Raw genomic sequence first — 57,671 nt, 5'->3', positions numbered from 1 at the left:
AGGCAACAACCGCGCCACCCGCCAATAGGAAATGCACCAGAACCGTCAACCCCATCTGAACAGCCACGTACCCGCTGAGCGCGCCAAGACCGGCCCCAAGGCTCCACATGGCGTGGAATGACGACATTACAGGTTTGTCATATGCCTGCTCGACCTCGGCGGCCCAGGCATTCATCGCCACATCCATCGATCCGTGAAAGGCGCCAAAAACAAACAAACATAACGCCAGCGCCCAAAACCCGCCAGCAACAGCAAGCAGGACCAGCGACAGCGTGTACAGAACGGCCACAATCCGGGTTATCGCAACTGCGCCATACCGATCCGTCAACCGCCCTGTGACCGGAAACGAACAGACGGCCCCGGCCGCCATGAACAACAACCCGTACCCCAACGCGTCATGGGACAGCTCTAACCGGTCGCGCACGGCTGGTATGCGCGAGGCCCAGATTCCGAACAAAGCCCCGTTTAGGATGAACATGGCCGCAACTGCCCGCCATGCCGAGAAAACACCAATCAACAGAGAACCTCGTGCTATCTGCCCGCCTCACCCGTTCTACAGGTTGGGCGCAAATTGGCAATTGCAGCTTAACCCAGGCGTTTGCGGATGCGCCGAACGGCGAACCATACGCCCGCTACAACCGGGATCGTCGCCGCCGCCGTCAGCATTCCCTTGCTTATGCCGGCGGCAGTCAACGGATACAGAAGGTAGCCGACAAGTGAGACCGCGTAATAACTGATGGCCACCACAGAAAGGCCCTCAACCGTGTGCTGCAAGCGCAAGGCAAGATCGGCCCGACGATCCATGCTTTCCAACAGGGCCTGATTTTGTGCACTCCGCTCGACGTCCACCCTTGTGCGCAACAACTCACCCGCACGTATGGCCCGGTCAGACAGCGCCTGCAGGCGGCGTTCTGTTGATTTCACGGTACGGATCGCAGGGTCATAACGGCGCATCATGAAATCGGCAAAGCTTTGGCCGCCTTCGAACCTTTCCTCGCGCAGGACATCGATCCGCTGATTGACCAGCGCCTCGTAAGCGCCGGTCGCACCGAATCGGAACGAACTGCGGGCCGATATGGTCTCGAGCTCGGTCGATATGGCCAGCAATTGAGGCAACAGCGCATCTGGTGGGGTGGTGTCATCCGTCATTTCAACCATCAGCTTCGCCAGCTGGGCATCCAGTTCCTCGATCCGGGGGGCCAATTGTTTGACGCGGGCAAAGCCAAGCATCGACATCGCCTTGTATGTCTCGATCTCGCACAGCCGCTGGATGATACGCCCTGTGCGGCGCGTGCCCGTGCCTTCGGTCACGAACAGGGCAAAACGCATGTGACCAGCCGGGTCGATACGGAAATCGCTGGCGCAAATTGCAGAAGCATCCAACACCCGCGACACCGCCAGACTTTCAGGTTCGAACCAATCAGCCAGAGCGACCTTTACAGCCGCATCTTCCGGGCGCGGCACCACCCGCATCAGCAGCGAGGTGATCCTCTGGCCCGGGCTGGCCATCAGCCAATCCGGGGGAAAAACCTCGAAATCAGCCGGGTTGAAGGGGCGGCCGCTGACATTCGGCACAATCGCCGTATACGTGACAAACTCAGTGTGCTGCTCCCATTTCAGCCAATGGCGTCCGATCTGCCCGGCGTAATGCGTGGCCCCCGGCTGCGGATGTTGCGCCCCATGTCGGTCAAGCAGATCGATCAGATGGGCAATATCCTGACTGCGGTCCCGAGCGACGGCTGCTTCAGGCTTCTTGATCGCAAGAAAGGCGACCGTGCACGGCGTATCGGCGGCCGGAAACGGGCGGGCATGAAGTTCATTGGCCAGCGCATAGCGCAGCGGGTGATCATCGATTGGCGTCATTCCGAGGCTCCGATAACAGTGTCCGCACTATACGTCACAACTCGGAGACATCAATTCTTATTTTATTTCATATACTTACACGAATACAAAGGTATACAAACAGACTATCTCATTGATTTGGCTGCCACAGCTCGATCGGATTACCTTCCGGATCGTGAAGCCGCGCGAACTTTCCGATCTCACTGTCCCAGTCGGGGCGGGTCTCAACAGCGATTCCGGCAGCTTCGAGCTGCTGTATCATCGCGCCCAGATCATCAACCCGAAAATTGATCATCCATTGCTGATCCGGGTTTCCGAAATACTCGGTGTCTTTAGCGAACGGCGCAAACACCGTATACCCTTCGCGCTGCTTCCAGGGCACCGGATCATAGTGGTTTACGCCCAGATGTTCTTCGTACCAACGGCTCAATGCCTCGGGATCACTGGCCCGAAAGAATACGCCCCCTATACCGTTCACTTTCTGCATGTTTCGCTCCTACCACACGGCATCGAGTATATCACAACCCGCCCGCTTCATCTGGCCATAAATATCCTGGGGGTTTGGGGGCAAAGCCCCCAACAGCACAAAAAAAGAAAAGGGCGCCCAAAGGCGCCCTTTGCAAATGGATCAAACCGGTTAATCACTCGATCATCGGCAGCAGCTTGTCCAGAGACGCTTTGGCGTCGCCATAGAACATGCGGGTATTTTCCTTGAAGAACAGCGGGTTTTCGATACCCGAATACCCTGTACCCTGACCACGTTTTGACACGAAGACCTGCTTGGCCTTCCAGCATTCCAGAACCGGCATACCGGCAATGGGGCTGTTGGGATCTTCCTGCGCCGCAGGGTTCACGATGTCGTTCGAGCCGATAACGATGGCCACATCCGTATCCGGGAAGTCGTCATTGATCTCGTCCATTTCCAGAACGATATCATAGGGCACCTTCGCCTCGGCCAGCAGCACGTTCATATGGCCCGGCAAACGACCCGCGACCGGGTGGATCGCAAAACGTACCTCTTTACCCTTGGCGCGCAGCTTACGGACCAGTTCACTGACCGATTGCTGTGCCTGCGCAACCGCCATCCCGTAGCCGGGAATGATGATTACACTGTCGGCATCGTTCAGGGCTGCAGCCACGCCATCAGCCTCAATAGCCACCTGCTCTCCCTCAACAGCCATCTGTTCACCCTGCGGGCCACCAAAGCCGCCCAGGATCACGCTGACAAAGTGACGGTTCATCGCCTTGCACATGATGTAGGACAGGATCGCACCGCTTGAGCCCACCAGCGCACCGACCACGATCAGCAGGTCATTGCCCAGCGAGAAACCAATCGCCGCCGCGGCCCAGCCCGAATAGCTGTTCAGCATCGACACAACCACTGGCATGTCCGCGCCACCGATGCCCATGATCAGGTGATAACCGATGAACAAAGCGGCCAGGGTCATCAGGATCAGCGGCAACAGCCCGCCAGACGCGGTGTACCAGATCAGACAGATCAGCGAGAGACCCGCAGCCGCCGCGTTCAGCGCATGACCACCGGGCAGCTTTGTCGCCGCCGAGGTCACTTTGCCCGCCAACTTGCCATAGGCCACGACCGAACCGGTAAAGGTGATCGCGCCGATAAAGATGCCCAGGAACAATTCCACGTGCAGGATAGCAAGTTCGGCCGGTGTCTTCTTGGCGATCAGTTTGGCAAAGGTGCCCAGATCATGCAAATCCGCCTCTTTCGCCGTATCCGCAATCGCCATGACCTGTGCCACGTTGCCGATTTCAAAATGTGCATTGAAACCCACAAACACAGCGGCCAGACCGACGAGTGAATGCATCGCGGCCACCAGCTGCGGCATCTCGGTCATCTGGACGCGCTGCGCCACGTATTGACCGATCAGACCGCCGCCAATGATCAGCAGGATCGACAGCAGCCACAGGCCAGAACCGGGGCCAACCAGTGTGGCAAAAACCGCCAGCGCCATGCCGACGATGCCGTACCAGACCGCGCGCTTGGCGCTTTCCTGGTTCGACAACCCGCCAAGGGAAAGGATGAACAGAACAGCCGCAACAACATAGGCGGCAGTGGTGAAGCCAAATTCCATGTGCCCGGCCTCCTTAAGATTTCTGGAACATGGCGAGCATGCGCCGGGTTACGAGGAAGCCACCGAAGATGTTGATCCCGGCCATGAAGACGGACAGCGCCGCCAGCAGAATGACCAGGAACGACCCCGATCCGATCTGCATCAATGCCCCGACGATGATGATCGACGAGATCGCGTTGGTGATCGCCATCAGCGGCGTGTGCAGGCTGTGCGAGACATTCCAGATCACCTGGAAGCCTACGAAAATGGCCAGCACGAAGACGATGAAATGCTGCATGAAGCTGGCCGGGGCAACCAGCCCCACCAGCAGCATCAGCGCGCCACCAACACCCAACAACGTGAACTGCTGCTTGGTCTGCGCCTTGAAGGCCGCAATCTCCTGCGCCTTTTTCTCTTCCGGGGTCAGTTCCTTGACCTCGGGCTTTTTCTGCGCCGCAATCGCCTGAATCTTGGGCGGTGGCGGCGGGAAGGTGATCTCACCCGCATGGGTCACGGTTGCACCGCGGATCACGTCATCTTCCATGTTGTGATTGATCTGACCGTCCTTCTCGGGCGTCAGGTCAGTCATCATGTGACGGATGTTGGTTGCATAAAGCGACGAGGATTGTGCCGCCATCCGGCTGGGGAAGTCTGTATAACCGATTATGGTCACGCCATTATCGGTTACAACTTTCTCATCCGGCACAGTGCCTTCGACGTTACCGCCACGCTCGGCTGCAAGGTCGATGATGACCGAACCCGGCTTCATCGCCTTGACCATATCCTCCAGCCACAGCTTGGGCGCCGGACGGTTGGGGATAAGGGCGGTGGTGATCACGATGTCCATTTCGGGCGCAAGTTCGCGGAACTTGGCCAGCTGGGCGTTGCGGAATTCTTCCGACTGGACCGAGGCATAACCGCCTGTGGCCGCGCCATCCTGCTGCTCTTCTTCGAAGTCCAGATAGACGAACTCCGCCCCCATCGATTCGACCTGTTCGGCCACTTCAGGGCGCACGTCGAACGCGTAGGTGATCGCGCCCAGCGACGTGGACGTCCCGATTGCGGCCAGACCGGCCACTCCGGCCCCAACGATCAGCACCTTGGCAGGAGGAACTTTACCGGCGGCGGTCACCTGACCGGTGAAGAAACGGCCAAAGTTGTTGCCTGCCTCGATCACGGCGCGATAGCCCGCGATATTTGCCATCGAAGACAGCGCGTCCATCTTCTGCGCACGCGAGATGCGTGGCACCATCTCCATGGCGATCACGTTGGCGCCCTTGGATTTGGCCAGCTCCATTCCTTCTTCGTTGCCCGCAGGATTGAAGAACGAAATCAGGGTCTTGCCCTTGGTCAACCGTTTCAGTTCGGCCTCAGTCGGGATCCGAACCTTGGCAATGATATCCGCGGTCTTCCACAGCGACGCTGCGGTCTTGACCACCTCAACGCCTACGGCCTCGTATGCGGTATCCGAAAAACCGGCAGCCGCGCCCGCGCCTTTCTCGATCAGGCACTCATAGCCCAGTTTCTGCAATTGCACGGCCGAGTCGGGCGTCATTGCAACCCGGTTCTCACCGTCCAGTATTTCCTTTGGCGTGCCTATCTTCACTGGCAGTCCCCCTAATTTTTACTCTGTCCGAGCGGGTGGTCGGTATTCTTTGTTAAGCAAAGATGTATCCTGCGCAACATTATTTCGCAAGTGCAGCATTTTTTACGTGACATCACGAAATCAGCCACCTTAGATCCAACGCCGCGTCTTGCGTTCGTAGCGTGCGAAATCCGTGCGGAACTGCCGGCGCAGGCGGTCTTCTTCCGGCAGGATAAACCGGCGCTCCAGCACCCAGACGAAGACCGGAACCAAAACCAGTGACAACACGGCGTCGAACCGCAGGATCAAACCCGCAAGAATCAGAACGTCACCGACGTAGATCGGGTTTCGACTGCGTTTGTAGATGCCCGATTGCACCATCGCGGTCGGTGTCTCATGGGGAATGACGGTTGTTTTGTGGCGGCGAAACTCGACAATGGCTAGAACGGCCATCAGAACGCCACCGCCGATTAGAACTCCACTTAGAAGGTCGGTCAGGCCGCTCTCAAGTGACAGGCCCAACGCCATGTATCTGGCTTGCGCCCATGCCAGCGCCGCGAAAGCGATCAACCAAACCGGCGGTACATCTATCCAGCGCATTCCAATCCCTCATGAGCGACGACAGTGTCGGGTATATGTCGCTTCTGACCGACGTCCTACCGTTTTTCGGCCAGATTGGCAAAAGACCAGTATGTCGCATCGATAGACAGACATGTCAGGATCGGCTACCCCAAATGCAACAAAAGACGACCACACAAGTGAGTGAACCTTCATGACCGATTTTGCAGCAACCAAAGCCATGTTCGACCTGCCCGAGGGCGTGATTTATCTGGACGGCAACTCGTTGGGTCCGCTGCCTAAAACGGCTGCGTCTCGTGTGCAGAACATGCTGACCGAGGAATGGGGGCAAATGCTGATCACCGGCTGGAACAAGGCCGGTTGGATGGGCCTTCCCACTGGGCTTGGAGATCGAATTGGCCGCCTGATCGGTGCCGAGCCGGGCAGCGTCGTGACCGGCGACACCCTGTCGATCAAGGTTTATCAGGCCGTGTCCTCTGCTCTTGAACTGAACCCGACCCGCAAGGTTGTGCTTTCCGACAATGGGAACTTTCCGTCAGACCTGTACATGGTCGATGGCCTGCTGCGATCCCTTGGGGGCGCATACGAACTGCGCGTCGTCGACCCGCAGGGCGTCGCAGATGCAATCACAGAAGAGGTCGCGGTCCTGATGCTGACCGAAGTGGATTACCGTACGGGCCGGATGCACGACATGAAAGCGCTGACGGAACTGGCCCATGCCAATGGTGTCGTGACGGTTTGGGATCTGGCGCATTCCGCAGGTGCTATCCCCGTTGACCTTGCAGGGTGCAATGCCGATTTCGCAGTCGGGTGCACTTATAAATACCTCAATGGCGGCCCCGGTGCGCCCGCTTTCATTTATGTTGCGCCCCGACTGGCAGATAGTGTGCGCCCGGCCCTGTCCGGCTGGCTGGGGCACGAAGCGCCCTTTGCCTTTGACCTGGACTATCGGCCCGGAAGCGGGATTGAGCGTATGCGCGTTGGAACACCTCCGATCATCCAAATGACCGCACTTTCGGCGGCCATGGATATCTGGGATATGGCCGACATGGCGGATGTGCGCGCCAAATCCATTGAATTGACCGAGCTTTTCATCTGTCGGGTCGAGGCGACCTGCCCCGACTTGCAATTGGACAGCCCGCGTGTTCCCGAGCAGCGTGGCAGTCAGGTTTCATTCCGCTTCAAGGAAGGCTACGCCGCGATGCAAGCACTGATCGCGCGTGGTGTCGTCGGAGATTTCCGCGCACCTGACACAATGCGGTTTGGTTTTACGCCGCTGTATATCGATGAAAGCGATGTCGAGCGTGCAGTCGGGATTCTGGCGGATGTCATGCAGAACAAGCTTTGGGACACGCCAGAGTACAAAACCCGGCAGCGCGTTACCTGATTTCCAGCCCAGCTCCGATCAGGGCAGCCAGCTGTTTGGTGCGCCTTTCAAATTCCTCGGCGTCTGACGCGGTCAGCTTGATCCCCTTCAGCGTGACCGTAAGTGTTTTCGCCGTCTCTTCAGGCGTGTCGAACAGGCGAACGCGGCCAGCATCCTGCTCTCGCCTCAGCCATTCGGCATAAAGCGCGGCAAGTTCCCCTTCGCCCCGCTCGACAATATCGATGGCCATGGATTTGGTTGTGTCCAGCATCTCAAGCCCATGCGGCGACGCCAAAATCGCAGCCATACCCTCGGTCTGGGCATGGATGGCTTTTCTGGCGATGTCCGAAACCGAGCCTTCGCCGTTCAACGCCTCGGCCACCGCTATGGTCTTTTCCTCGTAATGCCGTTCGGTCAGCTTGCGAACGATCGCTTCCTTGTTCCTGAAATACAGATAGACCGCTGGCCGCGACATCCCTGCACCGCGCGCAATGTCATCCATCGAGGTCTTGCGGAACCCGTATGCGGAAAAGGCCTGAAAAGCAGATGCAAGGATCGCTTTCTGCCGGGATTCGTCACTTGTATCTTTCATAAGAAAATCTCTGACAGTTTTTGTTTAATTTGTCAATTGACAGACTGACACTTTACACCCATTATGTCATAACCTGCCACAGATACAAAAGGTGCGCCATGGCGACGGCCCTGAAGATAAACGGAACTCCCCACCAGATCGACCTGCCGGATGATGTCCCCCTGCTTTGGGTTCTGAGGGATGAGGTTGGCCTGACCGGCACCAAGTTTGGCTGTGGCGTCGCCGCTTGCGGCGCCTGTACAGTTCATATCGATGGCGAGGCGGTACGCTCATGCCAGGTGGCGCTGTCGGATGTCTGGGGCGAGGTGACCACAATCGAAGGCGTCGGCACGCCAGAAGCGCTGGCTACGATCCAGCATTCCTGGGCTGATCATCAGGTGGCGCAATGTGGCTATTGCCAGTCGGGCCAGATCATGCAGGCCGCTGCCCTGCTTGCGGAAAACCCTGCGCCCACGGACGCAGAGATCGATGAGGCGATGCAGGGAAACCTGTGCCGCTGTGGCACCTACCCCCGCATCCGGGCCGCGATCCACGACGCAGCATCCAAGTTGAAGGAGGCGTAAGAGATGGCTTCTGTTGGCAAAATTATCCGCCGTACGTTCCTGATCGGCTCAGCCGCAATTGTTGGCGGCGTCGCCTTTGGCGCGTATTATGTCACCCGCCCTGCCCCCAACCCGCTGAAACCGAAAGAAGGTGAGGCGGCTCTGAATCCCTTCGTGCTGATCGATCAGAATGGCGTCACCCTGTTCGCGCCCCGTGCCGAGATGGGACAGGGCGTGAAAACCACGTGGGCCGCGCTGATCGCCGAAGAACTGGATGTCGATCTGGATCAAATCACCGTCCTGCACGGTCCGGCAGCCGCTGCCTATTACAACTCAGCCATGATGGGCGAGGGACTGCCAAACAAGGGCTACGACATCTCGGACTTCCAGCACAACTTAGGTGAAGCACTGGGTGTTCTTGGCAAGGCCCTAAGCCTGCAAGTCACAGGCGGCTCAACCTCGATGAAGGACGGGTTCGAGAGGATGCGGCAAGCCGGCGCTTCGGCCCGTGAAACGCTGAAACGCGCCGCCGCTGATCGGTTGGGGGTCGCGCCCTCGGACCTGAAAACAGCTTCTGGCCATGTCATCGCGCCGACCGGTGACAAGATCGCTTATACCGATCTTGCAGTGGAAGCGTCCGGACTGGAACCCGCCGAGGTACCTTTGCGAGACCCGTCCGAATGGCGTTATCTGGGCCGGACACAACCGCGACTGGACATGATGGGCAAAGTGACAGGCACTGCCGAGTTTGGCATCGATGTTCGCCTGCCCGGTATGAAATTTGCTGCCGTGCGCATGAACCCCAAACTGGGTGGCGCGATGAACAGCTTTGACGACAGTGCTGCAATCTCCATGCCCGGGGTCGAGAAGGTTGTTGATCTGGGCACTGGTGTTGCCGTGATCGCGAACAACACATGGCTGGCCAACCAGGCGGTTGAGGCTGTTGAGATCGACTGGGGCGATGCGCCATATCCACCTGATACGGACGGCATTTTCTCAAAGATTGCCGAGGCGTTTGACGACGCGCCGAACTCGACTATGCGCGACGATGGCGATGTCAGCATGACGCCGGATGGCGCGACCGAGATCACTGCCGAATACCAAGTGCCCTATCTGGCGCACGCCACGATGGAGCCGATGAATGCCACCGCGCTCTATACCGGAGATGCTCTGGAGCTGTGGTGCGGCAATCAGGCCCCAACGCTGATCCGGTTTCGCGCTGCGAATACCGCAAATCTGGACACTGAGGCTGTTCAGATTCACACCACCTATCTGGGGGGTGGGTTTGGCCGCCGGGGTGAGCTGGATTTTGGGGAAATCGCCACCAAGGTCGCGATGGCCGTGCCTGGCATACCGGTCCAGACAACCTGGAGCCGCGAAGAAGACATGCGTCACGACTACTTCCGCCCCGGCGCCATCGCCCGGATGCGCGGCGCTGTTCAGGACGGCAAAGCCGTTCTCATTGACGGCAAGGTTGCGGCACAGTCCTGCACGCAACAGGCGGTCGAGCGTTACACCGGCTTCCCTGGAGGCGGACCCGACAAAGTGCTGGTCGAAGGGTTCTTCAACCAACCTTACGCCGTGCCAAACTACCGGATGAGCGGCCACGTCGCTGATCTGGCTGTCCCGGTAGGCTTCTGGCGTTCGGTCGGCAACAGCCACAACGGCTTTTTCCACGAGACCTTCATGGACGAATTGGCCCATGCCGCAGGGCGCGACCCGCTGGACTTCCGGCTAGAGCTAATGAGAACCGAACACGCCCCGTCTGCCGGATGTCTGGAAGCGGTCAAGGAAATGTCCAACTGGACCGGGAAAACACCTGACGGCGTAGGCCGTGGCGTGGCCTTCACCTACAGCTTCGGCACTCCGGTGGCTCAAGTTATCGAAGTGGTCGACGAAGACGGTGCCATCCGCATCCACAAGGCCTGGATCGCCTGCGACATGGGGCTGGCGCTGGACCCGGAAAATGTCAAGGCGCAGATGTTTGGCGGCATGATGTATGGCCTGTCGGCTGCATGTTTCGGCGCGATCACCTTTGCCGACGGGGAAGTCGAGCAGTTCAACTTCCCTGACTATGACGCCCTTCGTATGCATACCGCGCCACAAGTCGAGGTGCGCGTTCTGGAGACCAATCGCCATATGGGCGGCGCTGGTGAGCCCGGCACGCCCCCCTCGATGCCCGCACTGGGCAACGCCCTGTTTGATCTGACGGGAAAACGCGCGCGCAGCCTACCGCTGGTCAATCAGTTCAACCTGCTGGTCTGATTGCCATTTACCTTCCCCTGCACCGGTCCGTCGCGCGCCCGCGCGGTCCGGTGCCCAAGTCAGGCTGATTTCTGAACTGCCTGACAGGCAATCCCCGCCGCCCATCCCCGCACAGCCATGCCGAAGGCTTCGAACAAGGGGCGTGAAACCGGGTCGTTGATCGCATCCCATTCGGGATGCCATTGCACGGACAGCGTGAATCCGGGCGCGTCCTTGACGTAAATCGCCTCGGGCGTTCCGTCCGGAGCATGCCCATCGATCACCACACGCTGTCCGATGCACTTGATCCCCTGCCCGTGCAGCGTGTTTGTCATGACCTCCTGCGCACCAAACAAGTCGTGGAACACACCATTTTTGGTCAGTTTCACAACATGGCGCAGTGCAAATTTTTCCTCAAGTGTACCATCGGGCGGCATCCGGTGGTTCATCCGCCCCGGCAAATCGCGAATTTCCGGATAGAGCGTTCCGCCCATGGCCACGTTGACCTCTTGAAATCCGCGGCAAATGCCCAGAAACGGCTGACCCCGGTCCACACAGGCCCGAACCAACGGCAAGGTGATTGCGTCACGCGCGCGGTCAAACTCTCCATGCGCCTCGGTTGCAGGTTCACCATATTCTTCGGGATGCACATTGGGGCGGCCGCCGGTCAGAAGGAACCCGTCGCAAACCTCCAGCAACTCCTCAACCGATACATATCGGGGATCGGCGGGGATCAGCAGCGGCAAACATCCCGATACGTTCGCCACAGCGTCAGAGTTCATCGTCCCCCCTGCATGGGTCGGGTATTGATCGTTCATGAGGTATGAGTTGCCGATAATACCAACAACGGGTCGAGACATTCCGCTTTCCTTGTTATTCATCCCCTTGGAAAGGAAGCTAACCGCAGCTTCACAGTCGTGCAAGAATACACCTCCTGCGTGACAGCGCAGGGACGTGTTCAGGGGTGCACAAATTTTCTCCCGACAACCAGTCAAGTCTCGGCACGATTTCCCCGCCTCAAACTTCAAGTCGGGAACATGCGCCAAATCGCTCCTTTGACGGAACTCTCTATGGTCGGATCTATATCTCTCCGTCCAACCCGGCAGCTTCAATTCCCGCCATCGCAACGGCAGCGTCGTTTTCAGACGTGTCGCCGGTAACTCCAACGGCACCGATCACGTCTCCCTTTCGACCCCGTATCAAGACCCCGCCCGGAACTGGTACGACCTGCCCGCCATACACTCCGTTTACCGCGGCCATGAAGTAGGCTTGCGCCTCGGCCCGCTGCATCTGTGCCGTGCCCGCCATGCCCAGCATGACAGAGCCATATGCCTTGCCATGCGCAATCGCAAAGCGGCCCGGTGCTGCATCATCCTCGCGCTCGAACGCGATGACGTGGCCGCCTGCGTCTAGAACAATGACCGAAAGCGGCTTCAGCTCCATCTCGCGGCCTTTCTCAAGCGCTTTGCGGATAATGGTGCGGGCTTTGCGAAGGGAAACTTCCATGTGCATTCCTGTGTCTGCATGTCGAAAGAAGAAAAGGGGGGCGGATCGCCCCCTTCGTTTTACGCTGTGGCCGCCTTCAATTCCAGACGGCGCGCGTGCAGGACCGGCTCGGTGTAGCCCGAGGGCTGCACACGACCTTTGAACACAAGGTCACAAGCCGCCTGAAAAGCAATTCCGTTAAAGCCCGGCGCCATCGGGACATAACCCTGATCGCTTTCATTCTGGCGATCCACGACAGCCGCCATTTTCTGCATCGCAGCCATCACCTGCGCTTCGTCGACAATGCCATGATGCAACCAGTTGGCCAGTGCCTGAGACGAAATTCGGCAGGTCGCACGGTCTTCCATCAACCCGATGTCATTGATGTCGGGGACTTTGGAACATCCCACGCCCTGATCGACCCAACGCACGACATAGCCCAGAATGCCTTGTGCATTATTCTCGACCTCGCGCGAGATTTCCGCGTCGCCTAGATTACGCCCCCCCAGCAAGGGAATGGTCAGCAAATCGTCAAGCGTTCCTCGGGCACCCGCCGCTGCGATCTCGTCCTGACGGGCCAGTACGTTGACCTTGTGGTAATGTGTGGCGTGCAGCGTCGCAGCTGTGGGCGACGGCACCCAGGCGCAAGTCGCACCGGCCAGCGGGTGACCGATTTTGGCCTCAAGCATATCGCCCATCCGGTCCGGCATCGCCCACATGCCCTTGCCGATCTGCGCCTTGCCCTTAAGGCCACAGGCGAAACCGATATCGACATTGCGGTCTTCATAGGACGCAATCCAAGGCGTGTTTTTGATGTCGCCCTTGGGCAGCATCGGCCCGGCCTCCATCGAGGTGTGAATTTCATCGCCAGTGCGATCCAGGAAACCGGTATTGATGAAGGCGACGCGTGATTTCGCGGCGCGAATGCACTCTTTCAGGTTTACCGACGTGCGGCGCTCCTCATCCATGATCCCCAGCTTTACGGTGTTGCGCGGCAGACCCAGAATGTCTTCGACCATGTCGAAAATCTCGACCGCAAAGGCAACCTCTTCCGGCCCGTGCATCTTGGGCTTCACCACATAGACCGAGCCGGCGACCGAGTTGCCCCCGTCTCTTTTCAGATCATGCATGGCAATCAGAGTGGTGCAGAGTGCGTCCATCAACCCTTCGCCAATCTCGCGCCCTTCGGCGTCCAGAACGGCCGGGTTCGTCATCAGGTGGCCGACATTCCGCACCAGCATCAGCGACCGGCCTTTCAGGGTCGCCTGCTCACCTGTCGGTGTGGTGAAAGTCAGATCCTCTGCCAGCTTGCGGGTAAACGTGGCGTCGCCCTTGGTGACGTCTTCGGTCAGATCACCTTTCATCAGGCCCAGCCAGTTGCCATAGGCAACGACCTTATCCGCCGCATCAACACAAGCGACCGAGTCCTCGCAGTCCATAATCGTTGAAAGAGCGGATTCCAGCCGGACGTCTGCTATACCTGCGGGATCAGAGGCACCGATGGCTCCAGTCGGATCGATCATGATCTGAATATGCAGGCCATTGTTTTTCAGAAGCACAAAAGCCGGCTTGTCTGCCGCGCCACCGAAACCAACAAATTGATCGGGGTTTGCCAGTGCCGGGGAAAGAGCACCTTCTTCGACATGCAGTCCCGACACGTCGGCCCAAGACCCACCAGCCAGAGGTACAGCGTCATCCAGAAAGGCTTTCGCCCATGCAATCACCCGTGCACCGCGCGCCGCATCATACCCACCGCCTGTTGGCAGATCGCCTATCGCATCGGTGCCATAAAGCGCATCATACAAGCTGCCCCATCTCGCATTCGCCGCGTTCAGCGCAAAGCGTGCGTTGGTGATCGGCACAACAAGCTGCGGCCCCGGTGTCAGCGCGATCTCGGGGTCGACATGCGTCGTGTCGATTTGAAACCCGTCGCCTTCCTCGACCAGATAACCGATTTCCTTTAGAAAAGCCTGATAGTCAGTGGGATCAATGCTCTGACCCTTGCGCGCAATATGCCAGCCATCGAGGCGCCCTTGTATTTCGGCCCGCTTGGCCAGAAGCGCGCGGTTTTTCGGCCCCAGTTCAGAAACCAGTCGTGCCAGACCCGCCCAGAAATCCTGCGCCGACACACCCGTACCCGGCAATGCCCGCGTCTCGATAAACTCTGCCAGTATTGGATCGATCTGCAGCCCGCTCAGGGTTTGTCTGCCACTCATTTTCCTGCTCTCCTGCGATTGTGTGCCATTGTATGCGTAAGTGACTTAGGCCGAAAGTTTCCGATAGGCAACTTTCGACTTTGCGTTAGGGTTATTCGGATCGAACGGAAGCTGTTTCAAAAACAACAAGGGAATGGCGGGGGCCAGTTGCAGCTCTGGAACGATGCCCCTAACGTCGCGCCAGACACGAACCGATGCGAGGCCCCCATGCGCGACGCTGCCCCCACCACGATCTTCCTGAAAGACTACACTCCATTTGGTTATCTGCTGGACAGCGTGCACCTGACCTTCGATCTGTCGGCACATGCAACACGGGTCACGTCGCGTATCGCGTTTCGTCCAAACCCCGACGCCTCCGACCGCACCTTTTTCCTGCATGGCGAGGATCTGAACCTGATCCGCGCCTCCATTAACGGAACCGAAGTTTCGCCTGACGTCACGGACAAGGGCCTGACCGCCGATGTCCCCGACGCTCCGTTCATCTGGGAAGCCGAAGTTGAGATCGATCCGGGCAACAACACGGCGTTGGAGGGGCTTTATATGTCGAACGGCATGTATTGCACCCAGTGCGAGGCGGAGGGTTTCCGCAAGATCACATATTACCCGGATCGCCCCGATGTCATGTCCACCTTTACCGTGCGCATCAATGGTGACCTGCCGGTTCTGCTGTCGAACGGCAACCCTTCGGGCAAAGGCGAAGGATGGGCCGAATGGACCGACCCGTGGCCCAAGCCTGCCTATCTGTTTGCGCTTGTCGCTGGGGATCTTGTGGCCCATCCCGACCGATTCACCACCAAATCAGGCCGGGATGTTGAGTTGAACCTGTGGGTACGCCAGGGGGATGCGGGCAAATGCGCCTTCGGTATGGAGGCGCTGAAGAAGTCCATGAAATGGGATGAAGACGTCTATGGCCGGGAATACGATCTGGACGTCTTCAACATCGTCGCCGTCGATGACTTCAACATGGGCGCGATGGAAAACAAGGGGCTGAACATCTTTAACTCTTCGGCTGTTCTGGCCAGTCCCGAAACCTCGACCGATGCCAATTTCGAACGGATCGAGGCGATCATCGCGCATGAGTACTTCCACAACTGGACAGGCAACCGCATCACCTGCCGCGACTGGTTCCAGCTGTGTCTGAAAGAAGGCCTGACCGTCTTCCGCGATGCACAGTTCACATCCGACATGCGCTCGGCCCCCGTAAAGCGCATACACGACGCCATCGACCTGCGGGCGCGGCAATTCCCCGAGGATAACGGCCCGCTCTCGCACCCGGTCCGGCCCGAAAGCTTTCAGGAGATCAACAATTTCTACACGGCCACCGTTTACGAAAAAGGTGCCGAAGTGATCGGCATGTTGAAACGGCTGGTCGGGGATGAGGCCTATGCAAAGGCGCTGGACCTCTATTTTGACCGTCATGACGGGCAGGCCTGCACGATCGAGGATTGGCTAAAGGTGTTCGAGGACACCACAGGCCGCGACCTGACCCAGTTCAAACGCTGGTACAGCCAGTCGGGCACGCCGCGTTTGACCGTATCTGAAGATTGGGCCGACGGGACCTATACCCTGACGCTGAAACAGCGCACCGATCCCACACCGGGTCAGGCAGAGAAACTGCCCCAGGTGATCCCGGTCGCTGTTGGCCTGCTGGGGCCAAACGGGGATGAGGTCCGCACGACAGAAGTGCTGGAACTGACAGAGGCCGAGCAGAGTTTTCAGTTCACCGGGCTTGCGACAAAACCCACAGCCTCGATCCTGCGCGATTTCTCGGCACCGGTCATTCTGGAACACGATCATTCAAACGCCGAACGCGCGTTTCTGCTGGCGCATGACACAGATCCGTTCAACCGCTGGCAGGCTGGTAGATCGCTGGCGCAAGACACCTTGCTGCGGATGATCTTGGACGAGGCAACCCCGGACGCCGATTACCTTGACGGGCTGCTGGCTGTGCTGCGCGACGACACGCTGGACCCGGCCTATCGCGCTTTGATGCTTGGGCTGCCGACGCAATCCGAACTGGCTGCGGCTTTGCATGAGCGCGGTCACACGCCAGATCCGATGGCAATCTGGTCGGCAGTCGAAACGCTGCGGCAGGCCACGGCACAGCACGTGCAGGATCTGCTGCCCCGTCTGCACAGCGAGGCGTTGGTGGATGGCCCCTACAGCCCGGATGCCGAGCAATCAGGAAAACGCGCCCTTGGCAGCGCGGCACTGGCGCTGACTTCTCGTCTGGACGGAGGGGCAATGGCGGCCACTGTGTATGCCAAAGCGGATAACATGACCCTGCAACTGACCGCCCTGTCCTGCCTGCTGCGCGCCCGCAAGGGCGAGGCGCAGCTGGCCGCCTTCTATGACCAATGGCAGCATGACCGGCTGGTCATGGACAAATGGTTTGGCTTGCAGGTGACCATGGCCGCACCAGAGGCGACACCGGAAACGGCGAAGGCATTGACCGGGCATCCCGACTTCAACTGGAAGAACCCGAACCGGTTCCGCGCTGTTATGGGCGCGCTGGCGATGAACCACGCAGGGTTCCACCAACCGGATGGTGCCGGGTACAGCCTGCTGGCCGATTGGCTGATCCGCCTTGATCCTGTGAACCCGCAAACCACGGCACGGATGTGTTCTGCCTTCCAGACCTGGAAACGGTACGACGCCGGGCGTCAGGACCTGATGCGCGCACAATTGTCCCGCATTGCGGAAACTCCGAACCTGTCGCGCGACACGACGGAAATGGTATCCCGCATCCTCGGCGCATGACACCCTACAGCTTTACCCGTCGCAACCGGAACACGCGAACACTGGTCATTCTGGCAAGCATCTACGCGACCCTGCTGGCTCTGGTCATCCTGTTCGACGCGGCTTGGTGGGTTGTTGGCCTGCTGTCTCTGGCCACCCTCCCAGCGCTATGGGACGTGATCCAGAACACCAGCGCCGGGGTGCAGCTGGACGCGGATGCAGTGTGCTGGTTCACGGGTAATCGTAAGGGCGACATCCCAATGCGGGATATCGACCATTTCCAATTTGACACCCGGTGGGACTTTTCCGTTCGCGTATCCATCGTCCTGAAATCCGGGAAACGAATCCGGCTGCCAGATGAGTCTCTGCCTCCGCATCGGGATCTGGAAGCCATTCTGAGACAGGCAGGTTTTCGCGTAAACCGTCATCATTTCACTGTTTTCTGAAACACTGCGTGATCTACGGACGCATTGGACACAAAAAACAAAGTTTATTGAGCAAATCACTTGAATTGAGCCTGATACCTCGCCAGACTTCAGACTCAGTTAAGTGTTTTTACAGTTTTGAGTTTTACCATGTTTCGGTCGTTAAGGGCGTTGTTTGCCCAGCCCATATCCAATCCCACGGACGCCTCAGAAGATCTGTGCGCAACGAAATCTGCGCTGGCCGCTGCCCTGCCTGAACATGGGCAGCTCAACATTCCTGTGGCGACATCGAATTGCGACAATCTGATTGGACATTCTACAATCGAACATGGGCGCTATCTGGCCAGACAGGACCGCTGGACCGAGTTGTCCGAAGAAATGCGTGCAGCGGATCAGGATCGTGCCGCCGTATCGGATGGTATGCCGATTGCCGATCTTTTGGCGTTCGGGGCCAGATCTGACGTGGTTCTGGCTGCGGAACATGCGCTGTCGGACGGCAAGGCCATATCCGATTACGATTTGCTGGGTGGTATTTCGGAACTGGAAGGCGAGTTGTCTGACAATCCTGGTGATCCGATGATCGCTGCCGTTGTGGCGCTGGCCCATATCGATCTGGCCTGGGCCTGGCGCGGGAACGCCACGGACACGGCCTTGCCGCCCTTGCACCGCTCGCGCTGTGCCGCTCATTTCGACCGGGCCGCTGCGATCTTGCCCAAGTGCAAGGCGGATGCGCCGGACAGCCCTCTGATTGCGGCCGCCGGTTGTGCCCTGTTGGCCGGGCAGCGCAAGTCAAACGCCCGCGTTGCCGATGAGTACGAGCACCTGATCACACTGGACCCGCACAATCAGCGTCACATGCGCGCGATGGGCAGCCATCTTTTGCCCCGGTGGTTCGGCAGCTACGCAGAACTGGAATTACAGGCACTGCGCAATGCCGTCCGGACACAGGATATCTGGGGCGCAGGTGGATATACGTGGGTGCAATTCGATGCCATCGCTTTGGACGAAGAGGCCTGCGCACAGGTCGATGTCGAATATTTCCTTGAAGGATTGCGCGATATCGTCGGTCTGCGCCCTGATCAGCAGATGATCAATATGTTGTCGGCCTATTGTGCAATCACCATTCAGAATGGTCACGGGCTGAACGAAAAAGCAGACAATGTCCGCGCCCAGATGCGCGACACCGCAAACTGGCTGATCCGCGATCACCTGACCGAGCTTCACCCCCTGATCTGGGCCCATGCCGCCAACGGGTTCAACAACTCGGTCCGCATCAACTCGCCCGAGCGGTTTGCTGCGCGCGGTCAGCGCGACGCGCTGCGCGCTATCTCGGATCTGTTCCGGGATGAACTGCGCAGCGGCAAGGATGTAACCTTCACACCGTCTGGTCTGCAGTTTTCCAAGAACTGAACGCGTCAGGATTCCCCCTTGCCCCTAGGCCCTGCCGGGCCTAATACGCAGGCTTAGACTTCTGCGGAAATGAGGCGCGCCATGCTCGACCTGACACACGAAATGCCCAAACCCAAAACCATTGCCGGGGCCAAGCACGATTGGGAACTGGTGATCGGAATGGAGGTGCATGCGCAGGTCTCATCCAATGCCAAGCTGTTCTCGGGCGCGCCCACCAAATTCGGGGCCGAGCCGAACTCGAACGTGGCCTTCGTGGATGCGGCAATGCCGGGGATGCTGCCGGTGATCAACGAGTTCTGCGTGGAACAGGCGGTGCGCACCGGGCTGGGCCTGAAAGCGGATATCAACCTGAAATCGGCCTTTGACCGCAAGAACTATTTCTATCCTGACCTGCCGCAAGGTTACCAGATTTCCCAGCTTTATCATCCTATTGTGGGCGAAGGCGAAGTGCTGGTCGAGATGGGTGACGGCACTGCGCGCATGGTGCGGATTGAACGTATCCACATGGAGCAGGACGCAGGCAAATCGATCCACGACATGGACCCGCACATGTCCTTTGTCGATCTGAACCGGACCGGTGTCTGCCTGATGGAGATCGTCAGCCGCCCTGATATTCGCGGCCCGGAAGAGGCCGCGGCCTATATCGCCAAGCTGCGTCAGATCATGCGCTATCTGGGCACCTGCGACGGCAACATGCAGAACGGCAACCTGCGGGCGGATGTGAATGTCTCGATCTGTTTGCCAGGTGCTTATGAGAAGTATCAGGAAACACAGGACTTTTCGCATCTGGGCACCCGTTGCGAGATCAAGAACATGAACTCGATGCGGTTCATCCAGCAGGCCATTGAGGTCGAAGCCCGCCGCCAGATCGCCATCGTCGAAGCCGGTGGCAAGGTCGAGCAGGAAACCCGCCTGTATGATCCGGACAAGGGCGAAACCCGGTCGATGCGGTCCAAGGAAGAAGCGCATGATTACCGCTATTTCCCCGATCCCGACCTGCTGCCGCTGGAGATCGAACAGGCATGGGTGGACGATATCGCCGCCCATCTGCCAGAGCTGCCTGACGACAAAAAAGCGCGCTTTATCAGTGAGTTCGGCCTGACCGACTATGATGCTTCGGTGCTGACTGCCGAAGTGGAATCGGCGGCCTATTTCGAAGAGGTCGCGCAGGGCCGCAATGGCAAACTGGCCGCAAACTGGGTGATCAACGAGCTGTTCGGACGTCTGAAAAAAGAAGACCACGACATCACGGAGTCGCCGGTTTCTCCGGCGCAGCTGGGTGGGATCATTGACCTGATTTCCTCTGATGCTATCTCGGGCAAGATCGCCAAGGACCTGTTTGAAATCGTCTATACCGAAGGCGGTGATCCGGCGCAGATCGTCGAAGATCGCGGAATGAAACAGGTCACCGACACCGGCGCGATCGAGGCCGCTTTGGACGAGATCATCGCGGCCAATCCGGCGCAGGTCGAGAAGGCCAAGGTGAACCCGAAACTGGCGGGATGGTTCGTGGGTCAGGTGATGAAAGCGACCGGCGGCAAGGCCAACCCGAAGGCCGTTAACGATTTGGTCAGCAAGAAGCTGAGTTCCTGAACCTTACATTTTGTACAAGCCTGCCAGTGGCAATTGTCAGGTTTGTACAATCAGATTTCCACGATTTCTTAAGAAATGGGGTCAGCTCATCGGCTTGACTTCGCCTGTGATTGCACCCTTTCTTCCGACCCAGAGAGGTGAGGTATCATGCAGAACAGATTTGATCAGGAACTCGAAGATCGGCTGGTGCGTTACGCGGCGATCGACAGTCAGAGCGACGAGACCTCGGCGACCACGCCGAGCACACAGATACAGTTCGACATGCTGAACCTGCTGAAGCAGGAACTGACCGAGATCGGCGCCAGCGATGTGACGCTGACAGGTGACAGCGTGGTCGTCGCGACCATCCCCGGCACCGCACCCGGCCCGACGGTAGGCTTTCTGGCGCATGTGGATACGGCCCCCCAGTTCAATGCAACGGGTGTCAAGCCGCGGGTGATCAAGGGGTACAACGGTGGCGACATTTCCTTTCCGGACGATCCGGATCTGGTGCTGTCTCCGGACGAGAACCCCTATCTGGCCGAAAAGATCGGACATGATCTGATCACGGCATCGGGTACCACCCTGCTGGGCGCGGATGACAAGGCCGGGGTGTCGATCCTGATGACCATGGCCCGGCATCTGATCGAAAACCCGGATATCCCGCACGGGCCTATCCGCATTGCCTTTACCCCGGATGAAGAGATCGGGCGCGGCGTTACCGAACAGCTGCCCAAGGATCTGGGGGCGGATTTCGCCTATACTCTGGACGGTGCCGAAGTGGGCGAGATCGAATATGAAAGCTTTTCGGCCGACCGTGCCGTGATCCGGATCGAGGGGGTATCAATCCACCCCGGACTGGCCAAGGACAAGATGGTGAACGCAGCCCATCTGGCGGCGAAGATCGTGCAGACCTTGCCGCAGGCCACCATGACGCCCGAAACAACCGATGGCCGCGACGGGTTCATTCATGTCACCGACATGAGCGGTGGATCGTCCGAGATGGAAATCAAGCTGATCCTGCGCGATTTCGAGATGGAGGGCCTTGAGGCGCAACGTGACATCGTGCGGCAGGTCTGTGCGGCCGTGCAGGCCACGGAACCGCGCGCGACCATCACCTGCGATATCAGCCACCAGTACAGGAACATGCGCTATTGGCTGGAAAACGACATGACACCGGTTGATCTGGCGCGCGACGCCTGCCGCGAGCTGGGGATCGAGCCGCTGTCGGTCCCGATCCGCGGCGGCACCGACGGGTCGCGCCTGACCGAGTTCGGCACCCCCTGCCCCAACCTGTTCACCGGAATGCAGTGCATTCACGGGCCGCTGGAGTGGATTTCGGTGCAGGACATGGCAGTGGCGACCGAGCTGTGCCTGTCGGTTGTGACCAAGGCGGCACAGGCTGGCGGCAATAATCAGGGCTGAAAACCGCCGCTCGGGCGACGGCCCTTTCACCCCGGGGTCAGCGTGGTAAGTTGGCGCGAACAGGTATTTAGGAACACTTGATGCAGCTTTTTGAATACAAGGTCGTCCCCGCGCCGCAAAAGGGCGTGAAAGCCAAGGGCGTGAAAACGGCCGAGGGCCGCTTTGCGGTCTCGGTCGAACAGGTTCTGAACCAGATGGCGCAGGACGGCTGGGAATACCAGCGCGCCGAGCTGCTGCCCAGCGAGGAACGCTCGGGCCTGACCGGATCGACCACAAACTGGCGCAATGTGCTGGTGTTCCGGCGGGTCGTGGCCGAGGAAGTCGATGCGTCGGTGATCGGAGAAGTGCCCGAGTTTGACGATACCCCATTGGCCCAACCGATCCCCGGCCCCGGTGTGGTGGCCGCGCCGAAACCAATTTCGGAAGAAGCGAATGAACCGCCTTTGTCGTTGAAAAGCCGGGACCAGGTTGACCAGGACACTGATACCGCCAATGACAAGAAAGACGCCTGAGACGGATCAGGGTTTGACGTGCGGTTACACCTGCAACACGGTGTGCACCGCAGTTTGAGCAGCCCGCCCGCGGGCAGGTTTGGCGCTGCGGGCGCGATATGTGCTTATCAACCCAGCGAAATCTGTGGCATGTTAACCGGAAAACCGGGAGGGATTTTGAAATGGGTATTCGGCAGACACAGGGGCGGGCACGCCTGTATGACAGCATCCTTGATACAGTCGGCGACACGCCCTGTATCCGGATCAACCGGATCGCGCCGGAGCATGTGACCGTTTATGTGAAGTTCGAAGCGTTCAATCCGGCGGGGTCGGTCAAGGACAGGCTGGCGCTGAATATCATCGAGGCGGCAGAACGGGACGGGCGGCTGAAACCCGGTCAGACGGTTGTCGAGGCGACATCGGGCAATACCGGGATCGGGCTTGCCATGGTCTGTGCGGCCAAGGGATATCCGCTGGTCGTGACGATGGCCGAGAGCTTTTCGGTCGAGCGGCGCAAGCTGATGCGCTTTCTGGGCGCGAAGGTTGTTCTGACCCCCAAGGCACAAAAGGGGTTCGGCATGTATACCAAGGCCAAGGAACTGGCCGAGGAAAACGGGTGGTTTCTGGCCAGCCAGTTCGAGACCGCAGCCAATGCCGATATTCACGAGAATACGACCGCACGGGAAATCCTTGCGGATTTCGAACGCACGCAGCTGGATTACTGGGTCACGGGATATGGCACCGGTGGCACGGTCGCTGGGGTGTCACGAGTGTTGCGCAAGGAGCGGCCCGATACGAAAATCATCCTGACCGAACCGGCAAATGCCGCCATCGTGTCGTCAGGCTATGTGAATACGCGCAACGACGATCACCAGCCCACCGAAAGCCACCCCAATTTCGAGCCGCACCCGATTCAGGGCTGGACGCCGGATTTCATTCCATGGGTCCTTCAGGAAGCCATCGACAACGCCTATTACGACCAGCTGATCCCTGTTCCGGGGCCGCAAGGGATTGAATGGGCGCGCCGTCTTGCCTCGGAAGAGGGGATATTCACCGGGATCTCGGGCGGGTCGACCTTTGCGGTGGCCATGAATCTGGCGGAAACCGCGGCGCCGGGATCCGTCATGCTGGTGATGCTGCCGGATACGGGCGAGCGTTACCTGTCGACGCCTCTGTTCGAGGGGATCGAAGACGTCATGACGGATGAGGAATATGCGATCTCGGCCTCGACCCCGTCGGCGCAGATGAGCGCGGAATAGGGCGCAGCGTCAGGTTCCGATATCCAGCGCCAGCGCGTGGATGCGGGGCACGATATCGCCCAGCGCCTTGTGCACGGCCCGGTGACGGGCGACGCGGGATTGACCGGCGAATGCGGCGGCGCGGATGCGGACGTTGAAATGGCTTTCGCCGCCTTCCCTGTGACCTGCATGGCCGCGATGGCTTTCGCTGTCGTCGATCACGTCAAGCTCATGCGGGTCAAAGGCGGCTTGCAGGCGGGTTCGGATTTCGTCGGTCACGCTCATTTTTTTGCTCAGCGGCAAAATTTTTGCCGCCCCCCTCTTCTACTTTCGGCTGCTTAGACTAAACTGCTGCCTCCGAGTCGAAAAGATGCGTTCGTGAGGATAGAGCATGGCGAAATCAGACCCCTTCGGATTCGATATGTCCGTTTCCAGCGCCAAGAAAAAGAACCCGCGTGGGCGCCGGGGCATGTCAGGCGCGTCCGAGACCTCGGTCCGGATCTGCGATCACGACGGGTGTGACGAGCCGGGCAAGTTCCGCGCCCCCAAGGCACCGGATGTGCTGGATGACTATTTCTGGTTCTGCCAGCAGCACGTGCGCGAGTATAACCAAAAGTGGAACTTCTTCGATGGGACCACTGAGGCCGAGCTGAACGCGCAACGCTCGAAGGACAAGGTTTGGGAACGTGAGACCAAGCCGATGGGAGACCCGGAGGCGCGCGCCTGGGCCCGTCTGGGCATTGAGGACCCGCATCAGGTTCTGGGCGCCAACAGCACGCAGAACAAGGGGCGCACCTCGGGTGGTGGCGGACGTCGCCTGCCCCCCACTGAACGCCGTGCAATCGAGATTCTGGAAGCCCATGACAGCTGGTCCAAGACCGAAGTGCGCAAGGCGTACAAGAAGCTGATCAAGGTGCTGCATCCGGACATGAACGGCGGCGACCGGTCGCAGGAAGAGCAGTTGCAAGAGGTCGTCTGGGCCTGGGACCAGATCAAGGACAGCCGGAATTTCAAGTAAGGCCGCCGTCAGTCGCCAGCTGTTTACACAGTTTGAACGGATTGTGAGGATGCTGTCTGGAAACCTGTTTCAATTCCCGCAATAGTAGTGGGAATTGAAACAGTGCTTTTCCCGGAGCAACCGCTGTGCGTATGCCTTTCTTTTTGCTGCTTGCCTCACTTTGCGGGCTGGTCGTGGCGCAGTTCTATCCAACCGAGATGGACTGGCTTTTCCTTTTGGCCCTGCTTTGTGTGTTCGCCAGTACGATCCTTCTGATCCGGGCCTGGTTCGGCTGGCGCAGGGCCAACACATGGATCATCGTGGACGGGTCGAACGTGATTCACTGGAAAGACGGCGCACCGGATCTGGCAACGTTGCGGCAGGTTCTGGCCAGCCTGAAGCAAGCCGGGTTCAAACCGGGCGTCGTGTTCGATGCTAACGTCGGGTACAAGGTCGAAGGGGAATACATGAACGACCGGGCGCTGAGCCGCGCCCTGGGCTTGCGGGCCAAGCGGGTCATGGTCGCGCCCAAAGGCACGCCGGCAGATCCGTTGATCTTGCAGGCGGCGCGGGACAGCAAGGCACGTATCGTTACAAATGACATGTTCCGGGACTGGGAGGACGAGTTTCCGGATGTGTTGAAAGCGGATCGTCTTGTGAAAGGCGGTTTTCGCAAGGATGAGCTTTGGTTTTCGCTTTGACCACGCGACCATAGCTTTACGCATCGATCCGGGTTTCGTAGCGTTCAGGGATCACACTGACGTGGCCTTGCCCCGACAGAACAGTTTTGGATGCAAGGACCGTGGCACGCAAAGAGCAGAAACCGCCAAACGCGAAGATCCCGCCGGATCATCCGTTTTCTGACATCGTCAGCGATTCGTACAGGGTTTTCGCCTATCCAAAGCCGAGCAGTATCGAGGTTTGCGAAGGCTGCTGCATGGACGCCGATATTGAGGCGGACTTCTTCACGCCGTCCATTGCCGAGCTGCCCCTGCATTACGTTCAGGACTGGTTCTTTGCCGCTTGTGATCCCGCGGGGATAGCCCGCGAAACATGGGGGTACCTGCTGCCCCGGATCCTAGAGATTCTGTCCGTGGACGAAGACCCCGCCAGTGTTGGGCTGGAGGTGAGCCTGAACCGGTTTGAAACCGGTAACCCGGATAACTGGTCACCCGAGGAGTGGCAGATTCTGGACCGGTTCCAGCGCGCGTATCTGAAACGCGAGATGGCACGGGAACGCGGCTGTCTGGACGATACGCTTTGCATGTTCGCCCTGGCAGGGTGGCCGCTGGAGTCGCTGTTCGAACAGGTCGCCGCAAGCCCGGATACCGAATTGGTGCTGCGTCTGTGGCGCGATTGGTGTGCATATTGTATTCCGGGGCGGGACTCGATCTGGATCACCGCGTTCTGGAACAGCCCGGGCAATACGCGAGCCTTTGAGTTTTACACCTCGGAAGCGATGCACGACAGGATGACCCGCATCGCGTTCGCCGAGGACACTCCGGAGGATATCGCGGAAAAGGCGCTGGCCGTGGCCAGTGTTATCGAGACCCATGCCGATTGGGGCATAGGCGGGTTGAACGGCCCATAATGCCCGTGCCATGCGCGAATGATGTTGGGTCGATGTCCCGGAGGATGAAGGCGTCAAACCTTGTTCGGTTGATCCCCGATTAGCAACTTCTGCACTTATGCAGTTAACAGCGGGGCGTGATCCGAGCGCGCACCAACAGCGGCGCCACGATTTCCGTTATGTGGGCCTAGTCTGCGAACATGTCTCGCAACGCGCGTGCCTCGCGCCCGGTCAGGCAGCTTAGGCACGTTTGGGGGTGCGGTCCTGCGTCTGAAAGTAACCCCGGAAAGAGCGCGCGCAGTTCCTCGACATCGTCGCGATGCAGTGATTTCAGCGCCATATCGCCCGGAAACAGGCTTTCGCTTTGCAGGCCGTGCGAGGTGAGGATCACATGTTCGGCGCAGGCGATGTGGTAATATGTCACCGCTTCGCCCGTCGTCACCTGCCGGATGGTATCATCGTTGACCAGATGAATGGCCGCGCAGAACACGCTTGGTGCGCCAAAATATAGCTCGGCCCGCCAGCCCCCCAGCACGACCCGGTGTTGCGGAGAAAGGTAAAGATCCCTGTCCGGCAGGCCCTTGCCCATCGCATCGCGCCGGATGCAAACCGGGTTGAATTGGGGCCGGACGCGCAGGATTTGCGCACTGAGCGTTCGTTTGCCGATCCATTCGATGGGCAGCGTGGTCCCACCGGCCACGCAAACCCGATCGCCCACGGCCAGATCTTCGACCGGGCGCGGACCGCAATCCGTTTCGATCAGGGTGCCCGAGACAAAACAGGGTGGATCGGTCGGGTTCAGATCAACCGGGGTGATCTTCCAGTTGCCTGTGGTCATCGGGCCTGTTGGGTTATTGGCATCCCAGGCGTAGATCTGCCCGCCGACCTGAATGAACTCTCCGGATTCCCCGGTTCCGCGATAGTTTCCCTGGCCAAGATAGGTGTAGGGCTGGAAGGTCGTGCCCCCATCAAACGACACCATCGAACCGCTGATGATCGCGGGTTGTGTCGTGTTCTGGACGATGAGATCGTTCTGGCCCGTCGTATTGACGGTGTGGAGAAGAGCGTTAAATGCCACCGGGAGTCACCGCGGCTTTGCAGGCAATTTCTAACGTCTGCCTGTCATTCGACACGGAGCGACACCCCGGTAAGGCCTGCGCTTGGCATTCCTGCTTCACCAACACCCGATCACTTACAAAACGCCCCATAAGACCATATTATATGCCTGATAAGGTCATCCTCTACAACATGTAGATTGTTGAATACCTACCTGCGTGCAGCCTTTCGGACACATGGTTTGGCGGGTGCGTCCGAATGGCAGCACTGTCATTGTTGATGAACGCGGCTTGATCTGCGTCTTGTACCCATCGCGACCAAGGATCGTCCGCGCGTCAATAGGGCCAGTTTGAAAGAAAAACCTGCTCACCTTTCGGAGCGGGCCGCTTTCCCTTGCCCTTGTCCGCAATATGTTGCACCACACACGGGTTCAAACCCGGTGAGCGGGGCAAAGGATAAGGACAAGGCGCATGGCTGACGGATCGATCGATGTAAACGCAAAACCCACCGAAGATATCTCGGTCCGTGACGTATTTGGCATTGATACGGACATGAAGGTCAAAGGGTTTGCCGAAGCCACCGACCGTGTGCCCGTGATCGACCCGACCTACAAGTTTGACCCCGAGACAACATTGGCGATCCTGGCGGGCTTTGCCCATAATCGCAGGGTGATGATTCAGGGCTATCACGGCACCGGCAAATCGACCCATATCGAGCAGGTCGCCGCCCGTCTGAACTGGCCCGCTGTGCGCGTGAACCTGGACAGCCACATCAGCCGGATTGACCTGATCGGCAAGGACGCAATCAAACTGCGCGATGGCAAGCAGGTGACCGAGTTCCACGAAGGCATCCTGCCCTGGGCCCTGCGCAACCCCGTGGCCATCGTGTTCGACGAATATGACGCGGGCCGCGCCGACGTGATGTTCGTGATCCAGCGGGTGCTGGAACATGATGGCAAACTGACCCTGCTGGACCAGAACGAGATCATCACGCCGAACCCGTGTTTCCGCCTGTTTGCCACTGCAAACACCGTGGGTCTGGGCGATACCACAGGTCTGTATCACGGCACGCAGCAGATCAACCAGGCCCAGATGGACCGCTGGTCGCTGGTCTCGACCCTGAACTATCTGAGCCATGACGCCGAGACGATGATCGTGCTGTCGAAGGCGCCGCATTACAACACCGCCGAGGGCCGCAAGACCGTCAGCCAGATGGTCACCGTGGCCGACCTGACCCGGACCGCCTTCATGAATGGCGACCTGTCCACCGTCATGAGCCCGCGGACCGTGATCAACTGGGCGCAGAATGCCGAGATCTTCCGCAACGTGGGCTATGCTTTCCGCCTGTCGTTCCTGAACAAATGCGACGAGTTGGAACGTCAGACCGTTGCCGAGTTCTATCAGCGCTGCTTTGACGAGGAATTGCCGGAAAGCGCGGCGAGTGCGAGCTTGGGCTAAGCGCCCGGATTGCGCCCGTTCCGGGCGCAATGCCTCCGGCGGGGATATTTTTGGCCAGATGAAGTCGGATCCGTTATTGTTTTCCGCGCCGGGCAGGTCACTTTGATGAGGGCTTAAGGACATGGCACAGAAGAACGACAACCCTGCCGATCCCTTCAAGAAGGCCTTGGCCGAGGCCACCAAGGTCATGGCTGATGATCCTGAACTGAACATTTCATACACCGTCGATCCGTCGGGCTTGTCGGGCGAGGCGATGCGGCTGCCGCAGGTGTCTCGGCGTATGACGCGGGAAGAGGTTCTGCTGGCGCGCGGCACGGCGGATGCTTTGGCGTTGCAGCGCCGGTATCATGATGATGCAACCCATGCGCGCTATGCGCCTCCGGGGGATATGGCGCGGGACTTGTACGAGGCGATGGAGACGGCGCGTTGCGAGGCGATGGGTGCGCGGGATATGCCCGGCACTGCCAGCAACATAGACGTCAAGATCGGGCATGAGGCGATCCGGCGCGGATATGACCAGTGCAAGCAGCCTGCCGATGCGCCCTTGTCGGTGGCGGCGGGCTATCTGATCCGGCATCTGGCCACCGGGCGCGATCTGCCGCCTGCGGCCGAGAACATCATGAACCTGTGGCGCGGGTTTATCGAGGAACAGGCCGGTGGCGTGTTGGAGAACCTTGATGACGTGCTGTCGGATCAGGCGGAGTTTGCCAAGTTCGCGCGGCAGATGATCAAGGATCTGGGCTATGGCGATCAGCTGGGCGATGACCCCGACGAGCTGGACGACGATCAGGAAGATCAGGCCGAGGACGACGCCGAGGAACAGCCCGACCCCGACAGCACCGGTCAGGATGATCAGGACGATCAGGACGCGGATGCGACGCCTGAGCAGACGCAGGAAGAGCAGCAGGATCAATCTCAGGCGCAGGTCTCGATGGACGAGATGGCCGAGGATGAGCTTGGTGACGAGGCCGAGATGCCTGATGGCGAAGCGCCGCTGGAGCCGCCTGCCCCGCCGCCCGCATCCGAGGCCGACCCGGATTACAAGGTCTATCTGAGCACGCATGATGAAGAGATTGCCGCTGAGGATTTGGCGGAACCGGCCGAGCTGGAACGTCTGCGGGCCTATTTGGATCAGCAGCTTGAGCCTTTGAAAGGGGCGGTTTCGCGCCTTGCCAACAAGTTGCAGCGCCGGTTGCAGGCGCAGCAGAACCGCAGTTGGGAGTTCGACCGCGAGGAAGGCATTCTGGACGCGGGCCGATTGGCACGAGTGGTCGCGAACCCCACCACTCCGCTGAGTTTCAAGGTCGAAAAAGACACCGAGTTCCGCGACACGGTTGTCACGCTGCTGCTGGACAATTCGGGGTCGATGCGGGGGCGTCCGATTTCGATCGCCGCCATCTGCGCCGATGTTCTGGCGCGGACGCTGGAACGCTGCAATGTGAAGGTCGAGATATTGGGCTTTACCACGCGGGCGTGGAAAGGCGGACAGGCGCGCGAGGCATGGCTGAACGATGGCCGCCCGCAGCAGCCCGGCCGTCTGAACGACCTGCGCCACATCATCTACAAGGGCGCCGATGCGCCGTGGCGGCGGGCGCGGCCCAATCTGGGCCTGATGATGAAAGAGGGCCTGCTGAAGGAAAACATCGACGGTGAGGCGCTGGAATGGGCGCATCGCCGGATGATCGCGCGGCGCGAGCAGCGCAAGATTCTGATGGTGATTTCGGATGGGGCTCCGGTTGATGATTCAACCCTGAGCGTGAACCCCGCCAACTATCTGGAAAAGCACCTGCGCGATGTGATTGCCATGGTGGAGAAGCGCAAGATGGTCGAGCTGCTGGCGATTGGCATCGGTCATGATGTGACCCGGTATTACGACCGTGCGGTGACGATCACCGATGTGGAACAGCTGGCCGGTGCGATGACGGAACAACTGGCGGCCCTGTTCGACAGTGATCCGCGCGCGCGGGCACGGGTGATGGGGATGAAGAAGGTCAGCTAGGCTGGCCTTGCCTCCGGCGGGAGTATTTCCCAAAAGATGAAAAGGCGGCGATATCGACCGCCCGGCTGAGGGAGGTGTAGCATGTTCCAGTCCTTTGAGGTGACCGCGCGGCCCGAGCAGGGGCCGCCGCGTCTGGCTGCATTGCGCGCTGAGCTCGTGCGCGAAGGGTTGGACGGGTTTCTGATCCCGCGCGCGGATGCGCATCAGGGCGAGTATGTGGCCCCGCGGGATGAGCGTCTGGCCTGGTTGACCGGGTTTACGGGATCGGCCGGGTTCTGTGCTGCGCTGACCGGCATGGCTGGTGTGTTCATCGACGGGCGGTATCGCACGCAGGTCAAGGCGCAGGTCGCGGATGTGTTCACGCCGGTGCCGTGGCCTGATATCAGCCTGAGTACATGGCTGAAAGCGCAGTTGCCCGGTGGTGGTAAGGTGGGCTTTGATCCGTGGTTGCACGCGGCGGGGCAAATCTCGTCCACGCTTGGCGAGCTTGAGGGCACAGGTATCGAACTGGTGCGCTGCGGCAATCTGGTGGACCGCATTTGGGCGGACCAGCCTGAACCGCCGATGCAGGCGGTCAAGGCGCATCCGATCGAGTTTGCAGGCGAAACCGCTGACAGCAAGATTACCCGACTGGCCGCAGACCTGCGGCAGGCCGGGCGAAAGGCCGCGGTGATTACATTGCCGGATTCGATCATGTGGCTGCTGAACATTCGGGGGTCGGATATCGCCTATAATCCGGTGGCCCACGGGTTTGCGATCCTGCATGACGATGGCCGGGTCGATCTGTTCATGGCTGCGGCAAAACTGTTGGAGGTGCAGGATCATCTGGACCCGAAGGTAACGGTGCGCCACCCTGCGGAGTTTCTGGACGCGGTGGCAGCGCTGGACGGTGCGGTACAGGTGGACCTGAGCACGGTGCCGCAGATCGTGGCGGACGCGTTGGGCGATGCCATGGTGGATGGCGGCGACCCCTGTGCCCTGCCCAAGGCCTGCAAGAACCCGGCCGAAATCGCGGGCAGCGCCGAGGCGCATTTGCGCGATGCGGTGGCGGTGGTCGAAACCCTGTGCTGGCTGGACGCACAGCCCCCCGGCAGCCTGTCCGAGACGCAGGTGGTCACGCGGCTGGAAGACAACCGCCGCAGGGACAACGTGTTGCAGGATATCTCATTCGATACCATTGCCGGGACAGGTCCGAACGGCGCGATCATGCATTACCGCGTGACGGACGAGACCGACAGCCGGTTGCAGGACGGTCATCTGCTGGTGCTGGACAGTGGCGGACAATATCTGGATGGCACCACCGATATCACGCGGACGCTTGCCATCGGCACTGTCGGGGCGGAGGAAAAGACCTGCTTCACCCGCGTGCTGAAGGGCATGATTGCCATGTCGATGCTGCGCTGGCCCGCAGGGCTGGCCGGACGTGATATCGAATGCGTGGCCCGCACGCCGCTATGGGCGGCGGGGCAGGATTTCAACCATGGTGTCGGACATGGTGTCGGGGCCTATCTGAGCGTGCATGAGGGGCCGCAACGCCTGTCGAAGGTCAGCCATGTCCCGCTGCAACCCGGCATGATCTTGTCGAATGAGCCGGGATATTACCGCGAGGGCGCTTTTGGCATCCGCATAGAAAACCTAGTGGTGGTGGAAGAAGCTCCGGCCCTGCCCGGTGGCGACGTGGAACGCGCGATGCTGTGCTGGCGCACCCTGACATTTGTGCCAATTGACCGCAGGCTGATCATGGTTGATATGTTGACGCCTGACGAACGCGGCTGGCTGAACGCCTATCATCGCGACGTCGCGGAAAAAATCCGCCCAAGGCTGGGACATGACGCGCAACTGTGGTTGGATGCCGCAACTGCGCCGATCTGACACCCGCCTGTTACATAGAACGGGCAGAGGAGAGGCCCCAATACGTCGACGGAAGGAATAGAAATGACTGAGATCACGATCCAAAAAGCACCGGGCAAATGGACTGTCCGTTCGGGCGGTGCGATTCTGGGCGAAACGAGCAACGCGCTGGAACTGCACGAAGGCGACAAAGCTCCGGTGATTTACTTTCCGCGCGGCGATGTTGCGATGGCGTTTCTGGATCAGACCGACAAGGTGACGCATTGCGCCGGCAAGGGCGACGCGACGCATTTTTCCATCGTCAACAAATCCTCGGTGACCGAAAACGCGGTCTGGAGCTATGAAGACCCGATTTCCACCGTGGCCGAGATCAAGGGATACCTGGCATTTTATCCGGTGGACTCGGTGAAGGTGGAGCAGATTTAGAGGCGCCGGACAGGGTTTCAGCGGAGGTTTCCGGAACGCTTGTCCCGGTCGCGGGCGCCTTACGAATGTTCCTCGGCCGCGGTGGCTGCAAGGGCCCGGTTGTAAGCCTTGAGCGCGTCGACATGGTAGAGCGCGCCAACCGGTGTCTCGGACCCGTCCTGTTCCAGAACGATAACCGGAATGCAGGGAATGTCGTCGCGGTCGAAATAGGGCATCGCGGCCTCAAGAGTGGCGCTGGCCTGAATGCACAGGCCCTGTTTGATCAGGGCTTGCGCCTCGTCCGCAGTGATCGACCGTTGATCCCCGAGCGGACGCATTACCGCCCCGGCACGGAGCATTGCCAGCAGATAGGCCTGCGGCCCGGCGGCCAGATGGACATCGCGGCGTTCCAGCTGGGTCAGGAAGAACGACCTGTCCACCAGGCGTGAGGCCAGCGCCGTGGACATGGACACACTGACCATAACAGCAAGGCCGATCTGCCAGTCGCCGGTCAGTTCAAACACGATCAGAGTGGTCGAGATCGGGGCACCCAGCACCGCCGCGGCAACCGCGCCCATTCCGGCAAAGGCATATAGTGTGTGCGTGCCGGACACATCCGGCAGCAGCCCTGTGGCGATCAGTCCGAACGCCAGCCCGGTCAGCGCGCCGATCATCAGGGACGGTGAAAACACCCCACCCCCCATGCGCCCGCCCATGGTGATCGCCACGGCGATAGTCTTGGTCACCGCAAACAGGATCGCGGTCGTCAGAACCAGATCGCCGGTTAAAGCGCGGATCGTAGTCTGGTAGCCCACACCGATGATATGCGGGAACCAGATCGCCATCAGCCCCAGCATCGCGCCGGACACGGCCGGGCGCAGCCAGCCCGGAATGGACAGGCGGTTCTGGATATGGCTGCCGATATCTTCAGCAAAGAAGATCGATCGCATCAGCAGCAGCGCGACAAAGCCGCAGATCAGGCCGAGGATCAGGAAGGCGGGAAGTTCGACATAGAATTGCAGCGATCCGGGCGTTTCCAGCGTGAACTCGGTAACGTCGCCATATTCGAGGCGGTTGATCACCGTTCCGGCGACCGAGGCGATGACGATCGGGGCAAAGGCATGCACGGCGAAGTGGCGCAGCACGACCTCGAGCGCGAACAGGGCCCCGGCGATGGGGGCGTTGAAGCTGGCTGATACGGCGGCGGCGACAGCACAGCCCAGCAGGTCACGGCCCGTGATCCCGTCGGCATGGATGCGGTTGCTGACCCAGGTGGAGATGACCCCTGCCATATGCACCACGGGGCCTTCGCGGCCCGTTGACCCACCGGAACTGAGCGTGATCAGCGAGGCAAAGAACGAGGCAATTCCGGCCTTGACCTCGACCCGCCCGTCGGTGATGGCCGACCCTTCGATCACATCAGCGACGGACCTGACGCGCCCGTCATTGGTGAACCGGTTCAGGATCAGGCCCACGACCAGCCCACCGATGATCGGGATGATCAGGATCATGAACCACGGCAGTTTCTCGGCATGGCTGTGCAGCAGCAGAACGTCATCGGTGTCATAGAGATAGGCCTGCAACGCGCGGATGGCTTTGCGGAACCCAAGCGCCATGAAACCGGCAGCGATACCGATGACCAGTGCGATGAACCAGAACTGGATCTGGCTTGGCCCCCGGCGCAGCATCACCCGCCACGCATCCTTGATCGCGGCCAGAGCCTGATTGAGCTGGTTGCGCAGAACGGTGCGGGTCGACTGGGTCATTGGCCCTCGGGGATCATCACGTAACCCTTAGTAAGCCACGGAGCACCCTAATAAAAGTGAGATAGCGACAGTGTGAGGCCAATTCGTGCCACGGGCGCATCAGGCCTGCAGCAGGGCCCGGGCGGCGGCGCGCGCCTCGTCCGTGATGGTGTCGCCCGCCACCATGCGCGCAATCTCGTCCACCCGGTCGGGCTGGGCCAGAGGGATGACGGTGGACAGGGTTTGCCCGTCCGTGACCTGTTTCTGCACCCGCCAGTGATGCGCCGCACGCGCGGCGACCTGCGGAGAATGGGTGACAACCAGCACCTGCCCGCCCTGCGCCAATGACGCCAGCCTGCGCCCGACCGCGTCGGCAGTGGCCCCGCCCACGCCGCGGTCAATCTCGTCAAAGATCATCGTGCGAGCGCTGTCATCGCCCGACAGGCACACTTTGAGCGCCAGCAGGAAGCGGCTGAGTTCACCCCCCGAGGCGATCTTGTTCAGCGGCCCCGCAGGCGCGCCCGGGTTGGTAGCCACGGTAAAGGCCACCGCGTCGGTCCCTTCGGGGCCGGGTTCCGCCGGGGTGAGTTCGGTACGGAACACCGCGCGTTCCATCTTGAGCGGGGCCAGTTCCGCCATGACGGCAGCGTCCAGCCGCCCCGCAGCCGCCGCGCGGGCCGCGCTGAGGTCGGCGGCGGCGTTGTCATAAGCCTTTTGTGCCGCCTCCACAGCGGCGTGCCTGTCCGCCAGGTCGGCATCGCCTGCTTCCAACTGGTTGAGGCGGGCGCGCAGAGTGTCGGCAAACGCGCCCAGGTCATCCGGGGCCACGTCATGTTTGCGGGCCAGTGCGCGGATGGCAAACAGGCGTTCCTCGGCCTGTTCCAGTTCCGACGGGTTGAAGTCCAGCGCCTGAAGGCAGGCGTTCACGCCATCCTGCGCCTCGCCCAGTTCAATCATCGCGCGCCCCAGCGCGGCAATCGGTTCGTCCAGCTGACCACCTGCGTTGCCAGACACGCCTTCCAGCCAGCGGATAGCGTCGGACATCGCCCCTTCGGCACCGTCCCCGGTCAGCATGGCATAGGCGCGGGCGACATCATCGCGGATACGCTCGGCCCCCTGCATCATGCGGCGACGGGCATCAAGTTCGGCATCCTCACCGGGCTGAGGATCAAGCTGATCCAGCTCGGCAACCGCGTGGCGCAGGAAATCTTCCTCACTTCGGACGGCAGCCAGAGCGGCCTCGGTCTCGGCCAGTGCCTTGCGGGCGCGTGACATGTCGGTCCAGGCCGCACGAACGGATGTCAGCCGGTCCGAAACCCCGGCGAAATCGTCCAGCATGGCCCGGTGGCCACGCGGGTTCAGCAGCCCGCGGTCATCGTGCTGGCCGTGCAGTTCGATCAGGGTTTCCGACAGCGCCCGCAGCACATCGCCCGAGCAGCGACGGTCATTGACCCAAGCGGTCTTGCGCCCCTCGGCGGTGTTGATCCGGCGCAGGATCAGCTCATCCCCGCCCGGCAGGCCCGCCTCGGCCAGTATCGCATGTGCGGGATGATCGGCGGAAAGCTCGAACTCGGCCACAACCTCGCCCTGCGCCGCACCCTGCCGCACCAGTTCCGCCCGCCCGCGCCAGCCCAGAACAAAGCCCAGAGAATCCAGAAGGATCGACTTGCCCGCGCCGGTTTCACCGGTCAACGCATTCAGGCCCGGCTGAAAACTGAGTTCCAGCCGGTCGATGATCAGCATGTCGCGGATATCAAGGGCGCGCAGCATCGGGTCTTCAGCGTCCCAAGCCTAATGCCATGGCGATTACAACCACTCACCCTTGATGGTCTGACGATAGATCGTGCTGAGCCAGTTGTTGCCACGGCTCTTGAGCTGAAGCCCGCGTGAGGTCAGCAGCTTGTACGCATCGTCATACCATTCCGAGGATTGGTAGTTGTAGCCAAGGATGGCACCTGCGGTTTGCGCCTCATCCAGCAGGCCGAGGGAAAGATAAGCCTCGACCAAACGATAAAGCGCTTCGGCGGTGTGGGACGTGGTCTGGAAATCCTCGACCACGACGCGGAAGCGGTTGATGGCCGCGGCAAAGTGATCCTGACGCAGGTAATAGCGCCCGATCTCCATCTCTTTGCCGGCCAGATGGTCAAAGGCCAGATCGAATTTCAACACTGCCGAGGTGGCATATTCGCTGTCGGGATAAACCTCGATCACGGTGCGCAGCGATTGCAGCGCCTGAAAGGTCAGCCCCTGATCGCGCCCGACCTCGTCAATCTGGTCGTAATAGCTGAGCGCCAGCAGATACTGGGCATAGGCCGCGTCTTCGTCCGTTGGATAGAAGTCGATATACCGCTGGGCCGCAGCCCGGCTTTCTTCGTAGTTCTTGTCGGAGTGGAACGAGAACGCCTGCATGATCAGCGCACGCTTGGCCCAGTCCGAATAGGGATACAGACGCTCAACCTCGGAGAAATACCAAGCCGCGTCATCCGAGCGATTCTGCGACAGTTCGTATTCGCCACGGGTGTAGATCTGTTCCGGTGTGAACCCTTCCAGATTCTGTTCCCGGTCCGCGCCCTTGTTGCCGAAAAGGCCGCCCCCGTTACCGCATGCCGTCAAAACTGCTGCCAGAAGAACCGCGCCTGCGAATCTGACTGCCGCTTTGCTGCCAACCATACCGCCCATCCTTGTCGTCTTACTTAATGGGGTTCGCCCCGAATTGAGCCATGGTCTAGCACAGAAAATTCCGGTGCAAAACGCCTTATGCAACATCTGGCGCAAATGTCGTCAGAGTTGATCTGATCAGGCGACTTCGGGAATTTCGTTTACGATCAGGCCCTGCCCCGGCAGGCGTGCGGCCTGTTCCGGCGTGCACAGAACCGGGCGCACCGCGCCGGGCGTTTCAAACAGATTGCGCAGCAATGTGTTGGTCAGCGAATGACCCGACTTGTCGCCCGTGAAACGGCCCAGAATCGGCCCGCCTGCCAGATAGAGGTCACCCAGAGCATCCAGCATCTTGTGGCGCACGGCTTCGTCGACGCGGCGGAACCCGCCGGGCGTCAGAACCTCGCTGCCCTGCACGACCACGGCGTTATCCAGAGTACCGCCCAGGGCCAGCCCGTGTTCGCGCATGGCTTCAACATCAATGCGGCGGCAGAAGGTGCGGCAATCGCTGAGTTCGCGCGCGAACGACCCGTTGCGCATATCCAGCGTCTTGGTCTGGCTGCCGATTGCGCTGTCTTCGAAATCGATGTGGAAATCGATGATCAGCCCATCCGCAGGTGCGATGCTTGCGCTGGCCCCTTCACGCGATGCGGTGACGGTCTTCAGCACCTCATAGGCCAGCACCGGGCTGGCCTGACGGCGCACGCCTCGGGCCATGATGCCGCGTACGAAATCGATCGAAGACCCGTCCATGATCGGAACTTCGGGGCCGTCGATTTCAATCAGTGCGTTGTGAACGCCGCACCCGGCCAAAGCTGCCATGATATGTTCGATGGTGGATACCGACACCCCGGCATCATTCACCAGACGGGTGCAAAGCGGGGTCCGTTCGACCACGTGATAGATCGCCGGGATCATCGCATCGCCCAGATGGATATCCGTCCGTTTGAACCAGATGCCATGACCAGCTGCTGCCGGTTTCAGGATCATGGTCGCAGGCTTGCCGCTGTGCAGCCCGACGCCTTTAAACGTGACCGGAGATTTGAGCGTATGTTGCAAAATGGGCCTCGGCGAGTGGTGTCCAGCCTGCTGGGGCTGTGTTGGACACTCAGTTAAGGAAGCCCGCGTCAAGGCTCAACTCACTCTTTGTAACCGAATGAAACATGTATGTAACAGATCGGCAAAACCCTGCTTACCCGTTCGTAAGCCACTGTTTTAAAAAGAATTAGGGCCGCCAAATGGCGACCCCGTGAGTGGATTTTGTTACCGCGATCAGTTGGCCTGACGGCGCAGGAAGGCTGGAATTTCGATACGATCCTGATCCGGGTCGGCCTCATCGTGAATCGGTGCCGTGGCCTCGGACTGGCGCAGAACGGGCTGCTGACGCGGCGGATGGGCCGGTGTATCAGAGGCGTGCCCGGTCATCCGGTCGATCAGCCGATTGAAGCCAAACCGCGAGCGTTCTTCGGGTTCGTGATGCGAAACCGCCGCTTGCGGGCGGGGCGCTGCGGCGCGCTGAGCTGCCGAGGGAACCTTCTGAACCGCTGCCTGCAAACGCTGGAGCGCTTCGGGCGACGGGGTGCCTGCGACAGGCGCGCGCGGGGCAACAAAAGCCTCGGGCGCCGGTTCTATTTGCTCGGGCTGCGGCTCGAATTCGGCGACGCGCGGCTGATAGGCCGGTGGCGGCAGATCGTCCTCATCCCGTTCATCAAACGGCTGGAACTTCGGCTGGGCGGGCTCTTCCGCGGCTTCAAACAGCGAAGGTTCGCGGTCCTCTTCCATCTGCGGCGCGGGCTCTGCCATTTCGGCGGCTGCGGGCGCTTCTTCGCGACCGTATTCTTCGGCCGAAACGGTGCGGGTCAGCGGCTCGGACATCGAGCGGCGCGCGACCGGAATATCAGCCGTTTTTTCGGTGGCGTCGATGCCGGTCGCAACAACCGACACGCGCATGCCGCCTTCCATCGCGGTATCCAGCGTCGAGCCGACGATGATGTTCGCCTCGGGGTCCACTTCCTCGCGGATGCGGTTGGCGGCTTCGTCCAGCTCGAACAGGGTCAGGTCGTGCGAACCGGTGATGTTGATCAGTACACCCTTGGCGCCCTTGAGGCTGATTTCGTCCAGCAGCGGGTTGGCGATGGCTTTTTCGGCCGCCTGAATGGCGCGGTCTTCGCCGGTTGCCTCGCCGGTGCCCATCATGGCTTTGCCCATCTCGTCCATCACGGCGCGTACATCCGCAAAGTCGAGATTGATCAGGCCTGGACGCACCATCAGGTCGGTTACGCCTTTGACACCCTGATACAGGACATCGTCAGCCATCGAGAACGCCTCGGTAAAGGTGGTCTTTTCATTGGCGAGGCGGAACAGGTTCTGGTTCGGAATGATGATCAGCGTGTCGACGACCCTTTGCAGCGCCTCAACGCCGTCTTCGGCCTGACGCATCCGCTTGGCACCTTCGAACTGGAAGGGCTTGGTTACGACACCCACGGTCAGCACGCCCAGCTCACGCGCGGCCTGCGCGATGATCGGAGCGGCGCCGGTGCCGGTGCCGCCACCCATGCCCGCGGTGATAAAGCACATATGCGCGCCTGCCAGATGGTCGACGATCTGTTCGATGCTTTCTTCGGCAGCCGCGGCACCCACGGCCGGACGGGCCCCTGCCCCCAAACCTTCGGTGACCTTCACACCCAGTTGCACCCGCGCCGAGGACTGGCTTTGCTGCAGCGCCTGCGCATCGGTGTTGGCGACGACAAAATCGACGCCGTCCAGCTGTTTTTCAATCATGTTGTTGACAGCGTTACCGCCCGCACCGCCAACGCCAAATACTGTAATCCGAGGCTTCAGTTCGTCTTGCCCGGGCATCGAAAGATTCAATGTCATGCTCTGTCCGCCTGTATTTATGTTCCGCCAAAGCGGTATTTTTCTTACCTATCCTTGCTCGATTCTAGCGGGCTGATGCGAAAAGGTCACGTCAAAAATCGCGATTCACCACAAAATATGGAGGAAATAAGGCAGAAACCGGCGGCATTTCGCAGGTACTGCCAGATATAGCGGAAACAGCGGCGACCATCACAAGGCAGACGACCCCGGCGCGAGGACTCAGCCGTTCGTCACGCTTTGGTCGACCATCATTTACACTGCGGAAAACTGCTCAGGTCCTGCCGCGAGGCCTCTGCCGGGCCTTGTGGATATCTTGAGGGATAAATCGGCGCGCCGCAACCGGATTTTTCAACTGAGCGGCGAACTTGGACAGTTCAGGCTGGTTTCGGTGATGCTGCGCACCTCCTGGATTTCGCTTTCTGCAAACGAGGCCAGACGCACCATCAGACGGCCTTCGTGCAGGAAGGGCCACCAGCAGACGGGAATACCACCCGGATCATTGTCATAGAGAAAGCAGATCTGACCGTTTGGCGTGGTGATCTGCCCATAGACACAGCCCTGCCCTTCTTGCCGCCAGACCGAGATGTGACGGTTCAGAAATTGCTCGGTCCCGACGAAATAGCCGCTGCGAATCTCATGGAACGTGAGCGTTTTGCCGACGGCGGCGTCCAGAAATGCCTCAGGCGTGATGATGGTCTGGGCCGAAACCCATCCCGGCAACAGGGCCGCACACAAGGCGGCCCGGCACAGGGGGCTACCAATTGTCACGGAACCACCGGACGGCCCGCTTGAACGGGCGCGCGGCGTAGGTATCGACCGGGATTTCGAAATCCCACCATTCGTCCTGCGGGTGCGCCGCAAACAGGCTGAGCCCCACTGAGGACGAGAACGCCGGTCCTGTCGCCGATTGCGGCAGGCCATGCACTCGCAGCGGGCGGCCCAGACGCACGCGTTGACCAAGGATGCGGGTCGCCAGGCCGTCCAGCCCCATGATCTGACTGCCGCCACCGGTCAGAACGATCTGCTGGCTTGGCATGTGTTCAAACCCGGCCGCATCCAGACGCACGCGGACCTCTTCTAGAATTTCCTCGACGCGCGGACGCATGATGCCGATCAGTTCGGCCCGACTGACCGTGCGGCGGTCGTGTTCCCAGTCACCGGTATCGCCGCCGATATCGATCATGTCGCGGTCATCAGCGCCGGTCGCATGAACGCCGCCATTGAACGTCTTGATCCGTTCCGCCACAGCCGCGGGCACACCCAGCCCCATCGAGATATCGGCGGTCACGTGATCGCCGCCCATACGCACGCAATCGGCATAGATCATGTGTTTCTTCATGAAGATCGAAACGCTGGTGGTGCCGCCGCCCATGTCGATACAGGCCGCGCCCAGTTCCTGCTCATCTTCGACCAGCGCGGAGATTCCCGAGACATAGGCCGAGTTCGCAATCCCGGCGAGTTCCAGATCGCAGCGTTTGATACAGCGCACGATGTTCTGGATCGCCATCGCATCGACGGTCAGCATGTGCATATCGACCGCAAGGCTTTGGCCCATCTGCCCGCGCGGGTCGATCAGGCCCGAGCGGTTGTCGAGCGCAAAGTTGACCGGCTGTGCGTGCAGCACTTCGCGCCCGTCGCCGTAATCCGGCACGTCGCATGCGTTCAGAACACGACCCACTTCGGCCTCGGTCACCAGCTGGCCATCCAGATCAACCTGTGCGTCCAGCCCGTAAGAGCGCGGGTTGGCCCCCGAGAAACAGGCGATGACGTGATCGACACGGATATCGGCCATCTTCTGTGCGGCCTGAAGCGCGGTGCGGATGGCGCGTTCGGTTTCCTGCATGGCGGTGACTTCGCCAAACTGTACGCCGCGCGAACGCGTCGTTGCGGCCCCGATAACCCGAAACCCCGTCTGCCCCGCCATTGAGCCGATGGTGTTATCTTCACTCAGCCGGCCCGATCCGTCAAAACGCAGAACGAGGCAGGCAATCTTGGAACTGCCCACATCCAGAATCGCGATCACACCGCGTTGCAATGCCTGGCGCCGCATCTGACGCATGGCGCGTTGGGACTGATAAAGATCGGTCATCATGCTCGTTACTGCCCGTTACTCAGTGTCACTTTTGTATTCCACCAGTCTTCGCTGGCGGCTTTGGTCATTCGGATGGTGGGACGCTGGCCTAGGCGCATGTCGACCACGGCCACGTCGCGTTCCAGAAGGTCCTGCACCTCGTTCACCGCAAGCACGCGTTCCAGCGCGCGCACCGGGCGCTCGGTCGGCAGCATGATGCGCTGGCCACGGTCCAGGACCAGATCCCAGCGCCGTTCACCCACGCGCACCAGCCCGCGCACACGATTGCCCAGGCTGCGGGCGGTCTGAAAGATCTCGAGCGCCTGTGCCACATGTGCATCCGCGCCCGCGCCCGCGATCAGCGGCAGGTCGGCATGGTCCTTGCGAGAGGTGGTTTCCTTGACATGCGCGCCGGTCTCGTCGAGCAGTTCGAGCCCGTCATGCGTCCGCCAGACAATCACGGGCTGACGCTCGACCACGTTGACCTGAAGGATGCCGCCCGGACGGATACGTACGGTTGCCGATTTCACCGGATCAAGCCCGGTGATCGTGTCGCGCATCTGTTCGACATCCAGATCCCAGGAACTGATCGGGAAATCCAGAGGCACGACCTCGCGGATATCATCGGACAGGCTGGTGCCTGCCCCGTCGATGGCCATCAGGTTGACCATGAACTCGGGGCGTTCCTGAATCGAGGTGCGAATATCGGCAATATAGGTACCAAGCGCTTCGCGCCGTTCCTGAGAGGCAAAATAGACGCCAACTGCCGCGGCAATGGCGCAGATCGGCAGGCCAAGCTTGACGCCCAGACGGATGCCCGGTGTCAGCATCCAGCGCTGAAGACGATAGCTGAGGCGCGACGGGGCCGGATCGCTGCGGCGTGCGGTGCGGGAAAACACCCGCGCCCCGCGCAGACGCAGAATGGGCTGGGTGTCATGCGGTTCCGTATCTGCCGAGGCAAAATCGGCATCCGGCCCGGCAAGGGGCTTGGTGCGATGGATTTCCAGAGAGCGGCTGGCGATTAACGGTTGCATGAGGCGTCCTTAACCATCCAGGCGCAGAGCTGACCAAATGTCATGCCCATATGCGCGGCCTGTTCCGGGGCCAGCGAGGTGGGTGTCATGCCCGGCTGGGTATTGGTTTCCAGCAGAAACAGCCCATCAGCACCCGCGCTGTCATCCCAGCGAAAATCGGTGCGGCTGACACCCTTGCAGCCCAAAGCATCATGCGCGCGCAAGGCATAATCCATACAGCGATCAAAGATATCCTGCGGGATATCGGCGGGGACCACGTGCCATGATCCGCCGGGTTTGTACTTGGCGTCATAATCGTACCAGCCGCCATCGGTCATGATCTCGGTCACGGTCAGGGCGCGGTCGCCCATGACGGTCACGGTCAGCTCGCGCCCGGCCACGTATTTCTCGACCATGATCTGGTCGGGCATGTCTTCGGACAGCTGCGGCGGGCCGTTGGCGTTTTCGTGAACGATGTAGATGCCGACACTGGACCCTTCGTTATTGGGCTTGGCCACATAGGGCGGTTCCATCACATGGGCGCGGGTCACTTCGGCCCGCGGGACGATCACACTGGGGACAACGGGCAGACCTTCGGCCTGATAGACGTCCTTGCTGCGTTGCTTGTCCATGGCAAGGGCCGAGGCCAGAACGCCCGAATGGGTATAGGGGATACGCATCCATTCCAGCATCCCCTGCACGCAGCCATCCTCGCCCCAGCGGCCATGCAGGGCGTTGAAAACCACATCCGGCTGAATATCCAACAGGCGCGCATAGAGGTCGGGACCTGCGTCCAGTTCGACCACTTCAAAGCCTTCTCCCACAAGGGCGGCCGCGCATTCGCGCCCAGAGCTGAGAGACACCTCGCGTTCCGCCGAGGGGCCGCCCATCAATACCGCCACTTTGGGGTTTGTCCTGCTCGACATACCCAATGTGCGCCTCAATGTCCCCGGACCTTATGTGGTGGCCCGTACTGCGTTTATGCCTTTGATCCGTCGCCTGAATTTGCCTGTTTTGATCTGACGGTCGGGGCTTTATTCTTTTAGCGGATCACCGACCCGCATGATTTCCCACTCTAGCGTGATGCCGCTTGTTTCGTAAACCTTTTTTCGCACCTCTTCGCCCAGACCTTCGAGGTCGTCAGCGGTGGCGGTGCCGGTATTGATCAGGAAGTTCGAGTGTTTCGGGCTCATCTGCGCCCCGCCGCGTGCCGCACCGCGCATTCCCGCATCGTCGATCACTTTCCACGCCTTGAGGTCATGCACGTCATCGGCCTGCCCGGTCGAGGAAAACCCGGCCGGGTTGCGGAAGGTCGATCCGGCGCTGCGGTCCTTGGTGGGCTGTGTTTCGTCACGCTTTTTCAGTTGCGCTTCCATTCGGGCGTGAAGGTCATCGGGATCGCCGGACGGGCCTTTGAACATGGCCGAAATCAGAACGGCGCCTTCGGGCAGGTCGGACTGGCGATAGCGAAAGTTCAGATCCTCGGGTGTCAGGTCCCGCAGGTCGCCCTGCCGGGTGACAATGGTGGCCTTGCGCAGCACGTCCGCCGTGTAGCTGCCATAACAGCCCGCATTCATCCGCACCGCGCCCCCGATCGAGCCAGGGATGGTGCGCAGAAAGGTCAGGTCCACGCCCTCATCCGCGGCCTTGCGCGCAACATGCGCGTCCAGTGCGGCAGCGCCCGCGATGACCGTATTGCCCTCAACCGAGATGGTGTTGAACCCGCGCCCCAGCCGGATCACAACGGCCCGCATGCCGCCATCGCGCACGATGAGGTTCGAGCCGACCCCCATCGGGAAGACCGGCACACCATCCGGCAGATCGCGCAGGAAGGCCTGCAAGTCTTCGATATCGGCAGGCTGGAACAGGTAATCCGCCGGTCCACCGACGCGGAGCCATGTGAGGTCTGACAGGTTACGCGCTTTGGACAGGCGGCCCCGGACGTCAGAAAGGACAGGGGGAAGCCGTGTCATGAAGTCGCGCGCACCGCCAGGCTGCGCCCACCGACCCCGCCCATGATTGCGGCAAAAAGGAAGGGGAGAACGCCAGCAGTCAACCAGACCAGTGGGCCGAACGCCTTGTCTTCTTCACCCGTTCCGACACCAGCCAGCACGACGATCAGCCCCAGACCAACCGCGGATGTCAGCCCGATCAGCCACAGAAGGCTGCGCAGGCCAAGCCAGCGGCCCGCCGTAAACCCGGCAGCGGCACCCAGAACGAAGGAAACGAGCGGTAGATAGGCAAGTGTGGCGATTGTCGCCATGACAGATCTCCTGAAGTTGGCCGGTTATTCTTTGGCCGCCTTCATGCCCTGCATTTTCGCCTTTGTCCAACGGGTCAGATAAATCACCGGCCAGCGCAGCACGGACATGCCCATTGCCAGCACCAGCAAACCGATCCAGGGGCCGTTTTCATAGGTGACATAGCCGACGATGGGAATGCCCACGATGATCAGGATATAGGCGCGCGTCCAGTGGTTGTCGGTACTGGGGATCAGCGCAAGGATGTTGGCGGCAAAGCCCCACAGGGCCGCCAGAGCGATAGACCATGTCATTCCGCGACCTCGTGCCCTGTCCATTTGCGCCAGTAATACCGGATGGGGTTGCGAAACATCGACACGAACCCGGCAAATGCCGCGACCGACCAGAACCAGCCGTGGACATATCCAAGCCATACGACCAGCACTGGTGCGCAGACCAACAGGACAAACCCCGGCGGGAATTGCAGCCGCATCGGCAACATTGCCACGATGGTGGCGCAGATCACCCATAGCGCTGCAAAGATCATCGAATAGTCCATTCGCCCCTCCGAGGACACGCGACTTTTGCGGTCAGAGTATCACACTTTTAAGTTGTGCGACAAACAAATGACGCGTCAAACAGCTTGTTTTCTTTGCAATCTCTCGGGCAGGCCATTGGCCCAGGCGCTGATCGTACCGGCCCCGAGGCAGACGACCATATCGCCCGGACGGGCCTGTTCGCGCACGAGGCGTTCAAGGTCGTCTTCATCCAGCAGCGCACGGGCGTGGCGGTGGCCGTGACGGATCAGACCCTGCACCAGATCGTCGCGTGACGCGCCTTCGACCGGGTCTTCGCCAGCGGCAAAAACCTCGGCAATGGCCACGACATCGGCGTCGTTGAAACAGGTGCAGAAATCGTCAAACAGGTTGGACAGGCGCGAATAGCGGTGCGGCTGATGCACGGCGATCACGCGGCCTTCGGTCGCCTGACGGGCGGCCTTGAGAACGGCGGCGATTTCGACCGGGTGGTGGCCGTAATCGTCGATGATGGTGACACCGTCGATTTCTCCGACCTTTGTAAAGCGACGGTTGACGCCGCCGAAATTGGCCAGCGCGTCGCGGATTTCCGCAGCTTTCATACCCAGATGGCGGGCGACAGCCACAGCGGACAGCGCGTTTGAGACGTTGTGATCGCCGGGCATCGGCAGGGTGCAGCCTTCGATCATCTTGTCTTCGTATTGCAGGTGGATGTCGAAATGCGCCACGCCGCCCTTATAGGTCAGGTTCACAGCCCGCACATCCGCCTGCGCGTTGAACCCATAGGTGCGCACGCGGCGGTCGGTGATGCGGCCGACAAGGGCCTGAACCTCGGCATGATCGGTGCAGCAGACGGCCAGACCGTAGAATGGCAGGTTCGAGACGAATTCGTAAAAGCCGTCGCGCAGCCTGTCGAAATCACCCCAATGTTCCATATGCTCGGGGTCGATATTGGTGACAATGGCAATGGTTGCGGGCAGGCGGTTGAACGAGCCATCGCTCTCGTCGGCTTCGACCACCATCCATTCGCCCTGCCCCATCCGCGCGTTCGATCCATAGGCGTGGATGATGCCGCCATTGATCACGGTCGGATCGAAATCGCCGGCCACCATCAGTTCGGCCATCATGGTCGTCGTGGTGGTCTTGCCGTGTGTTCCGGCAATGGCAATGTTCGAGCGCAGGCGCATCAGTTCGGCCAGCATGTCGGCGCGGCGGACAACCGGCAGCCCTCGGGCGCGGGCTTGGTCCAGTTCCGGGTTACCCGGTTTGATCGCGGTCGAGACAACCACAACAGCGGCGTTTTCAAGGTTTTCGGCGCGCTGGCCGACGAAAATCTCGGCTCCCAAACTGGCCAGCCGGTCGGTGATCTTCGAGGCTTTCAAATCGGAGCCCTGCACCTGATACCCCAGGTTCAGCAGCACCTCGGCGATGCCCGACATGCCAATCCCGCCGATGCCCACGAAGTGGATCGGCCCTACGTCCTGCGGCAGTTTGGTTGCTGGGTTCATGTGGTCTCCTTCTGCGCCAGCTGCTCGACCAGAGCGACCAGACGCTGGGTGGCATCGGGCGCCCCGACCGACAGGGCACCATGGGCCATTTTCTGTGCGGCTTCGGGGTTCGTGAGAACCGTGGTGATTTGCTGTGTCAGCGTGGGAACGTCAAGCGCATTTTCCGGGATCATGATGGCCCCACCGGCCTGGACCAGCCCGCGCGCGTTGGCGGTCTGATGATCCCCGGCGGCGGCAGCAAACGGGATCAGGATCGAAGGGCGACCGATGACCGAGATATCCGCCACGCTGGACGCGCCCGAGCGCGAGATCACAAGCTGCGCATCCGACATGCGGCGGGGAATGTCATCGAAGAAGGGCTGAACGTCGGCGCGGATACCATGATCTTGGTAGAATGCGCTGACCCGTTCGCCATCTTCATCCCGCGCCTGATGCGAGACACGGATATGCGCGCGAAGGTCTTGGGGCAGCGCGGCAATCGCACCGGGCACCATATCGCTGAGGATGCGCGCACCCTGCGAGCCGCCCATCACCAGAACCGACATCGGATAGTCACCCGGCGGGATATACCCGGCGGCGGCGCGGTCCAGAACCGCGGCACGTACCGGGTTGCCAGTGTGGATGCCATGCGCGCCTTCAGGCAGATCCGTCGGCCAGACGCCGCAGGCCACCTGTGCAACGCGGGTTGCAAACAGCTGATTCACGCGGCCCAGTACCCCGTTCTGTTCATGGATCATCCGCGGAACTTTCAGCAGGGTCGCTGCGCCCAGCGCCGGGATCGAGGGATAACCGCCAAAGCCTACGACAACATCGGGTTTGTCGCGCATCATCTGGAAGACCATGCTGGTGACACCACCAGCGATAATCGGGCCAACCATCGCCTTGGCCGCCAGACCGCCACGGGCGAAGGTGGCCGAGGACGCCTCGACAATTTCAGTCGAATGGGGAAAGCCGCCGGTATAGCGCGCACCGCGCGGGTCGGTGGACAGGCGCACGCGCCAGCCCTTGTGCAGCATCGCCTCGGCCAGCGCCTGAGCGGGGAACATATGGCCCCCGGTGCCGCCAGCCGCAATCAACAGGTAAGGGTTCCCCATTATCCTCGTCCGCGCAGAATATCGCCTAGTTCGCCCTGTGGGCGGTTTCGGGTGAAGGCCAGCAGCATGCCGACGGCAATACCGCCTGCAATCAGCGACGAGCCGCCATAGCTGACGAACGGCAAAGTCATGCCTTTGGCGGGCAACAGACGTACCGCAACACCCATGTTGATCATCGCCTGAACGCCAAACATGCAGGCCAGACCGGTACCGGCCAGACGAATGAACATGTCGCGTTCGCGCATCAGCCGCAGCAGCGAGCGCACGACGATCAGCGCATACAGCGCAATGATGATCATGACGAGGATCAGGCCGTATTCCTCGGCCGCGACGGCGATGATGAAATCGGTATGGGCATCGGGCAGTGACCATTTCACCTGCCCTTCCCCCACGCCGACGCCGAACAACCCGCCTTCGCGGATGGCGTTGGTTGCATAGCCAAGCTGGGTGGTCGGATCGACCTCTTGATTCAGAAAGCCGTCGATGCGGCGGGCAAAGTGTTCGGAATTCGAATAGGCCAACATCCCGCCCAGAACGACAACACCGGCCATGCCCAGCAACAGCAGCATCGGGGCCCCGGCCACGAAATACATGACGCCCCAGCCGAACAGGATCAGGCAGGCCTGACCGAAATCGGGTTGCATCACCAACATGGCCACGATGGCCATGCAGAGCGCAAAGGACCACAACCGCCCCGGAGGACCGTTGATTTCCTGCGAGGCGGCCAGCAGCCATGCAGCCACGACGACAAAGCCGGGTTTCAGAAACTCGGACGGTTGCAGCGAGGCAAAGCCCAGTGAATACCAGCGCACCGCGCCTTTGCCGAAATCCGTTCCAAACACCGGCAGGAAGACCAGAGCGACGAAGGCCCCCAGAAAACCCAGAACGGCCAGACGCCGCACCAAGGTTGGAGACATCATCGAGGTCAGCAGCATCGCGATCAGAGCCAATCCGCCAAAGAAGGCCTGGCGCTCGACATAATGGAAGGGATCGAACCCGTTACGACCGGCCAGCGGCGGCGAAGAGGCCAGCCCCAGCAACAGTCCGATGGTAAACAGGATCAGAACGCAGGACATCGTCCAGCGATCGATAGTACGCCACCATTTCGGTAGAATCGGTTCTCCGCGCTGGTCTTGGACCGCGCCATACACCATCTCAGTCATGAGATACCGCCACTCTCTGCCTCGTTAACGCCCCGTTTTCGGGATCTGGCTGAAAGTCTACATGCAATTTGGCGATCAGGCCAGCCTGTTCGCGGGCAAATCGGGATTTCCCGCCCAAGACCCGTGCCGCACACCCGGACCGCCGGTCAGCCGTGTTGCGACGGCCACCGGGCGGAAGGCGGCGGGCTGTCAGACTTTGGTCAGCAGCAGCGGCACATCCAGCAACCCCGCCACACCGAACAGTTCGGCCCTGGGGGGTGGCGTGTAACCGTTGATCGCGTCAGCTTGCAGGGTTCCTGCGGCAGAGGACCAATACCAGTGGGTGTTGTCGAAACGCGTTGCAGATGTTTCGAGGTTCTTGAAGATGGCTTTGATCTGCACACCATTGAGAACATTGGGCGACTTTCGCTGCATCATCGCGATCGCCCCTGCAACGAGGGCCGAGGCCCCCGAAGTTCCGCCGAATTCAGTATAAAGCCCGGCAGGATCATCCACAGCCTTTTTTCGGGTTTCGACAGCCGCGGCAAGGCTGCCTTCGACATAGCCCCGCGGGCCCGGCACATCCAACGTCACCAACCGTTGAGATGCGAAATCGACAATCGGGATCGCGTCACCACTGCCGTCGCGTTTCAGGTGATGTTTCGGGTTTTCCAGATGGAAGTCAGTGGCCGAGGCTGCATCACGGTCCAGACGAATTTGATAGCGGTTGTATATCTCACCGTCATCCGAAGGGGCGGATACGGTCAGATCAGCAGAGTAGTTCGAATACCCGGACCGGGTGCCATTATAGTTGACGGCCCCCACCGAGATGATCCCGTTGGTTGGATCACCAGACAAGCTGGCAGGATAAATCAACTCGCTTCGACCGTCATTGCCAGCGGCACAGACCACCGGAATTCTCGTGCTGACCCATTTGATGATCTTGTCCAGCGCCGACCATGCCATCGAGATGTCGCGCGCGTCGCCGTCGGGTTCGTCGCGCCTCGTCTCGTGCAGGCGGGTCTTTTCGTGCGAGTCCAGACCCGGATAGAACGGCTCGGTGCCAGTGGCAGGGCGAAATCTATATCCCGGCCAATGAGCAGGGTTCGCGGCATCGCGCGGAAACAGGATGACATGCGCGCCTTTGTGGAGGGCATAAAGAAACGCCGCAATCAATTCTTCCGGGCTGGGCGAGATCGACGTCGTGATCGGAATAATCCTGCTTTTGGGATCGACCCCGTAATACGCCGCGATATTGCCGGTATTGCCGAATTGATCGGCTGCAAAGCTGGTTCCGCAGGCCAGCCCGGCACAGCTGGTGCCGTGCCCGGCATAGCGATCGTCATAGGCATCGATGTAACGTTTGACGCCAAAACCCGACCTCAGCCCGGCAATCACCCGCCGTTCCTGAGAGGTCAGGCCCGGAATGCCCAAGGGGTCCTGAATGCCCGACAGATGTTGCACCTGTTCTTCGATATGCTCGGCCCCTGCCGCAACAGTCGACCGGTCGATGTATTTGACGCCGAACGGGTGGCTGGCCAGATCAAGGGCGTCGTCCCGAATGACCCTGTCCGCCGGAACCGGTCCGGTGTCCGGCGATTTCAGGTTCGGGTGATGCGGGGCCACGCCCATGTCGATCAGGGCGATTTTCGCCTCGGCCAGAGCGGGACCTGTGAAATCCCAGGTCGCGGTATCGATTTCCGGGCAGGTCTCTCCGTCGGCTGGTAGGGGCGCCTTGACGGTCAAGGCTTTGATCGCGACCAGATGCCAGAGATAGTAATAGCGTGCGTAGTCTTCGTTTCCTGCGGTCATTTCGTCACCTCGCGTTGATCCTTAGCCCAACCATTCGTCTTGTGCTTCGTCCATCAGTTCGTCCAGAACCTCGGTCAGGTAAGCCACGGTTTTTCTGGCCAGACTTCGCCCGGCGGCTGTGTCGCTTGGATAATGCAAACCGGCCCATTCGCGGTTTTCAGCAATCCGCTGGGCGCGGTGGAACAAAGCGACAGTGCCCGGATGTTCGGGGATCAGACGCGAGAACAGTTCGGCAATCGCGAAGGATTGGTAGGAGTGGTTCGAGGGGTAAGCCGCATGATAAGGCACCGGAAGAAAGGGCCGGATCAGCGGCTGGATAATATTGGGTCTGGGCCGGCTGAAGCGGTTCTTGTAGGTCAGGCCGATTTCATTCGTCAGTTCCAGCAGGATCGTCATCAGCGCGCGGGTCGCATCAAAGCCGCCCTTCTCGTCAATGCCCAGCGGACTGAGATATTCATCGATGCCAAAGCCTGCCTGCGCCACGATTTCCTCGCGCCGTGTTGCCTGATTTGACCACTTGAGCCGCCCTTGCAGGATCAGCAGGTATTCAGTTTCCTTCATGCTTTCGTCAGGCCCCGGTGGCGGCAGAAGATCGATATTTTCCCAGACCTTGCCCAGCAATCCGGATGCGGGCAGCATACCGATCCGGCACAGATCGCGCATCTCGCGCCAGCCGAAGGAGGCATCGCTGCCGCCGACGTCAAAATCGCTGCGGTTTCTGTTACGATTGCGATTTCTGTTTCGGTTCCGGTTTCTGTTCCGATTGCGGTTTCTATTGCGGTTTCGGTTCAGTGCGAATGCCGAAGATGCGCTCATCGCGACAGACGCCGCGCCGAGGGCAGAGCGTTTCCCGATCTCTTCGTCTTTCGCACCTTTTACACGGCTGTCAGACCTGAAGGGGTCGATGAATTCTTCGTTCTGCATGAACTCGGTAAGCTCGCGCAGTTTTTCAATATCCAGCAACTCGGGATCCAGATCATGAATGGCATTGAGGTAATCGATGAAGCTTTCCCTCTGCGCGTCGTAAATGAAATTGTCCAACGCCTTTCGATTGTCCCCCGGTGAGGCACCGAGACCACCGGTTCCGGCAAGGTTCATCAGTTTCACCACTTTGCACGAGATCAGCTCACCACGTCGGACCATCATTCCGAAACCGTTGAGCGTGGACACGTAAGACATAAGTAAACCCCCTACTTTTACCCCTACTTCAAGCGTGTTGCGGCAACCCGATCCTGGACAGGCCGCTTTCCATCAGTTGCGCGCTGAACCGTGTTGGCACCGGGAACCGGTCCTGCTGGATGCAGGCCAGCGACATGTCCGGTTCCAGGCTGGTCAACCGCTGCAAGGCGAACTCGCCTCGCTGCCGGTCACCTGCGTGCCCGTAAGCCGCAGCCAGATAGCGCATGACGGTTTTGAACTGCGGCTGAACCTCCATCACGGATTCTCCGAACCTGATGGATTTCTCGAACTCGCCATTGACCAGCGCGGCGACGCAACCGGCCCCGTCGAACAGGTGCCGGTATGGGCTGTGCCGCCCGATAAGCCTTGCCTTCTGCGCGGCTTCAACCGCCAGCGCCGGACGATCCGTGTAGCAATAGAGCATGGCGGCTGAATCCCAGCTCATCGCCCGATAAGGGCTGAGCTCGAGCGCGCGGTCGACCAGATCCTGCGCTACCGAAAACTCTCGGAACACGTAGGAGTGCACGTGGGCGACAAGGCCCAGAACGGTGCCGTTATCCGGGTCAGCCTCGACCGCGCGGCGGGCCAGATCGCGCGCCTGCGCTTCCAGCGCGGCATCCCAGGTACCGTACCGTTCGCCGACCTTGAAGGTCGTGACATAGGCCAGCCACGCCAGATAGACCGGCTTGGGATCAAGCTCGTAAGCCGCCAGAATATCGGCCTCGAGCTGGTCCAGCCCCGGCCCGGTCATGGTCAGCAGGTGATGCACGGCGGCAACGGCGGTTTTCGCCGCGTGATGGGCGGCCGGGTCGCGCATGTGACGCCCGTTCAGCAAGGCCGTCAGCAAGGCGTCGGTGGCATAACTGATGAACGACGTCAGCCCAGAGCAGTTTTGACCCAGAAAGTCACCTTGATCGGCCACTACATTCTGGCTCCAGATCACTTTCCTGTCTTCCGACCGCATTGCTGTGGCGGACACTTGCAACATGCTGCCACAGGTCGAGGCGCGGCATTGCAGGAACAGGTCAGGCCCTGCCGACAAAGGTTCCTGCGGGAACGCAATCTGCGGCACCCGGTAATCCTGAACCTCAAGCGCTTCGGTTTCGGTAAGGGATTTGGACAGCTGTTCCGCAACGATGTTGGACACGAATGCCGCGGTTTCGGAACCACCCCCTACATCCGGAGACAACAGACCGATCACGAAATTCGGGCGCGGTAAGGTGAATGACAGCTGTTCTGACCGGAAAGCCGTTGGGTTGGCGGGAACAGGAACCGGCTGTTCTTTTCCGTCCTTCTCATAGGGGACGTCGATTGTCGCGCGGGCCACTTTAAACAGCTCGAGCGAGGCACCGATATTCTTGAGATTGGGCCGCCCGATCGAGTTGAACAGGAAATCCTGCCGCCCGCGCAGCGCATTGCGCACAACGCTTGAGACCAGAACCTCGCCGGATGAGCCGACGCTTTCGATGCGCGCTGCCGTGTTCACGGCGTCACCGATGATCTGCTGGTCAACCTCGAACGTGTCGCCCAGATGTATCCCAATTCGATACCCCTTGGCGTACCGGTCGGGGGCATGGGTCAGGACATCCTGCACCCCCAGCGCAGTTTCGACGGCGGCACGCGCACTTGGAAAGACGGCGCATAGCCCGTCACCGGTCAGGCCGGTCACCCGGCCCCGAAAGCTGTTAACCAGATCGCTGACGCAGTTCAGATCGCGGCGGATTCTGGCCAGCGTTTCAAGCTCGGCCTCGCGGACGGCGGCAGAGTAATCACATGCATCAAGGAACAGGATCGCCCTGAGCCGCGCCTTGGGAAGGTCGCTTGGATTGTTCAAATTCAGAGTAATACCCATGATCGTGTCTCGGAACTCTTTAACTTGTTGAAATGTGCCACCCCGAAAACAGGCGGGCTGGCACGCATCAGAGGCGTGTTGTGATTGCAAATGCAGCCGACGGGTGTGAATGGCGCTGCATTGCGCGGGACGGGCCAGGGGCCTGAATGGAAATCACGAGGCATTAATCGGCCCGCTGATGAGATTTGGTTTCTAAAATGCGTTAAGTTCAAAATAATAAGGGTTATTGTATTGTTTTAGTGAACTTCCGTCGACATATTTTTATTTTTGCACATATTTTTCGGTGTAATTTGGCCAATTTACCCGGCATCTGTGGCGCTTGGTGCTTGGCGGGCAAGACGGGATGATGCGGCAAGACTTCCCGTTAGGAGTGCGCGAGGGCTGACCCCGGTCAAGTCCTTGGCATTGGACCTTCCTGTTGCCGCTGAACCGGGCGGACAGTACGACGCAACAGCGGCTGACAGGTACCGGAAATCGATTCTCCAAAAAGTATCCGAACGTTGCCCGGCCCGCGCCGTTTCAGCCGGTCAAGCCAGTCACCACCCTGTTTGGTGGCCCCACATGTGGCGGGATCAGGTGCCTCGCACAACCTGAACGGTGCCCCAATTTGATCGGACCCGAACGTAGTTTTCTGCGATCTGCACCCTTCCAGCCCAGCCCCGAAACACCCGCGCAAAATCCCGACAAACAGCCCAAACCGGCCCCCGTGCAAGGGTGTCACCGCCCGCAGGCCCCGATTTTCCGGGAATCATTCACCTGACAACCAAATCCTTTGCCTCAGGCCCGATGCGCCGGGTTTCACCCTTGTCATCGCCGAAAATCCACGCCAAGGGCGGTGCATGAGGTTCGATACGATCATATTGGGCGCCGGAGCGGCAGGCATGATGTGCGCGGCCCGTTGCGGTGGGCGGGTGCTGGTGATCGACCACGCCAAGGCACCGGGCGAGAAAATCCGCATCTCAGGCGGAGGGCGGTGCAATTTCACCAATATGTATGCAGGCCCGGACAACTTCCTGTCGCAAAACCCGCATTTCTGCAAATCCGCGCTGGCGCGGTTCACGCAGTGGGATTTTGTCGATCTGGTGAACCGGCACGGCATCAAATGGCATGAGAAAACGCTTGGGCAGTTGTTCTGTGATGGCTCTTCAAAGCAGATCATCCAGATGTTGCTGGACGAGATGAGCCGCGCCGGCGCCGAGCTGTGGGTCCAGACCGCGCTGCGTGATCTGCGCAAGGATGGCACCGGATTCGCGCTGGAGGTCGAGCGTGAGGGGCAGCGCCTGCATCTGACCTGTGCCAATCTGGTGCTGGCCACGGGGGGCAAATCCATCCCCAAGATGGGCGCGACCGGGCTGGCCTATGACATTGCCCGGCAGTTTGGCCTGCGGGTGACCGACACCCGCGCGGCGCTGGTGCCATTCACCTTTTCGGATGGCCGGTTCAAGGACCTGTCCGGTGTTTCCCTGCCCGTGCGGCTCTCTAACGAACGCACAAGTTTTGACGAAGCGCTGTTGTTCACCCATCGCGGCCTCAGCGGGCCGTCCGTTTTGCAGCTGTCCTCTTATTGGCGCGAAGGTGAGGAGATCGGCGTGAACCTGATCCCCGAACTGCCCCTGTTCGATCTGCTGCGTGCGCAACGGCAAAACGCCGGGCGCAAGGCGCTGACAACGGAACTGGCGCGGCATCTGCCGTCCCGGCTGGTCGAGTATCTGAGCCAAGTCATTCCGATGTCCGGCAATCTGGCCGATCAGTCGGACGCGAAGCTGTCTGAACTGGTCGCGGCCCTGTCTGACTGGCGGCTGGTACCGTCGGGAACCGAAGGGTATCGCACTGCCGAGGTCACACTGGGCGGAATAGATACCGATGATCTGTCGTCGAAAACGATGGAGGCCAAGGATGTCCCTGGCCTCTATGCGATTGGCGAAGCGGTGGATGTCACCGGGTGGCTTGGCGGCTACAACTTTCAATGGGCGTGGTCATCAGGCCATGCCGCAGGTGTTGCCATTGCCGCCAGGCATTAACCTACACTTCCGTTTGCGCGGCATTAACCTACGACGTTGTAGCCGCGACCGCGCATGCAGTTGCGCACGATCACTTCCTGGTTCTGGGTGTTGCTGATCGCACTGGCACCCACACCGACCAGAGCACCAGCGGCCGCCGCGCGACCCAGATCGCTGGCGCTGTTGTCGATAATTGCCGTGGTTGCCGCAGCACCGGCCGCGCCGATGGCGGCAGCGCCTGCGGTGTTGCTGTCCAGCGTCGGGCGGGACCGCGCCAGCGCCTGACAATTGGCCAGATCGGACTGGTAGTTCGGCCCCACAGGCCCGTCGATTATAGGAACATAATTCGCCCCGCTATTGGCACAGGCCCCGGCCAGTGCAACGACGGGAAGGATGGAGAGAATTTTGCGTGCAGACATTTCCGCTTCCTCTTTATTGAACTTAAGGTGACGCAACCTCAATTCCAACAAAGTGTCAATCTGACTGAAAAATGTCCACATCTACTGGCGGGCTGTTGCAGATGCGACATTAGCCCAGCCGTTTTTGCACCTGCGCCGTGAAGTCATCGCCACGCTGTTCGAAATTGTCATATTGATCGAAACTTGCCGCTGCCGGAGCCAGCAGAACAGTCTCGCCCGCCTGTGCATCCGCCATGGCCTGCGCCACTGCCGCCTCCATCGTGGTACAAACCTGTGCGTCGGACGTCAGTTGCATCGCAAAGCCCGCCGCCTCACGACCGATAACATAGGCTTTGATCACCTGATCCGCTGCTGCGTTCAGGGC

General features: G+C 60.2%; 51 protein-coding genes (2 of these 51 cut by a window edge). 18 read left to right on the top strand and 33 right to left on the bottom strand.

The window, feature by feature from the left end; genetic code table 11:
* From ACR0AM_RS04930 to ACR0AM_RS04905, 6 genes are all read right to left on the bottom strand, one after another.
* Positions 1–517 carry the 5' end (the start) of an MFS transporter gene (locus tag ACR0AM_RS04930; RefSeq protein WP_480622275.1) on the bottom strand. Its footprint begins 620 nt before the window's first position, so the window shows 517 of its 1,137 coding nt (coding positions 1–517); the start codon lies at positions 515–517; the stop codon falls past the left edge of the window.
* 68 nt (positions 518–585) lie between these two features.
* Positions 586–1,863 (bottom strand): DUF3422 family protein, encoded by a 1,278-nt coding sequence (locus ACR0AM_RS04925; RefSeq protein WP_480493829.1) that lies wholly within the window; start codon positions 1,861–1,863, stop codon positions 586–588.
* A 109-nt stretch (positions 1,864–1,972) separates the two neighbouring features.
* Positions 1,973–2,329 carry a VOC family protein gene (locus ACR0AM_RS04920; protein ID WP_480476025.1) on the bottom strand — a complete coding sequence of 119 codons (357 nt, stop codon included), beginning with the start codon at positions 2,327–2,329 and terminating at the stop codon, positions 1,973–1,975.
* Positions 2,330–2,483: 154 nt separating this feature from the next.
* Positions 2,484–3,938, bottom strand: coding sequence for an NAD(P)(+) transhydrogenase (Re/Si-specific) subunit beta (locus tag ACR0AM_RS04915; protein ID WP_480476023.1), 1,455 nt, complete (start codon positions 3,936–3,938; stop codon positions 2,484–2,486).
* A gap of 13 nt (positions 3,939–3,951) precedes the next feature.
* Positions 3,952–5,523 (bottom strand): Re/Si-specific NAD(P)(+) transhydrogenase subunit alpha, encoded by a 1,572-nt coding sequence (locus ACR0AM_RS04910; RefSeq protein ID WP_480622274.1) that lies wholly within the window; start codon positions 5,521–5,523, stop codon positions 3,952–3,954.
* Between the two features lie 129 nt (positions 5,524–5,652).
* Positions 5,653–6,102 (bottom strand): methyltransferase family protein, encoded by a 450-nt coding sequence (locus ACR0AM_RS04905; protein WP_480493827.1) that lies wholly within the window; start codon positions 6,100–6,102, stop codon positions 5,653–5,655.
* A gap of 172 nt (positions 6,103–6,274) precedes the next feature.
* Here ACR0AM_RS04905 and kynU point away from each other — a divergent pair, with 172 nt between their 5' ends.
* Positions 6,275–7,468 (top strand): kynureninase, encoded by a 1,194-nt coding sequence (gene kynU / locus ACR0AM_RS04900; RefSeq protein ID WP_480622273.1) that lies wholly within the window; start codon positions 6,275–6,277, stop codon positions 7,466–7,468.
* On the opposite strand, the gene ACR0AM_RS04895 is transcribed toward kynU, so the two are convergent.
* Complete coding sequence (locus tag ACR0AM_RS04895; RefSeq protein WP_480622272.1) at positions 7,461–8,039, bottom strand: TetR/AcrR family transcriptional regulator; 579 nt, start codon at positions 8,037–8,039, stop codon at positions 7,461–7,463. The two genes, kynU and ACR0AM_RS04895, sit on opposite strands and share 8 nt — an antisense overlap.
* Before the next feature lie 98 nt (positions 8,040–8,137).
* On the opposite strand from ACR0AM_RS04895, the gene ACR0AM_RS04890 reads away from it, so the two are divergent.
* Positions 8,138–8,602, top strand: coding sequence for a (2Fe-2S)-binding protein (locus ACR0AM_RS04890; RefSeq protein ID WP_480476013.1), 465 nt, complete (start codon positions 8,138–8,140; stop codon positions 8,600–8,602).
* 3 nt (positions 8,603–8,605) lie between these two features.
* Positions 8,606–10,846, top strand: a complete 2,241-nt coding sequence (locus tag ACR0AM_RS04885) for a xanthine dehydrogenase family protein molybdopterin-binding subunit (RefSeq protein WP_480622271.1) — start codon at positions 8,606–8,608, stop codon at positions 10,844–10,846.
* A 59-nt stretch (positions 10,847–10,905) separates the two neighbouring features.
* Here ACR0AM_RS04885 and ACR0AM_RS04880 read toward each other — a convergent pair whose 3' ends face one another.
* From ACR0AM_RS04880 to ACR0AM_RS04870, 3 genes are all read right to left on the bottom strand, one after another.
* Positions 10,906–11,685: a gamma-glutamyl-gamma-aminobutyrate hydrolase family protein gene (locus ACR0AM_RS04880; protein ID WP_480516334.1), complete on the bottom strand. Its 780-nt coding sequence runs from the start codon at positions 11,683–11,685 to the stop codon at positions 10,906–10,908.
* Between the two features lie 220 nt (positions 11,686–11,905).
* Positions 11,906–12,331 carry a GlcG/HbpS family heme-binding protein gene (locus ACR0AM_RS04875; protein ID WP_480622270.1) on the bottom strand — a complete coding sequence of 142 codons (426 nt, stop codon included), beginning with the start codon at positions 12,329–12,331 and terminating at the stop codon, positions 11,906–11,908.
* A gap of 59 nt (positions 12,332–12,390) precedes the next feature.
* On the bottom strand, positions 12,391–14,526 hold the full coding sequence (locus ACR0AM_RS04870) for a malate synthase G (protein WP_480622269.1): 2,136 nt from the start codon (positions 14,524–14,526) through the stop codon (positions 12,391–12,393).
* 207 nt (positions 14,527–14,733) lie between these two features.
* On the opposite strand from ACR0AM_RS04870, the gene pepN reads away from it, so the two are divergent.
* The 7 genes from pepN to ACR0AM_RS04835 all read left to right on the top strand — a co-directional run bounded on the left by pepN (position 14,734) and on the right by ACR0AM_RS04835 (position 23,847).
* Positions 14,734–17,286 carry an aminopeptidase N gene (gene pepN, locus ACR0AM_RS04865; RefSeq protein WP_480622268.1) on the top strand — a complete coding sequence of 851 codons (2,553 nt, stop codon included), beginning with the start codon at positions 14,734–14,736 and terminating at the stop codon, positions 17,284–17,286.
* Positions 17,283–17,711, top strand: a complete 429-nt coding sequence (locus tag ACR0AM_RS04860; protein ID WP_480622267.1) for a hypothetical protein — start codon at positions 17,283–17,285, stop codon at positions 17,709–17,711. Before pepN ends, ACR0AM_RS04860 begins: the two co-directional genes overlap by 4 nt.
* Positions 17,712–17,840: 129 nt before the next feature.
* A complete protein-coding gene (locus tag ACR0AM_RS04855) occupies positions 17,841–19,100 on the top strand; it encodes a hypothetical protein (RefSeq protein ID WP_480622266.1) in 1,260 nt (419 codons plus the stop codon).
* Between the two features lie 81 nt (positions 19,101–19,181).
* Positions 19,182–20,693 (top strand): Asp-tRNA(Asn)/Glu-tRNA(Gln) amidotransferase subunit GatB, encoded by a 1,512-nt coding sequence (gene gatB, locus ACR0AM_RS04850; RefSeq protein ID WP_480622265.1) that lies wholly within the window; start codon positions 19,182–19,184, stop codon positions 20,691–20,693.
* Positions 20,694–20,840: 147 nt separating this feature from the next.
* Positions 20,841–22,097 carry a peptidase T gene (gene pepT, locus ACR0AM_RS04845; RefSeq protein ID WP_480622264.1) on the top strand — a complete coding sequence of 419 codons (1,257 nt, stop codon included), beginning with the start codon at positions 20,841–20,843 and terminating at the stop codon, positions 22,095–22,097.
* Between the two features lie 80 nt (positions 22,098–22,177).
* Positions 22,178–22,609: a DUF4177 domain-containing protein gene (locus ACR0AM_RS04840; protein ID WP_480475993.1), complete on the top strand. Its 432-nt coding sequence runs from the start codon at positions 22,178–22,180 to the stop codon at positions 22,607–22,609.
* A 161-nt stretch (positions 22,610–22,770) separates the two neighbouring features.
* Complete coding sequence (locus ACR0AM_RS04835; RefSeq protein ID WP_480622263.1) at positions 22,771–23,847, top strand: PLP-dependent cysteine synthase family protein; 1,077 nt, start codon at positions 22,771–22,773, stop codon at positions 23,845–23,847.
* 9 nt (positions 23,848–23,856) lie between these two features.
* On the opposite strand, the gene ACR0AM_RS04830 is transcribed toward ACR0AM_RS04835, so the two are convergent.
* The gene (locus ACR0AM_RS04830) at positions 23,857–24,111 is read right to left on the bottom strand and encodes a BolA family protein (RefSeq protein ID WP_209597754.1); all 255 of its coding nucleotides are present in this window, start codon (positions 24,109–24,111) and stop codon (positions 23,857–23,859) included.
* A gap of 106 nt (positions 24,112–24,217) precedes the next feature.
* Here ACR0AM_RS04830 and ACR0AM_RS04825 point away from each other — a divergent pair, with 106 nt between their 5' ends.
* The 3 genes from ACR0AM_RS04825 to ACR0AM_RS04815 all read left to right on the top strand — a co-directional run bounded on the left by ACR0AM_RS04825 (position 24,218) and on the right by ACR0AM_RS04815 (position 26,414).
* Positions 24,218–24,844: a J domain-containing protein gene (locus ACR0AM_RS04825; RefSeq protein ID WP_480475989.1), complete on the top strand. Its 627-nt coding sequence runs from the start codon at positions 24,218–24,220 to the stop codon at positions 24,842–24,844.
* A 131-nt stretch (positions 24,845–24,975) separates the two neighbouring features.
* Positions 24,976–25,524: an NYN domain-containing protein gene (locus tag ACR0AM_RS04820; RefSeq protein WP_480622262.1), complete on the top strand. Its 549-nt coding sequence runs from the start codon at positions 24,976–24,978 to the stop codon at positions 25,522–25,524.
* A gap of 101 nt (positions 25,525–25,625) precedes the next feature.
* Positions 25,626–26,414, top strand: a complete 789-nt coding sequence (locus ACR0AM_RS04815; protein ID WP_480516318.1) for a hypothetical protein — start codon at positions 25,626–25,628, stop codon at positions 26,412–26,414.
* 166 nt (positions 26,415–26,580) lie between these two features.
* On the opposite strand, the gene ACR0AM_RS04810 is transcribed toward ACR0AM_RS04815, so the two are convergent.
* Entirely contained in the window at positions 26,581–27,471 is an 891-nt protein-coding gene (locus ACR0AM_RS04810) for a Hint domain-containing protein (RefSeq protein WP_480475983.1), read from the bottom strand.
* Between the two features lie 448 nt (positions 27,472–27,919).
* Here ACR0AM_RS04810 and cobS point away from each other — a divergent pair, with 448 nt between their 5' ends.
* The 4 genes from cobS to ACR0AM_RS04790 all read left to right on the top strand — a co-directional run bounded on the left by cobS (position 27,920) and on the right by ACR0AM_RS04790 (position 33,182).
* Entirely contained in the window at positions 27,920–28,906 is a 987-nt protein-coding gene (gene cobS / locus ACR0AM_RS04805; RefSeq protein ID WP_480475981.1) for a cobaltochelatase subunit CobS, read from the top strand.
* 121 nt (positions 28,907–29,027) lie between these two features.
* Positions 29,028–30,905, top strand: a complete 1,878-nt coding sequence (gene cobT, locus ACR0AM_RS04800) for a cobaltochelatase subunit CobT (protein WP_480622261.1) — start codon at positions 29,028–29,030, stop codon at positions 30,903–30,905.
* Between the two features lie 81 nt (positions 30,906–30,986).
* A complete protein-coding gene (locus ACR0AM_RS04795; RefSeq protein WP_480622260.1) occupies positions 30,987–32,777 on the top strand; it encodes an aminopeptidase P family protein in 1,791 nt (596 codons plus the stop codon).
* Positions 32,778–32,840: 63 nt separating this feature from the next.
* Entirely contained in the window at positions 32,841–33,182 is a 342-nt protein-coding gene (locus ACR0AM_RS04790) for a DUF427 domain-containing protein (RefSeq protein ID WP_480475975.1), read from the top strand.
* Between the two features lie 59 nt (positions 33,183–33,241).
* Here the strand turns inward: ACR0AM_RS04790 and ACR0AM_RS04785 are convergent, their stop codons facing one another.
* The 19 genes from ACR0AM_RS04785 to ACR0AM_RS04695 form a co-directional block, all read right to left on the bottom strand.
* Positions 33,242–34,927, bottom strand: a complete 1,686-nt coding sequence (locus ACR0AM_RS04785) for a chloride channel protein (RefSeq protein WP_480516306.1) — start codon at positions 34,925–34,927, stop codon at positions 33,242–33,244.
* Positions 34,928–35,026: 99 nt separating this feature from the next.
* Positions 35,027–36,676, bottom strand: coding sequence for a DNA repair protein RecN (recN, locus tag ACR0AM_RS04780; RefSeq protein WP_480622259.1), 1,650 nt, complete (start codon positions 36,674–36,676; stop codon positions 35,027–35,029).
* 36 nt (positions 36,677–36,712) lie between these two features.
* Positions 36,713–37,576, bottom strand: a complete 864-nt coding sequence (locus ACR0AM_RS04775) for an outer membrane protein assembly factor BamD (RefSeq protein ID WP_480475969.1) — start codon at positions 37,574–37,576, stop codon at positions 36,713–36,715.
* A 126-nt stretch (positions 37,577–37,702) separates the two neighbouring features.
* Entirely contained in the window at positions 37,703–38,623 is a 921-nt protein-coding gene (lpxC, locus tag ACR0AM_RS04770; protein WP_480516302.1) for a UDP-3-O-acyl-N-acetylglucosamine deacetylase, read from the bottom strand.
* Between the two features lie 213 nt (positions 38,624–38,836).
* Positions 38,837–40,441: a cell division protein FtsZ gene (ftsZ, locus tag ACR0AM_RS04765; RefSeq protein ID WP_480554080.1), complete on the bottom strand. Its 1,605-nt coding sequence runs from the start codon at positions 40,439–40,441 to the stop codon at positions 38,837–38,839.
* Positions 40,442–40,789: 348 nt separating this feature from the next.
* Positions 40,790–41,209: a hypothetical protein gene (locus tag ACR0AM_RS04760; protein WP_480622258.1), complete on the bottom strand. Its 420-nt coding sequence runs from the start codon at positions 41,207–41,209 to the stop codon at positions 40,790–40,792.
* Positions 41,196–42,530 (bottom strand): cell division protein FtsA, encoded by a 1,335-nt coding sequence (gene ftsA, locus ACR0AM_RS04755; protein WP_480475961.1) that lies wholly within the window; start codon positions 42,528–42,530, stop codon positions 41,196–41,198. The genes ACR0AM_RS04760 and ftsA overlap by 14 nt, the downstream gene beginning before the upstream one ends.
* An 8-nt stretch (positions 42,531–42,538) precedes the next feature.
* Positions 42,539–43,546, bottom strand: coding sequence for a cell division protein FtsQ/DivIB (locus tag ACR0AM_RS04750; protein ID WP_480475959.1), 1,008 nt, complete (start codon positions 43,544–43,546; stop codon positions 42,539–42,541).
* Positions 43,534–44,457 (bottom strand): D-alanine--D-alanine ligase, encoded by a 924-nt coding sequence (locus ACR0AM_RS04745; RefSeq protein ID WP_480493807.1) that lies wholly within the window; start codon positions 44,455–44,457, stop codon positions 43,534–43,536. Before ACR0AM_RS04745 ends, ACR0AM_RS04750 begins: the two co-directional genes overlap by 13 nt.
* A gap of 102 nt (positions 44,458–44,559) precedes the next feature.
* The gene (gene murB, locus ACR0AM_RS04740; protein WP_480622257.1) at positions 44,560–45,498 is read right to left on the bottom strand and encodes a UDP-N-acetylmuramate dehydrogenase; all 939 of its coding nucleotides are present in this window, start codon (positions 45,496–45,498) and stop codon (positions 44,560–44,562) included.
* On the bottom strand, positions 45,495–45,788 hold the full coding sequence (locus ACR0AM_RS04735; RefSeq protein WP_480622256.1) for a hypothetical protein: 294 nt from the start codon (positions 45,786–45,788) through the stop codon (positions 45,495–45,497). The genes murB and ACR0AM_RS04735 overlap by 4 nt, the downstream gene beginning before the upstream one ends.
* Before the next feature lie 24 nt (positions 45,789–45,812).
* Complete coding sequence (locus ACR0AM_RS04730; RefSeq protein ID WP_480475955.1) at positions 45,813–46,079, bottom strand: DUF2484 family protein; 267 nt, start codon at positions 46,077–46,079, stop codon at positions 45,813–45,815.
* Positions 46,076–46,324 carry a DUF2484 family protein gene (locus ACR0AM_RS04725; RefSeq protein WP_480622255.1) on the bottom strand — a complete coding sequence of 83 codons (249 nt, stop codon included), beginning with the start codon at positions 46,322–46,324 and terminating at the stop codon, positions 46,076–46,078. Before ACR0AM_RS04725 ends, ACR0AM_RS04730 begins: the two co-directional genes overlap by 4 nt.
* 75 nt (positions 46,325–46,399) lie before the next feature.
* Positions 46,400–47,809, bottom strand: coding sequence for a UDP-N-acetylmuramate--L-alanine ligase (gene murC, locus ACR0AM_RS04720; protein ID WP_480622254.1), 1,410 nt, complete (start codon positions 47,807–47,809; stop codon positions 46,400–46,402).
* On the bottom strand, positions 47,806–48,903 hold the full coding sequence (locus ACR0AM_RS04715) for a UDP-N-acetylglucosamine--N-acetylmuramyl-(pentapeptide) pyrophosphoryl-undecaprenol N-acetylglucosamine transferase (RefSeq protein WP_480475949.1): 1,098 nt from the start codon (positions 48,901–48,903) through the stop codon (positions 47,806–47,808). The genes murC and ACR0AM_RS04715 overlap by 4 nt, the downstream gene beginning before the upstream one ends.
* Positions 48,903–50,066 (bottom strand): putative lipid II flippase FtsW, encoded by a 1,164-nt coding sequence (gene ftsW, locus ACR0AM_RS04710; protein ID WP_480475947.1) that lies wholly within the window; start codon positions 50,064–50,066, stop codon positions 48,903–48,905. Before ftsW ends, ACR0AM_RS04715 begins: the two co-directional genes overlap by 1 nt.
* 189 nt (positions 50,067–50,255) lie before the next feature.
* The gene (locus ACR0AM_RS04705; RefSeq protein WP_480516294.1) at positions 50,256–51,857 is read right to left on the bottom strand and encodes a S8 family serine peptidase; all 1,602 of its coding nucleotides are present in this window, start codon (positions 51,855–51,857) and stop codon (positions 50,256–50,258) included.
* A gap of 21 nt (positions 51,858–51,878) precedes the next feature.
* Positions 51,879–53,036: a phosphatase PAP2 family protein gene (locus ACR0AM_RS04700; RefSeq protein ID WP_480604449.1), complete on the bottom strand. Its 1,158-nt coding sequence runs from the start codon at positions 53,034–53,036 to the stop codon at positions 51,879–51,881.
* Between the two features lie 28 nt (positions 53,037–53,064).
* Positions 53,065–54,888, bottom strand: a complete 1,824-nt coding sequence (locus tag ACR0AM_RS04695; RefSeq protein ID WP_480622253.1) for an adenylate/guanylate cyclase domain-containing protein — start codon at positions 54,886–54,888, stop codon at positions 53,065–53,067.
* Positions 54,889–55,727: 839 nt separating this feature from the next.
* Between ACR0AM_RS04695 and ACR0AM_RS04690 the strand changes: the two genes are divergently transcribed.
* Positions 55,728–56,909: a BaiN/RdsA family NAD(P)/FAD-dependent oxidoreductase gene (locus ACR0AM_RS04690; protein ID WP_480622252.1), complete on the top strand. Its 1,182-nt coding sequence runs from the start codon at positions 55,728–55,730 to the stop codon at positions 56,907–56,909.
* Between the two features lie 23 nt (positions 56,910–56,932).
* Here the strand turns inward: ACR0AM_RS04690 and ACR0AM_RS04685 are convergent, their stop codons facing one another.
* A complete protein-coding gene (locus ACR0AM_RS04685; protein ID WP_480475937.1) occupies positions 56,933–57,307 on the bottom strand; it encodes a glycine zipper family protein in 375 nt (124 codons plus the stop codon).
* 109 nt (positions 57,308–57,416) lie between these two features.
* Positions 57,417–57,671, bottom strand: partial view of a UDP-N-acetylmuramoyl-L-alanine--D-glutamate ligase gene (gene murD / locus ACR0AM_RS04680; protein ID WP_480622251.1) — the end only. It continues 1,143 nt past the right edge of the window; only the last 255 of its 1,398 coding nucleotides appear in the window; the start codon falls outside the window, past its right edge; it ends in the stop codon at positions 57,417–57,419.

It is taken from the genome of Ruegeria sp. AD9 (assembly GCF_056542305.1).
The sequence above is the reverse complement of the archived record's forward strand: the minus strand, read 5'-3'. Positions and strand labels throughout refer to the sequence as shown.

What these genes read in the sequence shown, in the direction of transcription:
- ACR0AM_RS04685 (WP_480475937.1), bottom strand. Translation starts at nt 57,307, where the DNA reads ATGTCTGCACGCAAAATTCTCTCCATCCTTCCCGTCGTTGCACTGGCC.
- ACR0AM_RS04700 (WP_480604449.1), bottom strand. Translation starts at nt 53,036, where the DNA reads ATGTCTTACGTGTCCACGCTCAACGGTTTCGGAATGATGGTCCGACGT.
- ACR0AM_RS04870 (WP_480622269.1), bottom strand. Translation starts at nt 14,526, where the DNA reads ATGAGTGGCAGACAAACCCTGAGCGGGCTGCAGATCGATCCAATACTG.
- ACR0AM_RS04835 (WP_480622263.1), top strand. Translation starts at nt 22,771, where the DNA reads ATGGGTATTCGGCAGACACAGGGGCGGGCACGCCTGTATGACAGCATC.
- murC (WP_480622254.1), bottom strand. Translation starts at nt 47,809, where the DNA reads ATGAACCCAGCAACCAAACTGCCGCAGGACGTAGGGCCGATCCACTTC.
- ACR0AM_RS04880 (WP_480516334.1), bottom strand. Translation starts at nt 11,685, where the DNA reads ATGTCTCGACCCGTTGTTGGTATTATCGGCAACTCATACCTCATGAAC.
- ACR0AM_RS04915 (WP_480476023.1), bottom strand. Translation starts at nt 3,938, where the DNA reads ATGGAATTTGGCTTCACCACTGCCGCCTATGTTGTTGCGGCTGTTCTG.
- ACR0AM_RS04690 (WP_480622252.1), top strand. Translation starts at nt 55,728, where the DNA reads ATGAGGTTCGATACGATCATATTGGGCGCCGGAGCGGCAGGCATGATG.
- murB (WP_480622257.1), bottom strand. Translation starts at nt 45,498, where the DNA reads ATGACACGGCTTCCCCCTGTCCTTTCTGACGTCCGGGGCCGCCTGTCC.
- ftsA (WP_480475961.1), bottom strand. Translation starts at nt 42,530, where the DNA reads ATGACCGATCTTTATCAGTCCCAACGCGCCATGCGTCAGATGCGGCGC.
- ACR0AM_RS04775 (WP_480475969.1), bottom strand. Translation starts at nt 37,576, where the DNA reads ATGGTTGGCAGCAAAGCGGCAGTCAGATTCGCAGGCGCGGTTCTTCTG.
- ACR0AM_RS04895 (WP_480622272.1), bottom strand. Translation starts at nt 8,039, where the DNA reads ATGAAAGATACAAGTGACGAATCCCGGCAGAAAGCGATCCTTGCATCT.
- ACR0AM_RS04885 (WP_480622271.1), top strand. Translation starts at nt 8,606, where the DNA reads ATGGCTTCTGTTGGCAAAATTATCCGCCGTACGTTCCTGATCGGCTCA.
- ACR0AM_RS04855 (WP_480622266.1), top strand. Translation starts at nt 17,841, where the DNA reads ATGTTTCGGTCGTTAAGGGCGTTGTTTGCCCAGCCCATATCCAATCCC.
- ACR0AM_RS04825 (WP_480475989.1), top strand. Translation starts at nt 24,218, where the DNA reads ATGGCGAAATCAGACCCCTTCGGATTCGATATGTCCGTTTCCAGCGCC.
- ACR0AM_RS04795 (WP_480622260.1), top strand. Translation starts at nt 30,987, where the DNA reads ATGTTCCAGTCCTTTGAGGTGACCGCGCGGCCCGAGCAGGGGCCGCCG.
- ACR0AM_RS04705 (WP_480516294.1), bottom strand. Translation starts at nt 51,857, where the DNA reads ATGACCGCAGGAAACGAAGACTACGCACGCTATTACTATCTCTGGCAT.
- ftsZ (WP_480554080.1), bottom strand. Translation starts at nt 40,441, where the DNA reads ATGACATTGAATCTTTCGATGCCCGGGCAAGACGAACTGAAGCCTCGG.
- pepT (WP_480622264.1), top strand. Translation starts at nt 20,841, where the DNA reads ATGCAGAACAGATTTGATCAGGAACTCGAAGATCGGCTGGTGCGTTAC.
- gatB (WP_480622265.1), top strand. Translation starts at nt 19,182, where the DNA reads ATGCTCGACCTGACACACGAAATGCCCAAACCCAAAACCATTGCCGGG.
- recN (WP_480622259.1), bottom strand. Translation starts at nt 36,676, where the DNA reads ATGCTGCGCGCCCTTGATATCCGCGACATGCTGATCATCGACCGGCTG.
- ACR0AM_RS04925 (WP_480493829.1), bottom strand. Translation starts at nt 1,863, where the DNA reads ATGACGCCAATCGATGATCACCCGCTGCGCTATGCGCTGGCCAATGAA.
- ACR0AM_RS04725 (WP_480622255.1), bottom strand. Translation starts at nt 46,324, where the DNA reads ATGGACTATTCGATGATCTTTGCAGCGCTATGGGTGATCTGCGCCACC.
- ACR0AM_RS04735 (WP_480622256.1), bottom strand. Translation starts at nt 45,788, where the DNA reads ATGGCGACAATCGCCACACTTGCCTATCTACCGCTCGTTTCCTTCGTT.
- ACR0AM_RS04730 (WP_480475955.1), bottom strand. Translation starts at nt 46,079, where the DNA reads ATGACATGGTCTATCGCTCTGGCGGCCCTGTGGGGCTTTGCCGCCAAC.
- ACR0AM_RS04785 (WP_480516306.1), bottom strand. Translation starts at nt 34,927, where the DNA reads ATGACCCAGTCGACCCGCACCGTTCTGCGCAACCAGCTCAATCAGGCT.
- kynU (WP_480622273.1), top strand. Translation starts at nt 6,275, where the DNA reads ATGACCGATTTTGCAGCAACCAAAGCCATGTTCGACCTGCCCGAGGGC.
- cobT (WP_480622261.1), top strand. Translation starts at nt 29,028, where the DNA reads ATGGCACAGAAGAACGACAACCCTGCCGATCCCTTCAAGAAGGCCTTG.
- ACR0AM_RS04920 (WP_480476025.1), bottom strand. Translation starts at nt 2,329, where the DNA reads ATGCAGAAAGTGAACGGTATAGGGGGCGTATTCTTTCGGGCCAGTGAT.
- ACR0AM_RS04890 (WP_480476013.1), top strand. Translation starts at nt 8,138, where the DNA reads ATGGCGACGGCCCTGAAGATAAACGGAACTCCCCACCAGATCGACCTG.
- pepN (WP_480622268.1), top strand. Translation starts at nt 14,734, where the DNA reads ATGCGCGACGCTGCCCCCACCACGATCTTCCTGAAAGACTACACTCCA.
- ftsW (WP_480475947.1), bottom strand. Translation starts at nt 50,066, where the DNA reads ATGACTGAGATGGTGTATGGCGCGGTCCAAGACCAGCGCGGAGAACCG.
- ACR0AM_RS04830 (WP_209597754.1), bottom strand. Translation starts at nt 24,111, where the DNA reads ATGAGCGTGACCGACGAAATCCGAACCCGCCTGCAAGCCGCCTTTGAC.
- ACR0AM_RS04840 (WP_480475993.1), top strand. Translation starts at nt 22,178, where the DNA reads ATGCAGCTTTTTGAATACAAGGTCGTCCCCGCGCCGCAAAAGGGCGTG.
- ACR0AM_RS04875 (WP_480622270.1), bottom strand. Translation starts at nt 12,331, where the DNA reads ATGGAAGTTTCCCTTCGCAAAGCCCGCACCATTATCCGCAAAGCGCTT.
- ACR0AM_RS04695 (WP_480622253.1), bottom strand. Translation starts at nt 54,888, where the DNA reads ATGGGTATTACTCTGAATTTGAACAATCCAAGCGACCTTCCCAAGGCG.
- ACR0AM_RS04750 (WP_480475959.1), bottom strand. Translation starts at nt 43,546, where the DNA reads ATGCAACCGTTAATCGCCAGCCGCTCTCTGGAAATCCATCGCACCAAG.
- ACR0AM_RS04860 (WP_480622267.1), top strand. Translation starts at nt 17,283, where the DNA reads ATGACACCCTACAGCTTTACCCGTCGCAACCGGAACACGCGAACACTG.
- ACR0AM_RS04820 (WP_480622262.1), top strand. Translation starts at nt 24,976, where the DNA reads ATGCCTTTCTTTTTGCTGCTTGCCTCACTTTGCGGGCTGGTCGTGGCG.
- ACR0AM_RS04715 (WP_480475949.1), bottom strand. Translation starts at nt 48,903, where the DNA reads ATGGGGAACCCTTACCTGTTGATTGCGGCTGGCGGCACCGGGGGCCAT.
- ACR0AM_RS04790 (WP_480475975.1), top strand. Translation starts at nt 32,841, where the DNA reads ATGACTGAGATCACGATCCAAAAAGCACCGGGCAAATGGACTGTCCGT.
- ACR0AM_RS04905 (WP_480493827.1), bottom strand. Translation starts at nt 6,102, where the DNA reads ATGCGCTGGATAGATGTACCGCCGGTTTGGTTGATCGCTTTCGCGGCG.
- cobS (WP_480475981.1), top strand. Translation starts at nt 27,920, where the DNA reads ATGGCTGACGGATCGATCGATGTAAACGCAAAACCCACCGAAGATATC.